Here is a 56,569-nt window from a genome sequence, read left to right on the forward strand (position 1 = left end):
AACGACCAGTCGCTGCGCGGCCACGCGCGCGACATGCAGGAGCCCGAAGTGCTCAAGGGCCATGCCGAGCGCATCATCGCGGCGCTGCGCGAGCAGGCGCCCTGAACCACGCATCCAAGCATTCAACCAAGCAAGCAGAGGAAGACAAGATGGCAATCAAGACTGTAGGCATCGTCGGTGCCGGCACCATGGGCAATGGCATCGCCCAGGCCTGCGCAGTGGTGGGTCTTAACGTGGTGATGGTCGACATCAGCGACGCCGCCGTGCAGAAGGGCGTGGCGACGGTGTCGGGCAGCCTGGACCGGCTGATCAAGAAGGAAAAGCTGACCGAGGCGCAGAAGGCCGACGCGCTGGCGCGCATCAAAGGCAGCACCGCGTACGACGACCTCAAGGCCGCCGACATCGTGATCGAGGCCGCCACCGAGAACTACGACCTCAAGGTCAAGATCCTCAAGCAGATCGACGGCATCGTCGGCGACAACGTCATCATCGCGTCGAACACCTCGTCGATCTCGATCACCAAGCTCGCCGCCGTGACCGCGCGCGCCGACCGCTTTATCGGCATGCATTTCTTCAACCCGGTGCCGGTGATGGCGCTGGTCGAACTGATCCGCGGCCTGCAGACCAGCGACGCCACGCACGCCGCCGTCGAGGATCTGTCGAAGCAACTCGGCAAGTACCCGATCACCGTCAAGAACAACCCGGGCTTCGTCGTCAACCGCATCCTGTGCCCGATGATCAACGAGGCCTTCTGCGTGCTGGGCGAAGGCCTGGCCTCGCCGGAAGAGATCGACGAAGGCATGAAGCTGGGCTGCAACCACCCGATCGGCCCGCTGGCGCTGGCCGACATGATCGGGCTGGACACCATGCTGGCGGTGATGGAAGTGCTGTACACCGAGTTCGCCGATCCGAAGTACCGGCCGGCGATGCTGATGCGCGAGATGGTGGCCGCTGGCTACCTGGGGCGCAAGACCGGGCGTGGGGTGTACGTGTATAGCAAGTAAGTCGGACCGGGACCGGCCCCGTTAGCGGGAAGGTCTTGTCTGAGTGGGGCCGGCGGCTGGACCTGGGTCAGCGCCGGCCTTTTTTGTTTGTGGCGCCGTTCGACACGGTATCGGCACAATCCGAAACAAACCGGGCGATGCCTTCGGGTAGTCTATGGGGTCGTTCGCGATAACGCGATCAAGGAACTGGCAGAGGAATCCCGCTTATGAGTACTGGCGAACTCATTTTGTACACCACGGAGGACGGCGGGGCGCGGATTCGGTTGCGGGCGGAAGGAGGGACGGTCTGGCTGTCGCAACTGGAGATGGCAGAGTTGTTCGCATCCTCGAAGCAAAACATCGGCCAGCACATCAAAAACGTCTTGGCCGATGGCGAGTTGGCGGAGGATTCAGTTGTAAAGCAAAACTTTACAACTGCCTCCGACGGCAAGAACTACCGAACCATGCTCTACAACCTAGACATGATCCTGGCAGTGGGCTACCGGGTTCGCTCCCATCGCGGCACCCAATTCCGCCAATGGGCCACCACGCACCTGCGTGAATTCCTGGTCAAGGGCTTCGTCATGGATGACGAACGGCTCAAGGAACCGGGCGGCTGGGATTACTTCGATGAGCTGATCCAGCGCATCCGGGATATCCGGGCGTCCGAAAAGCGTTTCTACCAGAAGATCCGCGATATCTACGCGACCGCCGTCGACTACGACGGCACCACCGAACAGGCGCAGCGCTTTTTCGCCCGGACCCAGAACAAGATGCTGTGGGCCATCACCGGCCACACCGCCGCGGAACTGATTGCAGCCCGATCAGACCCCAACCAGCCGAATATGGGCTCACAAGCTGGAGGGGCGGCCGGGTGCGGCAGGGCGACGTGGGGGTTGCCAAGAACTACCTGCAGCAGCCGGAAGTCGACGCGCTCAACCGCATCGTGGTGATGTATCTGGACTACGCCGAAAACATGGCGCTGCGTCGCAAGCCGATGACCATGCAGGAATGGTCGGACAAGCTGGATGCATTCCTGGCGTTCAACGAGCGCGAGGTATTGACGCATGCCGGGAAGGTGTCTGCGCAGGTGGCAGAGCGTCTGGCGCTGGAGCGCTATACCGAATTCGAAGTCAGGCGGCGCGACGCCGAGCGGCAGGCCGCAGACGCTGAGGATGTGGCAGCGCTGGAACGCCTCGAGCAGCAGCTTGACGGTGCCATCGTCAAAAAGCGGTGAGCACCATCGCACTGTTCCCAGGCTCGCTGTAATCCCACTTACACCGCGTTATATACCGAAACAAACCGCCGCATCCAGTAACAGGAATGCGCGGTAGAGTGCACCCATTCCGATTACGACAACACCGCATCATGGCTCATCCGGTACTTTTTGCAGCGCTGCTCGCCGGCGTCATGTCCCTGCTGGCGGCGCGTTCGGCGATGGCGCATGTGGATGTGGGGGTGCACATTGGCACACCGGTTTATGCCGCGCCGGCGCCGGTCTATGTGGCGCCGCCGCCCCCCGTGGTGTATGCGCCCCGCTATCACGGCTGGCATGGCGACCGGTATTGGGACGGCCGGCGCTGGTATGGGCGTGGTGAGTGGCGGCATCGACATCACCACCACCGTCGGCACCACCATCATCGTCACCACTACTACCGCCACCATGGGCGCCACGGGCACCACGGACACGGCCACTGAATGCTGGCGGTTTGCTCCCCTCTCCCGCCTGCAGGAGAGGGGCAGGGGGTGAGGGCAGGCCTTTGCATACTGCAAACGCCTGACTTCGTTGACGCGCCCGGCCCTCACCCCAGCCCTCTCCCGCGAGCGGGAGAGGGAGCACGCAATCGGTGAGCGAAAGAGCGTGGGGCGGGATCAATCCCGGCAGGCGGGCGGCAGCAATATTCAGCGCAGCAGTACCAGCCGCGGCACCGCATCCTCGCCGCTCCACACCACCGCGTTCTGCTGGTATTTCTCGCCGAGCATCCGGGCATCCGCCAGCGACAGTCCGGGTACCAGGAAGCTCGGCTCCGCCGGCCAGCCGTTGGACGGATGCGCGCCCAGCGCATCGATCGCCCGCCATCCCATCTGCACCACATCCTGCGCCAGTGCCTGCTGGCGGCGCGCGTTGGCCGCATCGTCGCAGCGTTGGCTGAAGGGATTGGCAGCGGTGATGAAGGCGCTGCATTCCACGCCCAGCGCGCGGTGCAGCGCGGCCAGCGCCGCGCTGGGCTGGTCGATGCGCAAGGTCATCGGCATGTCGCCCAGCACCCGGTAGTGCGTTTCGCGATACGCCTGCAAGGTTGCGTCGTCGATGGCGCTGGCCACGCTACTCTCCGTATTGCCGCAGTCCTTCGAGGTCGAGCACCTCGATCACCCCGTAGTCCACTCGCACCAGCCCCTGCTGTTCCAGCACCTTGAGCGCCTGGTTGGCGCGCTGGCGCGAGATGCCGGCGAGCAGGCCGATTTCTTCCTGCGAGATCTCCAGCGTCTTGCCGATGCCCGGATACAGATGCTCGTTGAACAGCGACGACACCGCGCGCGCCACGCGTGAATCGATGTCGAGCAGCCGTTCGTATTCCACCGCCGCAATGAACTGCCCCAGGCGCTCGTTGAACTGCGTCAGCAGGAAACGCGAGAACGGCAGGCTGGTATCCAGCAGCCACTGAAAAGTGTCGCGCGGCAGGAAGGCGATGGTCGAGCGGCGCAGCGCCATCACGTCGTACTTGCGGATCTCCGACTTCAGCACCGCGCCTTCGCCGAACCAGCCGCCGGTGGGCACACCGGTGAAGGTGACGGACTTGCCCGACGGCGACACCGTGGTGATCTTGACGATGCCTTCGAGCACGCCCAGCCAGTGCTCGGCCTTGTCGCCCTTGTGGCAGACGTAGTCGCCCTGGCTGTACTCGTGCACGAACATGGCGCGGCGCACGCGTTCGCGTTGCTCGGGGCTCAGGTCCGCGGCCCACACGCAGCGGTCGACAAAATCGTTCAGCATGGCCTCTCGAATGCTCCGGTAGGGATTAACCCGGAATTGTCACCGGCGTGACAACTGGGGGTGTTGGCATGGGCTATCGTACGATCACAACGGAACCGCGGGTGCCACCAGGGGCACGCCGGGAAGGCAGAAGACGCTTTCCCCGGCCCCTCCAAGACAAGGCACAGACTGGCTTGATGCGATGCGGCAGATGCCGCCGGGCAAAGCAAGCCAAGTATAACGACCGGACCGGCGCTTGACACCGGGCGTGGACCCCCACGCCGGAGGGACAGGAGACAGCGATGCAGGAATCGTCGGCGACGACCTTCCCGCGATGGCTGCTGGCGCACGCCCAGCAGCGGCCGGAGCATCCGGCGTATCGCGAGAAGGATCTCGGCATCTGGCAGACATACAGCTGGGCCCAGGCGGCACAGCAGGTGAGGGCGCTGGCATGTGGTCTGGCCGCGCTCGGTTTCAAACGCGGCATGAACCTGGCGGTGGTGGGCGACAACCGTCCGCGCCTGTACTGGGCCATGACCGCGGCGCAGGCGCTGGGCGGCGTGCCGGTGCCGCTGTACCAGGACGCCATCGCCAACGAGATGGTCTATGTGCTCAACGATGCGGAGATCGAGTTCGCCATCGTCGAGGATCAGGAGCAGGTCGACAAGCTGCTGGAAGTGGAAGCGCAGCTGGCCGAGTCCGGCCGCGCCGTGCGCCACGTCATTTTCGAAGACCCGCGCGGCCTGACGGACTACGACCATCCGTCGCTGATGTCTTACGAGCGCCTGCAGGAGCTGGGGCGCGAGTTCGACCAGGCCCACCCGGGCTTCTATGACGAGGCCATCGCCGCCGGTCAGCCCGACGACACCGCGATCATCCTCTATACGTCGGGCACCACCGGCAAGCCCAAGGGCGTGTGCCATTCTCACCATGGCCTGATCGGCTCGGCGCGCAACGGCTGCGCCTTCGACAAGCTCAGCGCCGACGACGACGTGCTGTCCTACCTGCCGATGGCGTGGGTCGGCGACAACCTGTTCTCTTATGCGCAGGCGATGGTGGCGGGCTTCACGGTGAATTGCCCGGAATCGCGCGAAACGGTGATGACCGACCTGCGCGAGATCGGCCCCACGTATTACTTTGCGCCGCCGCGCATCTATGAAGGGCTGCTGACGCAGGTGATGATCCGCATGGAGGATGCCGGCTGGATCAAGCGCAAGCTGTTCCACTGGGCCATGGACGTGGCGAAGCGCTGCGGCACCGATATCCTCGACGGCCAGCCGGTGTCGCTCGCGAACCGCGCGCGCTATGCACTGGGCGAGGTGCTGGTCTACGGTCCGCTGCGCAATGTGCTGGGCATGAGCCGCATCCGCGTGGCCTATACCGCGGGCGAGGCGATCGGCCCGGACCTGTTCCGCTTCTACCGCTCGATCGGCGTGAACCTGAAGCAGTTCTACGGCCAGACCGAGACCTGCGCCTATGTCTGCCTGCAGCCCGACGGCAAGGTCAAGTTCGATTCCGTGGGCCCGGCCGCGCCCGGCATGGAGATCCGCATCGCCGACAACGGCGAGGTGCTGGTGCGCGGCGTGGGCCTGCTCAAGTCCTACTACAAGCGCGACGACGCCACCCGCGAGGCCATCAACGACGAGGGCTACTTCATGACCGGCGACGCCGGCGTGATCGATGCCGACGGCCACCTGAAGATCATCGACCGCGCCAAGGACGTCGGCAAGCTGGCCGATGGCTCGATGTTCGCGCCCAAGTACATCGAGAACAAGCTCAAGTTCTTCCCGTACATCAAGGAAGCGGTCGCGTTCGGCAATGATCGCGACAAGGTCTGCGCCTTCATCAATATCGACTTCGAGGCGGTCGGCAACTGGGCCGAGCGCCGCCACCTGCCGTACGCGGGCTATATCGACCTGGCCGCGCAGCCGGACGTGCTGGAGATGATCGGCGAGTGCGTGAACCAGGTGAATGCCGACCTGGCCAACGACCCGATGCTGGCGGGGTCGCAGGTGGCGCGCTTCCTGGTGCTGCACAAGGAACTGGACCCGGACGACGACGAGCTGACCCGCACGCGCAAGGTGCGGCGCGGCTTTATCGCCGAGAAATACGGCGTGCTGGTGGAAGCGCTCTATGCGGGCAAGTCCGAGCAGTACATCGAGACGCGCGTCAAGTTCGAAGACGGGCGCGAGGGCAGCGTGTCGGCCACGCTGAAGCTGATGGATGCCAGGCGGCTGCCGGTAGCGGCACGCGCGGCATAGGAACCATAAGAGCACAGGTGGAGGCAGCAATATGACGCAAGTGGCCTGGCAAGGTGCCGGCAAGCGCGAATGGAGCGCGGCGGCACGCACCGATGCGAGCGGCGCCGGCGGTGGCGGGGCGATGGCGCCCGCCGGCCCGCTGCCCCCGACGGGGCTGGCGGAAGACAGCGGCGTGCATCCCGGCACGCGCCATGCGCAGCGCACCGGCGAACAGGCGCGCACCGGCGGCGAGGTGATCCTGGACCTGCAGCATATCTCGCTGTCGTTCGGCGGGGTCAAGGCGCTGACCGATATCTCGTTCGATGTGTGCGAGCACGAGGTGCGCGCCATCATCGGCCCGAACGGCGCCGGCAAGAGTTCGATGCTCAACGTGATCAACGGCGTCTACCACCCGCAGCAGGGACGCATCGTGTTCCGCGGCGAGGAACGCAAGCAGATGCACCCGACCGCCGCGGCGCGCCAGGGCATTGCGCGCACGTTCCAGAACATCGCGCTGTTCAAGGGCATGACGGTGCTGGACAACATCATGACCGGACGCAACACGCAGTTCCGCACCGGACTGTTTGCGCATGCGCTGTGGTGGGGGCCGGCGCGCAACGAAGAGATGCGCCATCGCCAGAAGGTCGAGGAAGTGATCGATTTCCTCGAGATCCAGTCGATCCGCAAGACCCCGGTGGGGCGCCTGCCGTATGGCCTGCAGAAGCGTGTGGAGCTGGCGCGCGCGCTGGCGGCCGAGCCGTCGATGCTGCTGCTCGACGAACCGATGGCCGGCATGAACGTGGAAGAGAAGCAGGACATGTGCCGCTTCATTCTGGACGTGAACCGGCAGTTCGGCACCACCATCGTGCTGATCGAGCATGACATGGGCGTGGTGATGGATATCTCGGACCGCGTGGTGGTGCTGGATTACGGCAAGAAGATTGGCGATGGGACGCCGGAGGAAGTGAAGGCGAATCCCGATGTCATCAAGGCGTACCTCGGGACTTCCCATTGAGGGCGGTGTGCTCCCCTCTCCCGCGCGCGGGAGAGGGGCCGGGGGTGAGGGCAGGCGCGGGCAGTACCACCAGCGTTTCACTTCGTGGAGGCTCCCTGCCCTCACCCCCAACCCCTCTCCCGCAAGCGGGAGAGGGGAGGAACACCCTGGGCGTGAACACAGCTGTTAGGCAAGCAAAGGCAAACCATGACGTTCTTCTTTGAAATCCTGATCGGCGGGCTGCTGTCGGGCCTGATGTACTCGCTGGTGGCGCTGGGCTTCGTGCTGATCTACAAGGCCTCGGGCGTGTTCAACTTTGCCCAGGGCGCGATGGTCTACTTTGCCGCGCTGGCGGTGGTGGGGCTGATGGACAAGGGCATGCCGATGTGGGCGGCGGTGATCGGCGCCTTCGTCGTGATGATCCTGGTCGGCATGAGCACCGAGCGCTTCGTGCTGCGCAAGCTGGTCAACCAGCCGCCGATCACGCTGTTCATGGCCACCATCGGGCTGTCGTTCTTCCTGGAAGGGCTGGGGCCGCTCTTGTTCGGAAACGAAGTGCGCCCGATCAACCTGGGCATCGTCGACGAGCCGATCGAGTCGATCCTGACCAACTTCAATATCGTGCTGTCCAAGTTCGACATCGCCGCGGCGGCCATCGCCGGCGTGCTGGTGGGATCGCTGGCGTTGTTCTTCCAGTACACCAAGGTCGGGCGAGCGCTGCGCGCGGTGGCCGACGATCACCAGGCGGCGCTGTCGCTGGGCATTCCGCTGCAGAACATCTGGGCCATCGTCTGGGGCGTGGCGGGCTTCGTCGCGCTGGTGGCGGGCATGCTGTGGGGCTCTCGCAATGGCGTGCAGTTCGCGCTGACGCTGACCGCGCTGAAGGCGCTGCCGGTGCTGATCCTGGGCGGCTTCACCTCGGTGCCGGGCGCGATTGTCGGCGGGCTGATCATCGGCGCGTCGGAGAAGCTGGCCGAGATCTATATCCCGCCGGTGTTCCAGTCGATGTTCGGCGGGAATTTCGGCGGCATCGAAGGCTGGTTCCCGTATGTGTTCGCGCTGCTGTTCCTGCTGGTGCGGCCCGAGGGGCTGTTCGGCGAAAAACATATCGATCGCGTCTGACCGACTTCGCACAGGAGAGTTGCCATGTTTTATCGTGAAGCCGGCCAGTTCAAGACCAGCTACGTCGCCGACAGCCAGATCTTCCCCATCCGCCAGGACCGCATCGGCTTTGCGGTGCTGATGGCGGTCGCCTTCGTGGCGATCCCGTTCGTCGGGTCGGAATACTGGTTCTCGGCCATCCTGATCCCGTTCCTGATCTTCTCGCTGGCGGCGCTGGGGCTGAATATCCTGACCGGCTATGCCGGCCAGCTGTCGCTGGGCACCGCGGCGTTCATGGCGGTGGGCGCGTATGCGGCCTACAACTTCCAGCTGCGCATCGAAGGCATGCCGGTGCTGCTGACCTTTATCCTGGCCGGCCTGTCGGCGGCGCTGGTGGGGGTGGCGTTCGGGCTGCCGTCGCTGCGCATCAAGGGCTTCTACCTGGCGGTGGCGACGCTGGCGGCGCAGTTCTTCGTGGTGTGGGCGCTGACCAAGTTCCCCTGGTTCTCCAACAACAGCTCGTCGGGCGTGATCACGGCGCAGCGGCTGGACCTGTTCGGCTACGCCATCGACACTCCGGTGAAGAAGTACCTGTTCGTGCTGGCCATCGTCACGGTGCTGGCGCTGGCGGCCAAGAACATGGTGCGCTCGGCCACCGGCCGCGCCTGGATGTCGGTGCGCGACATGGATGTGGCGGCCGAGGTGATCGGCATCCCGCTGATGCGCACCAAGCTGCTGGCGTTCGCGGTCAGCTCGTTCTACTGCGGCGTGGCCGGCGCGCTGTACGCGTTCTGCTACCTGGGCTCGGTCGAGCCGGACGGCTTCTCGCTGGACCTGTCGTTCCGCGTGCTGTTCATGATCATCATCGGCGGCGTCGGCAGCATCCTGGGCTCGTTCCTCGGCGCCGCCTTCATCCTGCTGCTGCCGATCTTCCTGGACAACGTGCTGCCGCCGCTGGCCGCGCTGCTGCACCTGCCCTTTACCAATGCCACCGTGTCGCACATCCAGCTGATGGTGTTCGGCGGGTTGATCATCTTCTTCCTGATCGTGGAGCCGCACGGGCTGGCCCGGCTGTGGCAGATCGCCAAGGAGAAGCTGAGGCTGTGGCCGTTCCCTCATTGACGGGAGGGGTGCCTGTGTTACCGCAGTTCCTGTGTGAAGTTCTGAAGCTTACGCATAACGAAACGCTCCCCTGAGGGCGAAGGAGACTGTCATGACCAACCTGATCCGCAACGTGCAACGCGCCGCCCTGGTGGTCAGCGCCGCGGCTGCACTGCTGGCGCCGGCGCTGCCGGCACTGGCGCAAAGCAACGAGCAGTTCATCGCGCTGCCGAGCTATCGCGTGGGGCCATACGGCGCCAACGGGCAGTCCTGGTATGGCGGCTTCATCGACTACCTCAACTACGTCAACCTGAAGGATGGCGGCGTCAACGGCGTCAAGCTGAGCTGGGAAGAGTGCGAGACCGAGTACAACAACGCCAAGGGCGTGGAGTGCTACGAGCGCCTGAAGTCCAAGAACGCCACCACCAAGGGCACCGCCTACCACGCCATGTCGACCGGCATCTCGTACGCGCTGGTCGACAAGACCGCGGCCGACAAGGTGCCGCTGGTGATGATGGGCTACGGCCGCACCGACGCGGTCGACGGCTCGGTGTTCCCGTACGCGTTCCCGCTGGTGACCACCTACCAGATGCAGGTCTCGGCCATCGTCAAGTACCTGGCCAGCAAGAACGGCGGCTCGCTCGCCGGCAAGAAGATCGTCTACCTGTACCACGACTCTGCCTATGGCAAGGAGCCGATCGTGGCGCTGCAGGCCGAGGCGCGGCTGGGCAAGTTCAACCTGGTCGAGATCCCGGTGGCGCACCCGGGCAACGAGCAGGGCGCGCAATGGCTGAAGATCCGCCAGGAGAACCCTGACTACGTGATTTTCTGGGGCTGGGGCGTGATGAACCAGACCGCGCTGAAGGCCGCGCAGAAGGTCGGCTTCTCGCGCGAGAAGATGATCGGCTCGTGGTGGGCGGGCTCCGAGGAAGACACGGTGCCGGCCGGCGATGCCTCCAAGGGCTATATGAGCGCGACCTGGAACGTCGCGGGCAAGAACGTGCCGCTGATCGCCGATATCGAGAAGGTGGTGTACGGCGCCGGCAAGGGCAATATGCAGGACAAGAACAAGGTCGGTTCGGTGCTGTACAACCGCGGCGTGTCGGCCGCGGTGGTGACGGTGGAAGCGGTGCGCGTTGCGCAGGCAAAGTTCGGCAAGGGCAAGCCCATGACCGGCGAGCAGATGCGCTGGGCCTTCGAGAACCTGAACCTGACCAACGCGCGGCTGCAGCAGCTGGGCGCCACCGGCCTGCTGCCCGAGATCAAGACCAGCTGCGAGAACCACGAGGGCTCGGGCAAGGTGAAGATCCAGCAGTGGGACGGCAGCAAGTGGGTGGTGGTGTCGGACTGGATCGAGGGCAACAAGAGCCTGATCCACCCGCTGTTCAAGGCCACCGCGGCGCAGTACGCGAAGGAGAAGGGGATTACGCCGGCTTGTTCGAAGAGCTGATTGCGCTCGACTCCCGATTGGTTTCTCCCCTCTCCCGCAAGCGGGAGAGGGGCGGGGGTGAGGGCGGGCGCTGGCAATAGCGAAGGCATTCACTTCGTGGCAATGCCCGCCCTCACCCCAACCCTCTCCCAGAGGGAGAGGGAGTACCCAACAGGCAAGCTGGAAACCCCAACACCAACCCGACCCGCACCATGAGCCTCCTGTCCGTCAACAATATCGAAGTCATCTACGATCACGTGATCCTGGTGCTCAAGGGCGTTTCGCTCGAAGTGCCGGAGGGCAAGATCGTGGCGCTGCTGGGCGCCAACGGCGCGGGCAAGACCACCACGCTGAAGGCCATCTCCAACCTGCTGCAGGCCGAGCGCGGCGATGTCACCAAGGGTTCGATCGAATACCGCGGCGACCGCGTCGACCAGCTCACCCCCAACGACCTGGTGCGCCGCGGCGTGATCCAGGTGATGGAAGGGCGGCACTGCTTCGCGCACCTGACCATCGAGGAAAACCTGCTCACCGGCGCCTACACGCGCGGCCTGTCGCGCGGCCAGACCCGCGACGAGCTGGAGAAAATCTACGAATACTTCCCGCGGCTGAAGACGCGCCGCAAGTCCCAGGCGGGCTACACCTCCGGCGGCGAGCAGCAGATGTGCGCGATCGGCCGGGCCATGATGGCCAAGCCGGCGATGATCCTGCTCGACGAGCCCTCGATGGGGCTGGCGCCGCAGATCGTCGAGGAGATCTTCGAGATCGTGCGCGGCCTGAATTCGCGCGAGAACGTCAGCTTCCTGCTGGCCGAGCAGAACACCATGGTGGCGCTGCGCTACGCCGACTACGGCTACATCCTCGAGAACGGCCGCGTGGTGATGGACGGCGACGCCGAGTCGCTGCGCACCAACGAGGACGTCAAGGAGTTCTACCTGGGCGTGGCCGCCAACGACGCCGACGGCCCGGGCCGCAAGTCGTTCCGCGACGTAAAAAGTTATCGCCGCCGCAAGCGCTGGCTGGCCTAGCAAGCAACCGTTTTTCACCCGGCTTGTCACCACGCGCCCGGCGGCGCGGGGCAGGCCGCATCCCATCTCCTGACGCACAGCACCATGCCAGAACACTTCGATTCGCTCGAAACCCGCGCGCCGGAAGTCCGCGAGCAGGCGCTCCTTGCCGCCCTGGCACGCCAGGTGGCCCATGCGCGCGAGCACGCGCCTTACTTTGCCGAGCTGCTGGGCGGGGTCGATCCGCGCCTGCTGACCTCGCGCGCGGCGCTGGCCGAATTGCCGGTGACGCGCAAGTCAGACCTGAGCGCGCGCCAGCGCATGCAGCCGCCGCTGGGCGGGCTCAACGCGACGGCGCTGGGCAAGCTGCGCCACGTGTTCCAGTCGCCCGGCCCGATCCACGAGCCCGACGGCCACGACGCCGACTGGTGGCGCACCGCGCGCGCCATGCACGCCGCGGGTTTTCGCGCCGGCGACCTGGTCTACAACACCTTCTCCTACCACTTCACCCCGGCCGGCATGATGATGGAAAGCGGCGCGCACCGGCTGGGCTGCTGCGTGTTCCCGGCCGGCGTCGGCCAGACCGATTCGCAGGTGCAGGCGCTGGCGACCCTGCAGCCGGCGGCCTATGCGGGTACGCCGTCGTTCCTCAAGCTGCTGCTCGAGCGCGGCGATGAACTCGGCACGCCCTGCACCAGCCTGGCCAGGGCGCTGGTCTCGGGCGAGGCGCTGCCGCCGTCGCTGCGCCACTGGTTCCAGGCGCGCGGGGTGCGCGTGCAGCAGATGTACGGCACCGCCGATGTCGGCCTGATCGCGTATGAAACCGAAGGCGGCGACGGCTGGGTGGTGGACGAGGGCGTGCTGGTCGAGATCGTCGAGCCCGGCGGCTCGCGCCCGATGCCCGAAGGCGAGACCGGCGAGGTGGTGGTGACGGTGCTGGGCAATGGCGACTACCCGCTGATCCGCTTCGGCACCGGCGACCTGTCGGCGGTGGTGCCGGCATCGTCGCAGCGGCCCAGCCCGTGCGGGCGCACCAATATCCGGCTCAAGGGCTGGCTCGGGCGCGCCGACCAGGCCACCAAGGTCAAGGGCATGTTCGTGCATCCGGGCCAGGTCGCCGACGTGCTGCGCCGCCATCCGGAAATCCGCGCGGCGCGGCTGGTGGTGACCGGCGACCCGGGCGCGGACGTGATGACGCTGCGCTGCGAGGCAACGCGCGAGGATGCCGAGCTGCAGCGCGCGGTGGCGGAATCGCTGCGCGAGGTGATGCGGTTAAGGGGCGAGGTGGCCTTCGTCGCGGCGGGGTCGTTGCCGCAGGATGGGAGGTTGATCGAGGATGCGCGGCGGTACGAGTGAAGGGCTAGTCAGACGAGCGTCTGACTTCGTTGATGCGCCGGCCCTCACCCCCACCCCTCTCCCGCGCGCGGGAGAGGGGAGCGATTGCAAGGGGTGTCGGCAAGCACCAATGCTCTCGCGGGCGACGGTTTGCTCCCCTTTCCCGCCTGCGGGAGAGGGGCGGGGGGTGAGGGCGGGAGCATCCACGAAGTAACGCGCGCCGATAGTCCGGCAAGGCTCAAGTCTTCCGACTCTCCGTTGGTCGCGTCGGCAACCGCACCATCCAAACACTGACCCCCACCGCGCAAGCCAGCAACGCCGCCGACACCAGCGGCCGCCCGCGCAGCAGCCACGCGGTAGTTCCCATCGATACCCACATCATCGACAGCGCCAGGCACTTGGCCCGGAACGGGATGCTGCGGTGCCGCTGCCAGTCGCTCACCAGCGGCCCGAAGCGCGGATGCCCCAGCAGCCATTGATGAAAGCGCTGCGAGCCGCGCGCAAAGCATGCCGCGGCCAGCAGCACGAACGGCGTGGTCGGCAGCACCGGCAGGAAGATGCCGACCACGCCCAGCAGCAGGCAAAGCGCGCCCAGTGCCACCCACACGGCGCGCAGCACGCGCTGGCGGTGGCTCAGCGCGGCTTCAGGATCGGGCGAAAGGTCGGGGTTGGAAGGCGGCAATGGTCGGGGCAAAGGGCCGCAAACGCGGCCCGTGAGGGATCGGTTAGCGCGCGATACCGAGCCGCGCCTTGGCGGCATCGTACTCCGCCTTCATGCGGGCGACGATCTCGCCGGCGCTGGGGATGTCGTGGATCTGGCCCACGCCCTGGCCGGCGCCCCAGATGTCCTTCCACGCCTTGGCCTTGGAGCCGCCGCTGGAAAAGTCCATCTTGCTCTTGTCGGCCACCGGCAGGTTGTCCGGGTCCAGGCCCGCGTTGCTGATGCTTTCGCGGATGTAGTTGCCGTGCACGCCGGTGAACAGGTTGGTGTAGACGATATCGGCGGCGGCCGCGCTGGTGATCGACTGCTTGTACGACTCGGCCGCATGGGCCTCCTGCGAGGCGATGAAGCGCGTTCCCACATAGGCAAAGTCAGCGCCCATGGCCTGCGCGGCCAGCACCGCCTCGCCGGTGGCGATCGAGCCCGACAGCGCGATCGGGCCGTCGAAGATCTTGCGCACCTCGCCCACCAGCGCGAACGGCGACAGCATGCCGGCATGGCCGCCGGCGCCCGCGGCGACCAGGATCAGGCCGTCGACGCCGGATTCGATCGCCTTCTCGGCATGGCGCAGGCTGATCACGTCGTGCATCACGATGCCGCCGTAGCTGTGCACCGCGTCGATCAGCTCCTTCGGCGGCGCGCGCAGCGAGGTGATGAAGACCGGCACCTTGTGTTCGACGCAGACCTTGATGTCATGCTCGAGGCGCGCGTTGGAGGCGTGGACGATCTGGTTGACCGCGACCGGGCCCACCTGTGCGCCGGGGTTGGCGGCCTTGAACGCGGCCAGCTCTTCCTCGATCCGGGTCAGCCATTCGTCGAGCAGCTCGGCCGGGCGCGCGTTGAGCGCGGGGAACGAGCCGACGATGCCGGCCTTGCACTGCGCCAGCACCAGTTCCGGGTAGCTGACGATAAACATGGGCGAGGCAATCACGGGCAGGGCCAGGTGCTGCAGGGCCTGGGGCAGTTGCTTGGCGGCGGGCATGGTGTCTCCTGAACTACGGGCGGGCACGTGATCGTGCCCTAAATGAACGGTCGTTCGATTATAGGGAGTTTCAGCGCGGTCACGTTAGAAGCCCAAGTCTATGCTGGTCCGATGCGGCGGCGTCGCCGGCGAGCGCCAAAAAAAACGCCCCGCATGCGCGGGGCCATCAATTACCACGAAGACTGATACACACGGCGGGCACCTGCCAATGCCGCGCCGCCCATGAAGCATAGGGCGGCTATGTGACGCTGCCGTGGCAACGCCATGAACGGCGCATGACATCACAACCCGTAGCGCTTGATCTTGTCGTAGAGCGTGGCCTTGCCCACCTGCAGCAGGTCCGCCGCCTGGCTGACCGCGCCGCCGGTGCGCGCCAGCGCGTCGGCGATCACGGCGCGCTCGAAGTGCTCCATGCGCTCGCGCAGCGGCGCGGTCTCGTCGGGGCCGGCCGCCTGCGCGCCGGCCTGGCCGCCCTCGGGCACGCCCAGCACCATGCGGTCGGCGGCGTTGCGCAGCTCACGCACGTTGCCCGGCCACGGGCGCTGGGCCAGCGCCTGGCGCTGCGCCTCGGACAGGATCGGCGCGGGCCGCTGGTAGCGCACCGCCGACACCAGCGAGAAATGCTCGAACAGCGGCACGATGTCCTCGCGCCGCTCGCGCAGCGGCGGCAGCGCGATGGTGACGACATTGAGCCGGTAATACAGGTCTTCGCGAAACGCGCCCTGCGCCACCAGCGCATCCATGTCGCCCTTGGCCGCCGCGACGATGCGCACGTCGATCTGCACGGAAGCGTTCGAGCCCAGCCGCTCCAGCGAGCCTTCCTGCAGCACGCGCAGCAGCTTGACCTGCAGCGCCAGCGGCATGCTTTCGATCTCGTCGAGAAACAGCGTGCCGCCCGAGGCATGCTCGAGCTTGCCGATGCGGCGCTTGCCGGCGCCGGTGAAGGCGCCGGCCTCGTGCCCGAACATCTCGCTCTCGAAGATGGCCTCGGGCACCGCGCCGCAGTTCAGCGCGATAAAGGGCCCGTCGGCGCGCCCGGACAGCGCGTGCAGGCTGCGCGCCACCAGCTCCTTGCCGGTGCCGGTCTCGCCGTTGATCATCACCGGCACGTCGGTGGGCGCGACATTGGCCACCAGCGCGCGCACCTGCCCGATCGCCGGAGAGCGGCCGATGATGCGCGTGCCGGCCGCCGGACCTGCGAGTTCGCGGCGCAAGGCCTGGTTTTCCAGTTCCAGCGCGCGCCGTTCCAGCGCGCGGCGCACGGTGTCGGTAAGCCGGTCGGCGCCGAAGGGCTTTTCGATAAAGTCATAGGCGCCTTCGCGCATCGCCTGCACGGCCATGGTGATGTCGCCGTGGCCGGTCACCAGGATCACCGGCACGCCGGGTGCGGCGTTGCGGCAGTGCTGCAGCAGGTCCAGCCCGCTGGCGCCGGGCAGGCGCACGTCGGTCACCACCACGCCGGCAAAGGCGCCGTGCAGGTGCGGGATCGCGGCCTCGGCCGAGGGCAGCGCCAGCACGCGGAAGCCGGCCAGCTCCAGGCTTTGCGCGGTGGCCTGGCGCACCAGCGGCTCGTCTTCGACAAACAGGACCCGCAGACCGTCTTGCATGGCAGTACTCATTGGGATGCGGAAACCGATGGCGCCGGATCGACGGCGGGCGCGCGCGCCAGCACCAGCGTGAACTGCGCGCCGCCGCCGGGCACATTGGCCACGCTGAGCTGGCCGCCGAACTCGCGCACGATCGACGACGAGATCGCCAGCCCCAGGCCCAGTCCCTGGCCGGTTTCCTTGGTGGTGAAAAAGGGTTCGAACAGGCGCGGCAGCGCTTCCGGCGCGATGCCGGTGCCGTTGTCGCGCACGACGATGGTGACGGCGTGCCCGGCGGCCTGCACGTCGAGGTCGATGCGACCGTGTTCCGGGGCGGCCGGCGCGGCCGCGGCGATGGCGTCGAGCGCATTGCCCAGCAGGTTCAGCAGCACCTGTTCCAGCTTCAGCTCGTCGGCGCGCACCGCCAGCCCGGGCACGGCATCCAGGCCGGAAACATTGACCGTGACCGCGCCCAGACGCGGCGCCAGCAGCGCCAGCACGTGGTCGACCGCCGCGCGCAGCGCCACCGGGCGGCGCACCGGGCGCGCCTTGCCGGCGAACAGCTTGAGCTGGCCGGTGATCTTGCCCATGCGCTCGGTCAGGTCGGCAATCGCGGCCAGGTTGCCTTCGGCCGCCGCCAGCTGGCCGCGCGCCAGCAGCACGCGGGTGTTGTCCGAAAACGTGCGCAGCGCCGCCAGCGGCTGGTTCAGCTCATGCGTGATGCCGGCCGCCATCTGGCCCAGCGCGGCGAGCTTGCTGGCCTGCACCAGCTCGTCCTGCGCCGCGCGCAACTCGCTTTCGGCGCGGGTGCGCTCGGCCACCTCGTCTTCCAGCTTCTCGTTGATCGCCATCAGGTCGGCGGTGCGCGCCTCGACCCGGCGCTCCAGTTCGTCGTAGGCGGCCTCTAGCAGGCGCCGGCTGTACTGCATGTCGCGCGCGCGCTGGCGGCGCTGGCGCCAGTTGACCAGCAGCAGGCAGATGCAGGCATAGGCCAGCGCCGCGGCCACGGTGGCGTTGCGCGCGTTGGCCAGCACCGGCTCCAGCGGCGCCATGACCTGCATGGTCCAGCCGGCCGGGCCTACGGTGCGGTTCAGTTCCAGGTAGCGGTCGGCGCGTTCGGCGCCGTCCGCGGCGAAGGGGGTGCGGCCGGGCGCCGCGTCGCCGCGTACGCGCACCAGGCGCGCGCCGTGCGGCAGCGTGGTGTCGGCCAGCCAGCGCGTGAGCGGCGATGCCAGCGGTTCCAGCGGCAGCGGCGTCACCGCGCGGCCGTGGTACTGGCGGGTCTTCTCCATCTCGGCCTGCAGCGCCGGCGGCAGCGGGCGCAGCGTGCGGTACTGCCAGGCCGGCACCGACGACAGGAAGATCACGCCGTGGTCGTCGCTGACCATCAGCGGCTCGGCGCCGCTGCCGGCGCGCTGGAACCACTCCAGGTTGAGCTTGACCACGGTCACGCCGATGACCTTGCCGCCAGCCTCGACCGGCTGCGCGATGTAGTAGCCGGGCTCGTCGCTGGTGATGCCGATGGCGTAGAAGCGCCCCATCTGGCCGCCCGCGGCGGCCTGGAAGTAGGGGCGGAAGCGGTAGTCGGTGCCGACGAAGCTGCCGGGCTGGCCGTGGTTGCTGGCCGCCAGCGCAATGCCGTTGGCGGCGATGACATAGGTGGCCGACGCATGCGCGCGGCGGTTGACCTCGGCCAGGTACTGGTTGGCGGCGGCGACGCGCTGCGCGTCGTCGGGGGCGTCCAGCAGCCCGCGCACGAAGGGATGCAGCGACACCAGCGCGGGTAGGAACTCGTAGCGGTCGAGCGTGCTTTCGAGCGTGGCGGCGTAGCGGTCGGCGCGCGTCGCGGTGCCTTGCTGCAGGCTGGCCAGGCCGCGCTGGACCGAGACCAGCCAGGTCAGCGCGCACAGCAGCAGCAGGCCCAGCGCGAGGGCGACGGCAAAGCCCCACCAGCGCCCGCTGCCGGCCTGCGGCGCGTGCACCGGGCGGGTGGCGGCAGGGTCATGCACGGCGAGAAAGTCGTCGGAGTGTGGCATCGGCGCGCGTGGGGTGTCGCGCCGATGATACCCGCTGGCGCGCGGCCGCGAATGCGACCGTTTCAGGCGGCGCGCTGGCCGGCTTCGGCAAGTTCGTCGGCATCGTCGCCGGCGCCGTGCTGCAGCACGCGCGCCAGGCGCTTGCGGTCGAGCTCGCGTTCCCAGGCCGATACCACCACCGTGGCCACGCCGTTGCCGATGATATTGGTCAGCGCGCGGCACTCGCTCATAAAGCGGTCGATGCCCAGGATCAGCACCATGCCCGCCACCGGGATGGTCGGCACCACCGCCAGCGTCGCCGCCAGCGTGATGAAGCCCGAGCCGGTCACGCCGCTGGCGCCCTTGGAGGTGATCATCGCCACCGCCAGGATGGTCAGCTGCTGCATCAGCGTCAGCTCGATGCCGGTGGCCTGCGCGATAAAGATCACCGCCATCGTCATGTAGATGTTGGTGCCGTCCAGGTTGAACGAATAGCCGGTCGGCACCACCAGGCCCACCACCGACTTGGAGCAGCCCAGCTTTTCCAGCTTTTCCATCATGTGCGGCAGCGCGGCTTCCGACGAGCTGGTGCCCAGCACGATCAGCAGCTCTTCCTTGATGTACGAGATAAAGCGCACGATGCTGAAGCCGGTCAGGCGCGCGATCGTGCCCAGCACCACCAGCACGAAGATGATGGCGGTGAAGTAGAAGGTGCCGATCAGCTTGAGCAGCGGCACCAGCGAGCCCAGCCCGTACTTGCCGATGGTGAACGCCATCGCGCCGAAGGCGCCGATCGGCGCCACCTTGGTGATCACGTGGACGATGTGGAAGAACACCTTCGACACCTGCTCGACCAGCTGCACCACGATGCGCGCGCGCTCGCCCAGCACCGCCAGCGCGGCGCCGAAGAACAGCGACACCAGCAGGATCTGCAGGATGTCGCCGTTGGCGAAGGCGCTGAACACGGTGTCGGGGATGATGTGCATCAGGAACTCGACCGTGCTCTGGCCGTGCGCCTTCGACACGTACTGCGCGATGGCCTTGGTATCCAGCGTGGCCGGGTCGATGTTGAAGCCCACGCCCGGCTTGAGCAGGTGCGCGGCGCCCAGCCCGATCAGCAGCGCGAAGGTCGACACCACCTCGAAGTACAGCAGCGCCTTGCCGCCGACGCGCCCGACCTTCTTCATGTCGCTCATGCCGGCAATGCCGGTCACCACGGTGCAGAAGATGATCGGGCCGATGATCATCTTGATCAGCTTGATAAAGCCGTCGCCCAGCGGCTTCATCGCGACGCCGGTGTCGGGCCAGAAGTGGCCGAGCAAAATGCCGATGCAGATGGCGCACAGCACCTGCACGTACAGGATCTTGTAGAAGGGTTTCCTCATGATGTCGTCCTCGGTGTTGACCGTACCCGGGCGGGTCCGCGCGGGCGCGCGCCGTCACGGTTGCGGCGCGTTCAGGGGCGGGAATTCGCAACCGGCATGCCAGTCCAACCGGTATCACTAACTGGTTGATTCGCAAGGAAAGGCCGGCGGCGGGCGGGGACGGGGGCTCCGGGATTCCGGAATCCCGGACGGCGCGGCTCCGGCGATCCGGAATGGCCGGCGCGCACAGGGTGCGCGAGGCGCCACCTGGCAGTGGCGCGCGGCGCGCGGCGGCGCCGGCAAAGCTGCCGCGGATCGCGGCCTGGCCCTCGCAACGCCGTATAATTCCGAGCTTCCGTTCAATGCCGTCCGGGCCGTGCCGCCGTCCGGGGCCGTCTTCACACCGTACGCATGCGCAGCTACTACCAGCACCACGTCTTTTTCTGCCTGAACCAGCGCGAGGCCGGCGAGAACTGCTGCGCCAACTACAACGCCAAGGCGATGCAGGAATACGCCAAGAAGCGCTGCAAGGAACTGGGCATCGCCGGCGGCGAGGGCCGCGTGCGCATCAACAAGGCCGGCTGCCTGAACCGCTGTGAACTCGGCCCGGTGCTGGTGGTCTACCCCGAGGCCATCTGGTACACCTATGTCGACGAGCATGACATCGATGAAATCATCGACAGCCACCTGCTCAAGGGCAAGCCGGTCGAGCGGCTGATGGTGGACCGCTGATGGCGCAGCACTGAACCCACCGAAGCCGGCGCATGCCGGCTTGTTGCTTTACCGGTTTTATCCGCTTTATCTGTCATGCCCGCCGCCCGCCAGCCGGACGGTTTTTTCATTTTTGCCCGGGCCTTTGCGCCGGGCGCTTGCTTGACCGCCATCCTGACCGTCCATCATGAACGCGCATACCCAGGTACTTTCCATCGCCGGCCCCGCCGGTGCGATCGACGTCTCGGTGGACCTGCCGCAAGGCGAGCCGCGCGGCCTGGCGCTGGTCGCGCATCCGCATCCGCTGTTCGGCGGCACCAAGGACAACAAGGTCGCGCAGACGCTGGCGCGCGCCTTCGTGCAGCTGGGCTATGCCACCGTGCGCCCCAACTTCCGCGGCGTCGGTGCCACTGCCGGCGAGCATGACAACGGCATCGGCGAACAGGACGACCTGCTCGCCGTGGTGGCCTGGATGCGCCAGCAGACCGCGTGGTCGGCGCAGGCCGCGACGCTGCCGCTGGCGCTGGGCGGGTTCTCGTTCGGCAGCTTCGTCAGCACCCACGTGGCGCGCCGCCTGGCCGAGGCCGGCACGCCCGTGCAGCGCCTGGTGCTGGTGGGCACCGCCGCCAGCCGCTGGGAAGTCGCCCAGGTGCCGGCCGACACCATCGTGATCCATGGCGAGCAGGACGACACCGTGCCGCTGGCCAGCGTGTTCGACTGGGCCCGCCCGCAAGAGCTGCCGGTGATCGTGATCCCCGGCGCCGACCATTTCTTTCACCGCAAGCTGCACCTGATCAAGCAGCTCGTCGTCAATGCGTGGGACCGGTAAGGCCGGCACGCCGCCGCCATCCCCGGAACTTCCCGCGCCACCTTCTTACCGTCGGAAAACAGAAACATGCTGAATCGAGCCACGACACGCCTTTCATCCGCCTTTGCTCCCGCTGCCATCGTCGCCGCCGTCGTGCTGGCCGCCGCGCCTGCCGCCGTGCTGGCGCAGGGTGTGCCGATGCCGCAGGTCGCGGCCAAGTCGTGGATGCTGTATGACGTCACCAGCGGCCAGGCCCTGGCCTCGCAGAATGCCGATGCGCGCATCGAGCCGGCTTCGCTGACCAAGCTGATGACCGCCTACCTGGCGTTCGAGGCACTCAAGGAAAAGCGCCTGACGCTGGACCAGGCGGTGGTGCCGACCAACCTGGTGCTCAAGGTCAAAAGCGACGAGTCGCGCATGTTCATCGAGCCCAACAAGCCGGTCACCGTGCAGGACCTGCTGCTGGGCCTGATCGTGCAGTCGGGCAACGACGCCGCGCTGGCGCTGGCCGAGGCCGTCGGCGGCTCGGAAGAGGGCTTCGTCGCGATGATGAACCGCGAGGCCCAGCGCATGGGCATGAAGAACACCCACTTCACCAATACCGACGGCATCCCCGACCCCAACCACTACACCACCGCGGTCGACCTGGCGACGCTGACCACGCGCCTGATCAAGGACTTCCCCGAGTACTACAGCATGTACTCGCAGAAGGAGTTCACCTATAACAAGATCAGGCAGCCCAACCGCAACCGCCTGCTGTACATCGACTCGACCGTCGACGGCGTCAAGACCGGCCACACCAAGTCCGCCGGCTATTGCCTGATCTCGTCGGCCAAGCGCCCGCTGGCCAACGTGCCGGACGGCTCGCGCCGCCTGATCTCGATCGTGATCGGCACCACCACCGAACAGGTGCGCACCCAGGAAAGCCTGAAGATCCTCAACTACGGCTTCCAGTTCTTCGACACGCTGCGCCTGTACGACAAGGGCCAGGTGCTGGCCACGCCGGACATCTACAAGGGCAAGAACGGCACGGTCAAGATCGGCGTGCAGAACGAGACCTTCGTCACCGTGCCCAAGGGCACCGGCGGGCGCCTGAAGCCGGTGCTGGAGCGCCAGGAACTGCTGATCGCGCCGATCTCGGCGGGCCAGCAGGTAGGCATGGTCAAGCTGATGGACGGCACCAACAAGGTGGCCGAATTCCCGGTGGTGGCGCTGGAAGAAGTGCCCGAGGCCGGCTTCTTCGGCCGCCTGTGGGACACCATCCGCCTGTGGTTCAAGCGCAAGTGACCTGAATGCGCGCGAGCCGGTGCGCCCCGCGGCGCGCCGGCTTCGCGCCGGAGAATCCGAGATGACGACCGACAACCAAGGCAGCGGCAACAAGCCCGGCGAGATCCCGCCGGAGCAGTCGCTGATCGAATACCCGAGCCACTTCCCGATCAAGGTGATGGGCGCGATGCAGGACGGCTTCGCCGAGGCCATCGTCACGCTGGTGCAGGAGTTCGATCCGGACTTCCACGCCGGCAAGATGGAAATGCGCCCGTCGAGCAAGGGCAACTACCTGGGCCTGACCGTGACGGTGTGGGTCACCAGCCGCGAGCAGCTGGATGATTTGTACCGGGCGCTGACTTCGCATCCGATGGTGAAGGTGGTGTTGTAAGCAGCAACGCTGTAAGGCTTTCTCTCCCGTATTGTTTGCTCCCCTCTCCCGCTTGCGGGAGAGGGGAGCCACTCCCGCAGCGTGCAAAGCGCAACGGGCACGGCACGCTTCTTCCCCCATACCAACATGAACACCATCACCCTGAAACCCGGCAAGGAAAAATCCCTGCTGCGCCGCCACCCGTGGATCTATGCCACGGCATTGCCACCACCGAAGGCCGCTGCGAGCCGGGCGCCACCGTGATCGTGCGCGCCGCCGACGGCCGCTTCCTGGCCAAGGTCGCGTACAGCCCCGAATCGCAGATCCGCGCGCGCGTGTGGACCTTCGACGAGAACGAGCCGGTCGACCACGCGCTGTTCAAGCGCCGCGTCGCCGCGGCCATCGCCTACCGGCGCCAGTGGGTGAAAGACAGCGACGCGGTGCGGCTGGTCTTCGGCGAATCCGACCGCCTGCCCGGCCTGATCGTCGACTACTACGGCAACGGTGATCAGGGCCAGCTGGTGTGCCAGTTCAACTCCGCCGGCGTCGAACACTGGAAGACCGCGATCGTGCAGGCGCTGGTGAAAGAGACCGGCTGCCCCAACGTCTACGAGCGCTCCGACGCCGCGGTGCGCCAGCGCGAGGGCCTGGAGCTGGTGACCGGCGTGCTGGCCGGCGCCGAGCCCGATCCGGCGCTGTCGGTGACCGAGCACGGCGTGCGTTATTACGTCGACGTGCGCAACGGCCACAAGACCGGCTTCTATGTCGACCAGCGCGACAACCGCAAGCTGGTGGGCGACCTGGCCGAAGGGCGCGAGGTGCTCAACTGCTTCTGCTATACCGGCGGCTTCTCGCTGGCGGCCTTGCGCGGCGGGGCCAGCGCGGTGACCTCGATCGACTCGTCGGGCGAGGCGCTGAAGATCGCCGCGGGCAACGTGACGCTGAACGGGTTCGATCCGGAACGCGCGGCCTGGCTCGACGCCGACGTGTTCAAGACGCTGCGCGAATTCCGCGCGCAAGGGCGCCAGTTCGACCTGATCGTGCTGGACCCGCCCAAGTTCGCGCCATCGGCGCAGCATATCGACCGCGCCGCGCGTGCGTACAAGGAGATCAACCTGGTCGGCATGCAGCTGCTGCGCCCGGGCGGGCTGCTGTTCACGTACTCGTGCTCGGGGGCGATCAGCATGGAGCTGTTCCAGAAGATCGTGGCCGGGGCGGTGACGGATGCGAAGGCGGATGCGCGCATTCTGCGCAGGCTGTCGGCGGGAACCGATCATCCGATGCTGGCGGCGTTCCCGGAAGGGGAATATTTGAAGGGGTTGCTGCTGGAGAAGGTGGCCTGAGCTGAAGCAAACGAGCGGCGATGAGCTAAAGCCAACCGCTTGTTTTCTACCCTCTCCCGCTTGCGGGAGAGGGGCGGGGGTGAGGGCGGGCGCCTCCACGGAGTCAGACCTATCGTGCTTGCCACACGCCGGGCCCTCAGCCCCGGCCCCTCTCCCACTTCGCGGGAGAGGGGAGCAAACCGGCGGGTTCGCGAAAGCTGTGCCAGGTTGCGCGATCACCGCCACATATTCCGCATCCTGCTCCCCAGATCCACCGGCGCCAGCGCCGGCTTCACCTTCCCTTCGCCCGGCATCGGCGGCGGCGGCCACGAGCGGCTGTAGAAGTTGGGCATCACGCGATTCGGCAGGAAGCGCGTGCGCGACGCATACACATGACGGTCGCCGAAGCCCACCTGCTGGTGCACGTAGAAACGCTGCGGCACGATGATATCGAGGTGGTCCCTGGCCCGCGTCATCGCTACGTACATCAGCCGCCGTTCTTCCTCGATCTCCTCGGTAGTACCCGTGGCGAGGTCGCTCGGCATGCAGCCGTCGACCGCGTTGAGCACGTACACCGCCTTCCATTCCTGGCCCTTGGCCGAATGGATGGTCGACAGGATCAGGTAGTCCTCGTCGCGCGAGGGCACGCCGGATTCATCGCTGGAGGCGCTGGGCGGGTCCAGCGTCAGCTCGGTCAGGAAGCGCTCGCGCGCGCCGTAGGTGGCGGCGATGCGCTCCAGCTGCTGCAGGTCGGCGAGGCGCGCGGCGGCGTCGTCGTGCAGGCGCTCGAGATGCGGCGTGTACCAGGCCAGCACCTGCTCGAATTCCGACGGCCACGGCGAGGTCGGCGCCATCAGCGCGCGCGCCAGCGCCAGCAGGTCGGCCCAGGCCGGCGCGGCGGCCGGCGGCGGCTCGAATTCCTGCAGCGAGAACAGCGGCTCGGTGGCGAGCGCCATGGCGTCGAGCACGCGCGCCGCGGTCTTGGGGCCGATGCCGGGCAGCAGCTGCAGCGTGCGGAAGCCCGCCATGCGGTCGCGCGGATTTTCCAGCCAGCGCACCACCGCCAGCACATCCTTGACGTGGGTCGATTCCAGGAACTTGAGCCCGCCGAACTTCACGAACGGGATATTGCGCCGCGCCAGCTCGATCTCCAGCTGCGCGCTGTGGTCGGCGGCGCGGAACAGCACCGCCTGCGCCATCAGCGCCAGGCCGGCCTCGCGCCGCGCCAGCACCTGTTCGACCACGTAGCGGGCCTGGTCGGCCTCGTCGTTGACCACCACCACGCCGGGCTTCTCGGCCGACTGGCGCTCGGACCACAGGTCCTTGGTATAGCGCTCGGCCGCGAGCCCGATCACCGCGTTGGCGGCCTGCAGGATCGGTTGGGTCGAGCGGTAGTTCTGCGACAGCGTGACCTGCTGCGCCGCCGGCGTGAACTGCGCGGGGAAATCGAGGATATTTCGCACGCTGGCGCCGCGAAAGGCGTAGATCGACTGCGCGTCGTCGCCCACCACGGTCAGGCCGCGGCCGTCCGGCCGCATGGCCAGCAGGATCGACGCCTGCAGCGCATTGGTGTCCTGGTATTCGTCGACCAGCACATGGTCGAAGCGCGCGCCCATGTCCTGCGCGATGGCGGGCTCGGCCATGGCCTGCGCCCAGTACAGCAGCAGGTCGTCATAGTCCAGCACATGCTGCTTCTGCTTGGCCTCGACATAGCCGGCGAACAGGGTGCGCAGCGCATCGGCCCACATCGCGTAGCGCGGAAACTGCTGCTTGAGCACGTCTTCCAGCGGCGCCTGGGTGTTGACCACGCGCGAGTAGATCGCCAGGCAGGTTTCCTTCTTGGGGAAGCGGCTGGCGGTTTCCGACAGTCCCAGGTCGTGGCGCACCACGTGCATCAGGTCGGCGGCATCGCCGCGGTCGCTGATGGTGAAGGCCGGCGACAGTCCCAGGGTCTCGGCATATTCGCGCAGCAGCCGCGCGCCGATGGCGTGGAAGGTGCCGGACCACTGCAGCGCCGCGCGCCCCGCGCCGGTGCTGGTGCCGAGCGCCTGGTCGACGATGCGCTCGACGCGCCGCCCCATCTCGGCGGCGGCGCGGCGCGAGAACGTCAGCAGCAGGATGCGGCGCGGATCGGCGCCGCCCAGCACCAGGTGCGCGACCCGGTGCGCCAGCGTATTGGTCTTGCCCGAGCCGGCGCCGGCGATGATCAGCAGCGGCGCCTCGCTGCCATGTTCCACCGCGGCGCGCTGCTCCGGGTTGAGCCGCGACAGGTAGGCGGGGACCGCTGCGGCTTCAGTCGCGGCAGTTTCGTCGGGGGCGGGGGCAAGGTCCAGGGTCACGGGCGGGGCAGGAAGGGCGTGGAAAAGGCTGGCGCCAACTGTATATCCATACAGCCCGGCCGCGCAACCCGCCGCATGGCGGATCGGGGCGTAAAAACAAAAAAGGTGCTCGATGAGCACCTTTTATCGTATGTTCGCAGCGCGGCTGTTACGCGGACTTTGCCAGCGCGCCGTCGAGCAGCTTGTGCAGCGATTCCCACTCGGGCTCGCCCACATAGCGCTTCAGGATGCGGCCCTGCTTGTCGATCACGAAGGTGGTCGGCGTCAGCCCGACGTTGCCGAAGGCCTTGGCCGCGCTGCCGTCGGTGTCCATTGCCACCTTGAACGGCAGCCCGCGGGTCTGGGCGAAGTTCATCACGTACATGGGCGGGTCGTAGTTCATCGCCACCGCGACGAATTCCAGCCCCTTGCCCTTGAACTGCTCGTAGGTCTTGACCATGTCCGGCATCTCCTTGATGCAGGTGGCGCAGCTGGTGGCCCAGAAGTTGACCAGGTAGACCTTGCCCTTGAGGTCGGCGGTGCTGACCTTTTCGCCCGACAGCAGCGTGAAGGTGGCGGCCGGCGCGGTACCGGACGGCGACAGCGCGCGGTAGCCGAACCACCCCAGCAGCGCCAGCACCACCACGGCGGCGACGATGGGCCAGGGCTTGCGGGAGGTCTTGGTGGCAGCGGTAGGGGTCATGGGAATCCGGCTCGGCAGGTTCGGTCAGCAGTGGGACATTCTAATGCGGCAAGCGTTCGCGCGCTGTGCGCCACCGCCTTGTCAGCTTGCGCCGGAACCCTTGCGTCACTTGCGCGCGGCGACGGCGGCGCGGGCCTGCGCCAGCGCCTGTTCCAGGTAGGCGCCGTAGAAGTCGGGCTGCATGCCGCGCAGCGGGCTGGCGGCGGCGCGGCCCTGGCGGTCCAGGAACAGCACGGTTGGCGCCACCCTGACCTGGTGCGCGCGGGCCCAGGCGCGCGCGGTGGTCACGCTGCCGTCGCCGGCGCGCAGCGGGGTGTCGGCGGTCATGTCGAGTTCGCGCACGGCGATCTCGCCGGCGGCCGCCTGCGGGCCCAGGTAGTTGCGGCGCACCGCGTCGCAATAGCCGCAGCCCGGCATCGACACCAGCACCACCAGCGGCTCGCCGCGGCGCGCGGCATCGGCACCGTGGGCGGCGAGGTCGGTGGCCGCTGGCAGGTGGGCCGGGCTGGCGGCGGCAGCCACGCTGGCCACGGTCAGCAGCGCGCTCGCGGCCAGCCAGTACAGGCCAGTGCGGGCGAAGGCAGCGCGTGCGGGGCGGGAGGCAGGCATGGCGGATGTGGGGCGGCAGGGGAGGCGCGGCAAGCACTGGCGCGCCGCTTCCGGGATAATACCGGTTTTGCGCGCGCCGGCGCCCGCGTCCGCGCGCGACGATCCCGCCCACGCCGTTCCGCCCCGATTCCTCATGCGTCCCGTACCGCCCCCGCCGAGCCACCCAGCCGCGCCCCGCTGGTCCTTGCCATGCTGCGCCGCGCTGCTCGCGCTGGCGCTGTGCGCGTGTTCGCCGCGCTATGACTGGCGCACCATCCAGTCGGGCGAGGGCGGCTACGCCGCGCTCTATCCCGGCAAGCCCACCAGCGCCGCGCGCGACGTGACCATCGCCGGGCGCAAGCTGCCGATGACGATGGAGGCCGCGCGCGTCGACGACACGCTGTTCGCCGTGGGCGTGGTGACGCTGCCCGCCGACGACGAAGCGCTGCGGCGCGAGGCGCTGGCGGCGATGCAGGCCGGCCTGCTGGCCAACCTGGGCACGCTGTCGGGCCAGCCGCGCACGCGCCCGGTCACCATCCTGAGCGCGGACCGGCCGGGCCGCCCGCTGGCCGGGGTGGAACTGCAGGCCAGCGGCGTGTCGCCGCAGGACCAGTCGCCGCGCCGGCTCAGCGCGCGGCTGGTGGCGGTGGGCACGCGCGCCTTCCAGGCGGTGGTGCTGGAATCCGGCGAGGCCGCGCGCGACGCGCGCCAGGCCGAGCAGGTGGAGCAGTTCCTGGGCGGGTTCCACCCGCTCTGAGGCGCCGCGGCGCCGCATCGAATCACAGTTGCCGGGGGCGGTGCGCTGCCCGGCATGGTTGCCGTCAAAGGAGAGTGCAAATGCGTTGGGAAGTCTGGCTGGCCTATTTCGCCGCGTGCTGGGTGATCGCCGTGTCGCCGGGGTCGGGCGCGGTGCTGTCGATGAGCCATGGCCTGTCGTACGGGCTGCGCAGGACCACCACCACCATCTTCGGCCTGCAGGCGGGGCTGGTGATCGTGCTGCTGGTGGCCGGCGGCGGGCTGGGCGCGCTGCTGCTGGCCTCGGAGCAGGCCTTCATGGTGGTCAAGACCATCGGTGCGCTGTACCTGATCTACCTGGGCATCCAGCAATGGCGCGCCCGGGTGGAAGTGGATGCGGCGCAGGACGGCGGCCCCGCGCGCGTGGCCGTGATGAGCCGGCGCCGGCGCTTTGCCACCGGCTTGCTGACCAATGTGACCAACCCCAAGGGCATCATCTTCATGGTCGCGGTGCTGCCGCAGTTTATCGACCCGAACCGGCCGCTGGCGCCGCAGCTGGCGATCCTGGCGGCCACCATGTGCGGCGTCGACCTGGTGGTGATGCATGGCTACGCGCTGCTGGCGTCGCGCATGCAGGGGCTGTTCCGCAATGCGCGCGCAGTGCTGTGGCAGAACCGGTTTTTCGGCAGCGTGCTGATGGCGGTGGGCGCGGCGCTGTTCTTCGTGCGCCGCCAGCACGCCTGATCCGCGCCTGACCCGCGCCTGATCGCCCTGGCGTGTGCGGTCGGGGTTTGCTTCAATGAGGAGGAAACCCCCGCCACGGAGACCCCGCATGCCCGCCTCGCTGAACCCCATCGCCGGTGCACGCCTGCAGCCGCGCCATACCGTGCCGCCGATGGAGGAGCCTTCGCCGCCGGGCGTGCCTCCCGACTTGCCGCTGCCGCCAGAAGAAGACCCGCCCCCGCCGCCGGTGGAACCGCCCGTGACCGGCGCGGCCGGGCGCTATTGCTTGAGTTCGTAGAAGTCGTTCAGGCAGTACGCGTCGGTCAGCTCGACCGGCTTGTCGCCATGGGTGTAGCCGGTGCGGCGGATATGCAGCAGCGGCTCGCCCGGCTCGATGCCCAGGCGCGCGGCCAGTTCCGCGTTGGCGACGACCGCGCGCAGCGTCTCGGTGACGCGCAGCACCGGCTTGCCGATCCGCTCCAGGTAGGCGTACAGCGATTCGCCGATGGCGCTGGCGTCGGGCAGCACGGCCAGCGCCAGCGTGGTCACGTCCATCCAGTAGATCTGCCCGTCGGCCTTGCGCAGCCGGGTCAGCCTGACGATCTCGTCGCCCTCGGGCAGCGCCAGCTCCGCGGCTTCCTGCGCCGTGGCGCGGCGGCGCTCGAACGCCACCAGCTCGCTCGCCGGCGTCATGCCGCGCCGGCGCGCCAGCTCGCTGAAGTTGTCCAGCCGCGCCGGCTTGGGCTCGCTGCGCGGGGCGATAAAGGTGCCCGCGCCGCGGCTGCGCGTGATGGTGCCTTCGTCGGCCAGCACCTGCAGCGCGCGCCGTGCGGTGACGCGCGAAATCCCCAGCGAATCGACCAGCGTGCGCTCTGACGGCAGCGCATCGCCTACCCGCCATTGCCCCGCCTGGATGGCGGCGGTCAGCTTGCGCGCCACCTGCAGGTAGATCGGCGTGGCGTCCGCCTCATCCGGCCTGAGGGCCTGCAGCCGTTGATCCATGCGAATCCTCGTAGGTACCAAAGTTCGGTGTCGATGATACCACTTTAGGACATCTGGCGGCCTCGGGGGCAAATCCCGCGGCCAGGGTGATGCAGCCGCCATGCGCAGGCTTTCCGTCAATTGGTATTGAAAAGGTTGGGCTTGCGCAAGCGTTGGCAGCGCCCGGTCTCATCCCGGAAAAAGCCGATCGTTCAAGGAACTATGCGCTGAATCAAGCTTTTGGCCAGGGGCAGCGTGTGATACTGCCGGCGCGCGCTCTAGGAATACCAATTAGATACCTATAAGTTCTAGTGGTTTGTACTGGTATTTTTGTTGTCGTGAGCCGTCTATTGTTCCCCTGACCCTGGCGCCGTCGCATTCCGCAAGCGGCCGCCGCGCATCTGGAAGCAGAATGGCTGAGACGAGCGAAACCCTGTTGCTGCGGGCTCCGTTGAGCGGAGTGCTGCTGCCCCTCGCGGCGGTGCCTGACCCGGTCTTCGCTGAAGGCCTGTTCGGCGATGGCGTCGCCATCGATCCGCTCGGCGATACCGTGGTGGCGCCTTGCGACGGCGTAGTGCTGCACCTGGCCGCGACCGGCCATGCGCTGACCTTGCAGGCGCCGTGCGGCGCGCAGGTCCTGCTGCATGTCGGCATCGATACGGTGTCGCTGCGCGGCCAGGGCTTTGCGCCCTGCGTGGCGCAGGGCGCGGCGGTGCGCCAGGGCGACGCGCTGATCCGCTTCGATGCCGAGCGCGTGGCGCGCCAGGCGCGCAGCCTGGTGACGGTGATGGCGGTTGCCAACGGCAATGCCTTCGCCGTCGCCGCGCGCACCGATGCGGCGGTGGCGGAGTCCGGCCGCACCGTGGTGCTGCAGGTGCGAGCGACGGACGCGGCGGGCGCGGCGCAAGCCCCGGCGCCTGCGCCGCAAGTCGAAAGCACCCACAGTGCCGATGCGGCCCCGCTGCGGCGCACGGTCACGCTGGCCTGCGCCGGCGGCCTGCACGCCCGGCCGGCCGCGCGCGCGCGTGCCGCCATGCAAGGGCTGGAAGCCACGGTGACGCTGCACTACGGCGGCCGCCAGGCCAGCCTGGCGAGCCTGGTGGCGCTGCTGGCGCTGGCCGCCGACGAAGGCGCCGCGGTGGAGCTGGCCGCCAGCGGGCGCGATGCCGGCGCCGCGCTGGATGCGGTGGCGCGCGAGCTGCAGCGCACCGATGCCGGGGAAGAGCACGCCGTGTTCCCCGTCAGCGCGGCGCCGGCACCGGCTGCCGCGGGCGGCGAACTGCCGCCTGGCTGCATTGCCGGCGTGTCCGCCGCGCCAGGCATCGCCATCGGCCCGCTGCACTGGTGGCGCGACGCGGCGCCGGAGCCGGACGAAGCCGGCCGGGGCGCCGACGCCGAGCGCGCCGCCCTGCAAGCCGCGCTGGCCGCGGTCGACGCCCGGCTGGTGCGCGACAGCGCCGCCGCCAGCGCGCGCCGCGCCCACGCCGAGGCCGGCATTTTCGCCATGCACCGCGCGCTGCTGCAGGACCCGGCGCTGCTGGCGGCCGCCGAGACCCTGATCGACACTGGCAAGAGCGCCGGCTTCGCCTGGCGCGATGCCACCCGCGCCGAAGCCGCGGCGCTGTCCGCGATGGCCGACCGCCGCGCCGCCGACCGGGCCGCCGACCTGATCGACCTGGGCAAGCGCGTGCTGCGGGCGCTGGCGCGCACGGGCGGGGGCGAGGGCGACGCCCCGGCCGATGCCCGCGTGCCCGTTGCGCAAGACGGGCAGCCCGTGGTGCTCGCCGCCGATGAATTCACCCCCTCCGACCTGTCCGGGCTGGACCGCACCCGCGTTGCCGCGCTGGTGATGGTGCGCGGCGGCCCGACCGCGCACGCCGCGATCATGGCGCGCCAGCTCGGCATCCCGTGCCTGGTGGCGCTGGGCAGTGCGCTGGAACGTCTGCCGGATGCCACGCCGGTGATTGCCGACGCCGACCACGCGCGCCTGCACGCCAGCCCGGACCAGCACCTGCTGGCCGCCGCCGCCAGCACCATCACGCTGCGCGCGCAGCAGCACCAGGCCGACCTGCGCGCCGCGCACGCGCCGGCCAGCACGCGCGATGGCGTGCACATCGAAGTGGCCGCCAATATCGGCAGCGTCGACGATGCCCGCGCCGCGGTCGCGCAAGGCGCCGACGCGATCGGCCTGCTGCGCACCGAGCTGCTGTTCCTGCATGGCGACGCGGCGCCCGCCGCGGCCGATCACACCGCCCGCTGCCAAGCCATTGCGGATGCGCTGGAAGGGCGCAGCGCGATCGTGCGCACGCTCGATATCGGCGGCGACAAGGACGCCGCGTGGCTGCGCCTGCCGGCCGAGGACAACCCTGCGCTGGGGCTGCGCGGCGTGCGCCTGGCGCAGGTTTGCCCGCAGCTGCTGGACGACCAGCTGCGCGGCCTGCTGGCGGTGCGCGCCAGCGCGCCGCTGCGCATCCTGCTGCCGATGGTCAGCGAGCCCGGCGAGCTGCTGCACTGGCGCGCGCGCATCCGCGCGCTGGCGGCTGAAATCCGCGCCGATGCCGGCATCGAGGTCGGCGTGATGATCGAAGTGCCGGCCGCAGCGCTGCTGGCCGACCAGCTTGCCGAGCACGCCGACTTTTTCTCGATCGGCACCAACGACCTGACCCAGTACACGCTCGCCATGGACCGCTGCCAGCCGGAACTGGCGGCGCGCATGGACGCGCTGCATCCCGCCGTGCTGCGCATGATCGCCGCCACCTGCGAGGGCGCCGCGCGCCACGGGCGCCGGGTCGGCGTGTGCGGCGCGCTGGCGGGCGATGCGCTGGCCGTGCCGGTGCTGCTGGGGCTGGGCGTGACCGAGCTGTCGGTCGATGCCGCGCTGGTGCCGGCCACCAAGGCACGGGTGCGCACGCTCGCCCACGCCGACTGCCGGCAGCGTGCGCCCGAACTGCTGCGGCTGGCTTCGGCCGCGGCGGTGCGCGACGCGTGCCGGCGCTACTGGCCGGCCTGAACCCCGCGCCCCACCCATGCGCGCCCCGGCGCGCACAGCTTCGAGGAGAACGTCAATGAAGATCGACCTGCTGCCCAGGGTGCAACGCCTGGGCGCCACGCTGATGCTGCCGATCGCCGTGCTGCCGGTGGCGGGGCTGCTGCTGCGGCTGGGCCAGCCCGACGTGTTCGGCATCAAGGTGATGGCCGAGGCCGGCAATGCCGTCTTCGCCAATCTGGCGCTGCTGTTCGCCATCGGCGTGGCGGTGGGCTTTGCGCGCGACAACAACGGCGCCGCGGCGCTGGCCGGCGCCATCGGCTACCTGGTGCTGACCACGGTGATGAAGACCGTCGACAAGTCGCTCGACATGGGCGTGCTGGCCGGCATCGTCGCCGGCGCGCTCGCGGGCGGCCTGTACAACCGCTACCGCGGCGTCGCGCTGCCGCCCTACCTGGGGTTCTTTGCCGGCAAGCGCTTCGTGCCCATCGTCACCGCGCTGGCCTGCCTGCTGCTGGGCATCGCGCTGGCCTATGCCTGGGCGCCGGTGCAGGCCGGCATCAACGTCGCCGGCGCCTGGCTGACCACCGCCGGTTCGGCCGGCGCGTTCGTGTTCGGGCTGCTGAACCGGCTGTTGCTGGTGACCGGGCTGCACCACCTGATCAATACGCTGGCGTGGTTCGTGTTCGGCAACTATGCCGACCCGGCCACCGGCGCGATGGTGGCGGGCGACCTGCACCGCTATTTCGCCGGCGATCCCGGCGCGGGCCTGTTCATGACCGGCTTCTTCCCGGTGATGATGTTCGGCCTGCCTGCGGCGTGCCTGGCGATGTACCACGAGACCCCGCGCGGGCGGCGCGCGCTGGTGGGCGGCATGCTGTTCTCGATGGCGCTGACCTCGTTCCTGACCGGCATCACCGAGCCGATCGAGTTCAGCTTCATGTTCCTGGCGCCGGTGCTGTACGGGCTGCATGCGGTGATGACCGGCCTGTCGATGGCGCTGTGCCACCTGCTCGATATCCGGCTGGGCTTCACCTTCTCGGCCGGCGCGATCGACTACGTGCTGGGCTACGGCCTGTCCAGCCGCGGCTGGCTGGCGCTGCCGCTGGGACTGGCTTATGCGCTGGTCTACTACGGCGTGTTCCGCTTCTTTATCCGCCGCTTCAACCTGCCGACGCCGGGCCGCGACGAGGCCGCGCCCGCAGCGACTGCAACACCGGCCGGCGACGCGCCGCAGCCTGTCGCCGGCAGCGTGGCGCAGCGCTATGTCGAGGCGCTGGGCGGGGCAGCCAACCTGACGGTGGTCGATGCCTGCACCACGCGGCTGCGGCTGAACGTGGCCGACACCGCCGCGGTGTCCGAGCCGCGGCTGAAGGCGCTGGGCGTGCGCGGCGTGCTCAAGCGCCCGCCCAACGTGGTGCAGGTGGTGATCGGCCCGCAGGCCGAGCAGGTCGCGGGCGAGATCCGCGCGGTGCTGCAGCAGCAGGCCGCGCCGGCCGCCGGCGCCAACAGCTTCGAACCCGGCTGGTGGATCGATGCGCTCGGCGGCGCCGCCAATATCGCCGCGGTCAGCGTGGTGGCACTGTCGCGGCTGCGCGTGGTGGTGCGCGAGCGCGCCCGCGTGCAGGCCGCGCGCCTGGACGGCAGCCCGCTGATGTGGGTTGGCGACGACACCGCGCATATCGCCTTCGGCCATGCCGCCGACGGCTGCGCGGCCGCGCTGCAGCGTGCCCTGCAAGCCCGGCCCGACTGACCCCCGCCGCCGCAGCCGCGCGGCTGCGGTCGATCCTGCCACCGGCCAACACGACAACGACAGCGACGCCTGCCGTGCCGGTGGACACCGATTGCCTATCCAGGAGCCATTGATCGTGAAACGCATTGCATTGACGACGCTGCTCGCGGCGTCGGCCGGAAGCGCCTGCGCGCAGGCCGCCGCCACCGGCATCACCCTGTACGGCCGCGCCGTGGCCGGCCTCGACTATGTCAACGGCATCGCCCGCCCCGGCGGCGACGCCGACACCCTGCGCTTCGGCAGCAACCAGTACGGCGTCAGCTTCTGGGGCCTGCGCGGCGCCGAAGACCTCGGCGGCGGCCTGCGCGGGGTGTTCAACCTGGAGGGCATGGTGACCTCCGGCACCGGCCGTTCCGATCCGCTGTTCGGGCGCCGCGCGCAGGTGGGACTGGCCGGCGACGACTGGGGCGCGCTGCTGCTGGGCCGCGCCATGAGCCTGACCGACGACGAGAGCGGCGCGATCGACCCGATGGGCCTGCAGGCCAGCTCGATCGCCACGCTGGTCTATGGCCGCAACTGGGGCTCGCGCCCCAATGCCGTGACCTACAACTCGCCCGCGTGGGGCGGGCTGAGCGTGCGCGCGCAGGCCGGCAGCGACGGCGTGCCGGGCAGCGCGCGCAGCGGCAGGCAGCTGAGCGCGGCGGTCAAGTACGCGCAGGGCAACCTGAGCCTGACCGGCATCTACGAAGAACTGCGCGACGCGCAGGGCCGCATGGACAACCTGTACGCCAGCTCGCGCCAGTACACGCTGGGCGGCAGCTATGCGCTCGCTGCCCTGCGGCTGTTCGCCGGCTACAACCTGACCGTGTCGTCGGCAGCCACTGTAGCCACGCCGGAGAACCCGTATGCCGCCACGCGCAGCCAGATGGCGTGGGTGGGCGCGAACTACCGCATGCTGCCGTCGCTGACGCTGCTGTCGGGCGTCTACTACGCCACCCTGAACCGGGGCGGCGGGCATGGCACGCTTGTCACACTGGGCGCAAAGTATGACTTGTCGAAGCGCACCGCGCTGTATGGCACCGTCGCCTCGGTGTTCAACTCGCGCAACGCCACGTTCTCGGTGGAGGCGTCGCCGGACACCATGCCGCGCGCCGGGGCCAGCCAGCAGGGTGCCTATGCCGGCATCATCCACTTGTTCTGACGGTGGCCCGGTGCGGCAGCCGATGATGGGAGAGAGCATTGCCATGAAGGGAAATATCCTGACGCCGGCCGGCTGGGTCTTCGGCGAGATCCATGCCGGCGCGGACGGACGCATCGCGCGCATCGAGGGGGTGCCGGTCACGCCCGCGGGCAACGATGCGCCGTACCTGCTGCCGGGGTTTGTCGACTTGCTCAACCACGGCGGCGGCGGCAAGGACTTCATGGATGGCGAGGCCGCGGTGCCGGTGATCCTGCGCGCGCATGTGCGCTTCGGCACCACCAGCCTGCTGGGCACCACCATGACCGCGCCGCACGCCGTGCTGCTGCCCGCGGTGCAGGCGCTGGGCCGCGCCTGTGCCGCGCGCCCGGCCGGCGCGGCGCGGCTGCTGGGCGTGCACCTGGAAGGGCCGTACATCAACCCGGGCAAGCTCGGCGCGCAGCCGGACACCTCGGTCATCGCCAGGCCCGAAGAGCTGGCGCAGTACCTGGACGCCGCGCCGCTGAAGGTAGTGACGCTGGCGCCCGAACTGCCGGGGCACCTGGACATCATCCGCCAGCTCGCCGCGCGCGGCGTGCGCGTGCAGCTGGGCCACACGCTGGGCACCTATGAAGACGCGGTGGCCGCGCTCGATGCCGGCGCCAGCGGCTTTACCCACCTGTTCAACGCGATGACGCCGCTGCGCCACCGCGCCCCCGGCGTGGTCGCGGCGGCGCTGGCGCACGCCGAGTTCGCCGAGCTGATCCCGGACCTGCTGCACGTGCATCCCGGCGCCATCCGCGCCGCGCTGCGCGCGATCCCGCGGCTCTACGCGGTCACCGATGCCACCGCTGCCGCGGGCATGCCCGACGGCATGTACCACCTCGGCTGCCAGACCGTCTACAAGGCCAATGGCAGCGTGCGGCTGGCCGACGGCACGCTCGCCGGCAGCGTGCTGACCATGGACCAGGCGCTGCGCAACTTCGTGGCGATCGGGCTGGACCTGGCCGATGCCTCGCGCCGCGTGTCGCTGTACCCGGCGCAGTACCTGGGCCTGGCCGACCGCGGCATGCTGGCCGAAGGCTGCTGGGCCGACGTGGTGGTGCTGGACCGCGCGCTGTCGGTGCGAACCGTTTATGTCGAAGGAGAGTGCTGTGTCGCGAATGCTTGAGGAAGCCCTGAGCGCGCCCGGCGTGGTGTCCGCGCAGCTGGCCGACGCGCCGCGCGTGGCGGCGCTGGCCGCGCAACTGGCCGGGCACGACTGGCCCGCGGTGCTGACGGTGGCGCGCGGCAGCTCGGACCACGCCGCCAGCTATTTCGCCGCGCTGGTCACGCGCCGGCTGGGCGTGCCGGTGGCGTCGCTGCCGATGTCGACGGTAACGCTGCACGACAGTGTGCTGCGCGTGGCGGGACAGCTCGCGGTGGCGTTCTCGCAGTCGGGCCGCAGCCCCGACCTGGTCGAGACCATGCAGGCGCTGCGCGCCGGCGGCGCCGCCACCGTGGCGCTGGTCAACGCGCCCGCCTCGCCGCTGGCGCAGGCGTGCGCGCATGCGTTGCCGCTGCACGCCGGTACCGAGCACAGCGTGGCCGCGACCAAGAGCTATATCGCCATGCTGTCGATGTCGGCGCTGCTGGTCGGGCATCTGGAAGCCGCGCGCGGCGGCGCGCGCGATTTGCTCGATGCCTGCCGCGGGCTGCCCGCCGCGCTGGCCGCGGCGGCGGCGCAGGACTGGTCCGCGCTGGTGCCGGCGCTGCGCGGCGCGCAGCGCATGATGGTGCTGGGACGCGGCGCGGGGCTGGCGGTGGCGCAGGAGGCCGCGCTCAAGCTCAAGGAAACCGCCGGCATCCAGGCCGAAGCCTTTTCCGGCGCCGAGGTGCGGCACGGCCCGATGGAGCTGATCGGCGACGGCTATCCGCTGCTGGTGTTCGCGCCGCGCGGGCCGGAGCAGGCCGGGCTGCTGGCACTGGCCGCGGAGATGCGCGCACGCGGCGCGCGCGTGCTGCTGGCCGCACCGGCTGGCACGGATGATGCGGGTGGTCCGGTGGCGTTGCCGCTGGTGCCGGCAGGCGAAGCGCTGCTGGATCCGCTCTGTGCGATCCAGAGCTTCTATGTCGCCGCGCACGCGCTGGCCCTGGCGCGCGGGCGCAATCCCGACCAGCCGCAATACCTGCGCAAGGTGACCGAGACCCGCTGACCGGGCCGTGCGCGCGGACACGGCAAGAACCGCCGGCTTGCCCCGCCCGCCGCCGCCCAACACCCCACGCCCCACCGGCACGCAAGGAGCCCGTCATGCCAACCACCCGCACCTCTGCCTTCGGCACTGCCGACGCCCGGCCGCTTGACCTCGTCATCTTCGGCGGCGCCGGCGACCTGTCGGCGCGCAAGCTGCTGCCCTCGCTCTACATGTGCCACCGCGACGGCAACCTGCCGGAGGGCACCCGCATCGTCGGCGTGGGCCGGCACCGCTGGGACCGCGAGGCCTTTGTCAATTTTGCCGACCAAAGCGCACAACCCTTTGTCGATGCGCGCTATCTCGAAACGGGCAAATGGCAGGCCTTCCTGCAGCGGCTGGACTTCGTGCACGTCGACGCCGGGCAGGCCAGCGACTATCCCGCGCTGGCCGCGCAGCTGCGCAACGATGCGCTGCGGATCTACTACATGGCGATGCCGCCGGGGCTGTTCGCCGCCACCTGCGACAACCTGGCCAGCCACGGGCTGATTGCCGACGATACCCGGCTGGTGCTGGAAAAACCGCTGGGCGTGGACCTGGCCTCGGCGATCGGCATCGGCGAGGTGGTCAGCCGCTACTTCAGCGAGGACCGCACCTACCGGATCGACCACTACCTGGGCAAGGAGACGGTGCAGAACCTGATGGCGCTGCGCTTCGGCAACTCGATCTTCGAGCCGCTGTGGCGCACGCCGTTCGTGCGCAGCATCCAGATCACCGTGGCCGAGACCGTGGGCGTGGGCACGCGCGGCGGCTTCTACGACGAGGCCGGCGCCATGCGCGACATGGTGCAGAACCACCTGCTGCAGCTGGTCAGCATCCTGGCGATGGAACCGCCGGCATCGCTCGACTCCGACGCGGTGCGCGATGAAAAGCTCAAGGTGCTGCGCTCGCTGCGGCCGATGTCGCCCGAGGACGTGCGCCGCAATACCGTGCGCGGCCAGTACACCGCCGGCGCCATCGGCGGCGAGCTGGTGCCAGGCTACCTGCAGGAAGCGGGAATTCCGCCCGACAGCCGCACCGAGACCTTTGTCGCGATGCGCGCCGAGCTGGGCACCTGGCGCTGGAACCAGGTGCCGTTCTACCTGCGCACCGGCAAACGCATGCAGGAGCGCGTGACCGAGGTGGTGATCCACTTTGCCGAGGTGCCCCATTCGATCTTCGACCCCGGCAGCACGCTGCAGCCCAACCGCATGGTGATCCGGCTGCAGCCGGAAGAAGCGGTGCGGCTGACGCTGATGGTGAAGCAGCCGGGCGAGGGCATGAAGCTCAAGCCGCTGAGCCTGGCGCTGAACCTGGATTCGGCCTTCACCACGCGCCGCGCCGAAGCGTACGAACGCCTGCTGCTCGACGTGATCCGCGGCCGGCTGGCGCTGTTCGTGCGGCGCGACGAGCTGCAGGCCGCCTGGACCTGGGTCGACCCGATCCTGGAGGCGTGGCGCGCGCAGGACGAGGGGCCGCGGCCCTATACCGCCGGCACCTGGGGCCCGGCGGCGTCGTCGGCGTTCATGGCGCGCGAGGGCGTGCAATGGTCCGAGGAGGCCTGAGGCCAAGGCCCGGCGGCATCGCCGTAGCGCGAGCGGGCCTTCGCCACGCGTGGCCGGCGCTGCCGCCGGATTTGCGCTAGCCGGCCATTCGCAGCGCGCGCCGGTACTGGATGGCCTCGCCCACGTGCGCGGCGTTCAGCAGCTCGGCCCCGGCCAGGTCGGCGATGGTGCGCGCCACCTTTAGCACGCGGAAGTACGAGCGCGCCGACCATGCCAGCCGCGTCATCGCGCCGCGCAACAGCGCCTGCGCCTGTGGGTCCATGGCGCAATGCTGCTCGATCTCGCGCCCGCCCAGCTCATTGTTGGGCTTGCCCTGGCGCGCAAGCTGCCGTTCGCGCGCGGCCAGCACGCGCGCGCGCACCGCGGCGCTGGCTTCGCCGGGCGGGCCGTCGAGCATTTCTCCCTGGTCCTGCGCGGGCACTTCGACCTGCAGGTCGATGCGGTCGAGCATGGGGCCGGAGATGCGCGACTGGTAGCGCCGCACCTGGTCGGGCGTGCAGCGGCAGGGCCGGTCGGGATGACCGAGGTAGCCGCACGGGCAGGGGTTCATCGCCGCGACGAACTGGAAGCAGGCGGGGAAGTCGGCGTGGCCGTTGGCGCGGGCGATGGTGATGCGGCCGGATTCTAGCGGCTCGCGCAGGACTTCGAGCACGCGGCGGTCGAATTCGGGCAGTTCGTCGAGGAACAGCACGCCGTGGTGCGCGAGTGAGATCTCGCCCGGGCGCGGATTGCCGCCGCCGCCGACCATGGCCGGGCCCGACGCGGTATGGTGCGGCGCCCGGCACGGACGCAGGCCCCAGGCCTCGGCGCGGAAGCCGCCCGGGGTCAGGCTCATCACCGCGGCGGCTTCCAGTGCCTGCTGCAGCGACATCGGCGGCAGCAGGCCGGGCAGGCGCTGCGCCAGCATCGACTTGCCGGTGCCGGGCGGGCCCACCAGCAGCACGGAATGCTGGCCCGCTGCCGCCACCTCCATGGCGCGGCGCGCCTGCGCCTGGCCGCGCACATCGCGCATGTCCGGGCCGAGCCCGGCGCAGGCGGGCAGCAGCGGCGGCATGGCGCGCGGCAGCCGCGCGTCGTCGCGCGGGCCGAGGTGGTCGCAGGCCTGGCGCAGCGTGGCGGCCGCGTGCACGGCCAGGTCTTCGATCAGCGCGGCTTCGGCGCCGTTGCCCGCGGCGACCAGGAAGGCGCGTGGCGCCGCGCCGGCGGCGGCGCGCCCGGCGTTGTCGCGCGCCAGCCCCATCGCCATCGCCAGCGCGCCGCGCACCGGCCGCAGTTCGCCGGACAGCGACAGCTCGGCGGCGAATTCGTGCAGGTCCAGCGCATCGGCCGGGATCTGGCCGCTGGCCGCCAGGATGCCCAGCGCGATGGCAAGGTCGAAACGGCCGGATTCCTTGGGCAGGTCGGCCGGGGCCAGGTTGACGGTGATGCGGCGGTTGGGAAATTCATAGCCGCTGTTGAGGATGGCGGCGCGCACGCGCTCGCGGCTTTCGCGCACGCCGGTGTCGGCCAGGCCGACGATGGTGAAGGCCGGCAGGCCGTTGGCCAGGTGGGTCTCGACCCGCACCGGCGGCGCGGCGATGCCGGTCAGGGCCCGGCTGCGAAGGACGGCAAGGCTCATGGCATCGACCCGCACGAAACTGTTAACGAAAAAGGCCGCCAGGACTGGCGGCCGTCAGACAGGCTGGGTGTTTGCGGTGCGACCGGCGTGCTCACGCGCCCCCGGTCGAGTCCACCGAGCCGGCGCCGGGCGGGATGCCGGCGCGGCGCTCCAGCTCGGCCACGCGGCTTTCCAGTTCCTCCAGGCGGGCGCGGGTGCGCGCCAGCACCTGCGACTGCACGTCGAATTCCTCGCGCGTGACCAGGTCCAGCCGGGCAAAGCCCTGGGTCATCATGCTGCGCACGTTTTTCTCGATGTCCCTTGCCGGCGAATTGCGCAGCGCCTCGCTGACCTTGTTCTGCAGGTCGTTGAAGAGGTCGGTCGGTTTCATGGTTTCTCCTTTGCGCACCTGAGTGGTGCCAATCCGGGTGGGCATCTGGCGTATGGCGCGCTTTCGCACAGGAATTGGGCGCCCTGAATGCGGGCGGGTCCGGTGCGCCGGGGCCGTACGCAGCCACCGTCAGACCTCGATTATCGCCCCAGCGGCACGCCGGCGAAAGCACCGGCGCCGCGCCGTTCACACCATTTAACCCGATCTGGCCGTGCCGCGGGGCGGATCCGCGGTTGCCCCGGCGGCTGGCCAGCGCGCGCCGCTGCGCTGGGACCGCTGCTTTCCGCAGGGTGGCACGGCAGTTGCAGTAGTGATGCCGAGCTGCCTCAGAGTTTTACCGGAATCCAACTAAACGAAATCCAAGCCATCAGGAAAAGGAGAAAAGCCTCATGAAGAAGTTGGCCCTTGCAGTCAGCGCGGTGGTCCTGGCCAGTGCCGCCGGCGGCGCCCTGGCGCAGAGCACCGACGCCGCGGCCCCGGCTGCCGAGCCGGCCTCGCCGCATACGTTCACGGCCAACGTGTCGCTGGTGACGGACTACCGCTACCGCGGCATCAGCCAGACCAACCTGCGTCCGGCGATCCAGGGCGGTTTCGACTACGCGCACGAAAGCGGCTTCTATCTGGGCAACTGGAACTCCAGCATCAGCTGGCTGGAAGATGCCAACCCGGCCGTGTCGGCGCCGGTCGAGATGGACTTCTACGGCGGCTTCAAGAACACCTTCAAGGTGGCCGGCACCGAATTCGCCTATGACCTGGGCGTGCTCGAGTACTACTACCCGGGCGGCTACAACAACCCGCGCCCGTACACCACCGAACTGTATGCAGGCCTCGGCTGGGGTCCGGTCATGCTGAAGTACTCGCACTCGGTCACCAACCTGTTCGGCTGGGCCGACAGCAAGAACAGCTACTACGTCGACCTCACCGCCAACGTGCCGCTGAACTTCTGGGACCTGACGCTGAACGCGCACGTCGGCTACCAGGGCGTGAAGCACAACAGCGACGCCTCGTACACCGACTGGAAGATCGGCCTGACCAAGGACCTGGGCAAGGGCTTCGCGCTGGCGGTCGCCTATGTCGACACCAACGCCAAGGAAGTGGCCTATACCAGCGCCAACCGCGGCCGCTACCTGGGCAAGGCCGCGGCGTGGGCCTCGATCACCAAGACTTTCTAACTCTGACGCAGCCCGGGCGGGCTGATGCCGGTCCGCTCCCAGGAGAATCCTGATGAAACTCATCATCGCAGTCATCAAGCCGTTCAAGCTCGACGAGGTGCGCGAAGCGCTGTCGGACGTGGGCGTGTCCGGCATCACCGTGACCGAAGTGAAAGGCTTCGGCCGCCAGAAGGGCCACACCGAGCTGTACCGCGGCGCCGAATACATCGTCGACTTCCTGCCCAAGGTGAAGATCGAGGTGGCGGTGCCCGACGACGTGGTCGAGCGCGCCATCGAGGCGGTCGAGAAGTCCGCCCGCACCGGCAAGATCGGCGACGGCAAGATCTTCGTGGCCCCGATCGAGCAGGTCATCCGCATCCGCACCGGCGAGACCGGCGGCGATGCCCTGTGACCCAAGACAGCATAGAGACAAAGGTGAATTCCATGAAAACCTGGATCAAGCGATTCCTGACCGCGGGCGCGATGGCGCTGGCCGTGGGCACGGCCGGCGTGGGCATTGCCACCCCGGCCGCCGCGCAGGACAAGCCCGCGGCCGAGGCCTCGGCCCCCGCCGCGGCGGCCGCAGCGGCCCCGGCTGCTGCTGCTGCCCCGGCCGCCGCAACGCCGGCGGCCACGCCCGCTGCCGCCGCACCCGCGGAGACCGCCGCGCCGGCGGCGCCGGTCCCGAACAAGGGTGACGTCGCGTGGCTGCTGGTCGCCACGGCCTTCGTCATCCTGATGACGCTGCCCGGGCTGGCGCTGTTCTACGGCGGCCTGGTCCGTTCCAAGAACATGCTGTCGGTGCTGATGCAGTGCCTGGTGATCTTCTCGCTGGTGGCGCTGCTGTGGGCGGTCTATGGCTACAGCTTCGCCTTCACCGAGGGCAATGCGTTCTTCGGCGGCACCGACCGGCTCTTCATGAAGGGGCTGACGGTGGAAGCCATGGCCGCCACCTTCAGCAAGGGCGTGGTGATCCCCGAACTGGGCTTCTTTGCCTTCCAGTGCGCCTTTGCCTGCATCACCTGCGGCCTGATCATCGGCGCCTTCGCCGAGCGCGCGCGCTTTTCGGCGGTGCTGGTGTTCGTGGTGCTGTGGTTCACCTTCGCCTACATCCCGATGGCGCACATGGTCTGGTTCTGGCCGGGTCCTGACGCCTACACCGACGCCGCCGCTGGCGCTGCCGCGACCGCCAAGTCGGGCTGGCTGTTCCAGAAGGGCGCGCTGGACTATGCCGGCGGCACCGTGGTGCACATCAACGCCGCCGTGGCGGGCCTGGTCGGTGCCTTCATGTTCGGCAAGCGCATCGGCTTCGGCCGCGAGGCGATCCGTCCGCACAGCCTGACCTTCACCATGGTCGGTGCCTCGCTGCTGTGGTTCGGCTGGTTCGGCTTCAACGCCGGCTCGGGCCTGGAAGCCAGCGCCGGTGCCGCACTGGCCTTCGTCAACACGCTGCTGGCGACCTGCGCGGCGGTGCTGGCGTGGACCTTCGGCGAGTGGATCGGCAAGGGCAAGCCGTCGATGCTGGGCGGCGCGTCGGGCGCGGTGGCGGGGCTGGTGGCGATCACCCCGGCGGCGGGCTTCGTCGGCCCGATGGGCTCGATCGTGATGGGCCTGGTGGCCGGCCTGCTGTGCCTGTGGGGCGTGACCGGACTGAAGCGCATGCTGGGCATGGACGACTCGCTGGACGTGTTCGGCGTGCACGGCGTGGGCGGCATCGTCGGCGCGCTGCTGACCGGCGTGTTCGCCGCGCCCAGCCTGGGCGGCACCGGCATCTATGACTACGTCGCCAACAAGGTGGCGGACGACTACTCCATCGCCGGCCAGCTGTGGGTGCAGTTCGAAGGCGTGCTGACCACCGTGGTGTGGTCCGGCGTGGTCGCCTTCGTCGCCTACAAGCTGGTTGACATGCTGATCGGCCTGCGCGTGCCGGAAGACGAAGAGCGCGAAGGCCTGGATATCACCTCGCACGGCGAAACCGCGTACGAAGGCTGATCGGAACCGTGTTGTGCTGGAGAGCTGATTGGGAATCTGCTCTCAGGAGTTTTGCCCGGCCGCGTGCCGGGCTTTTTTATGTTGCTGCGCTGACTGATGTTGCAGACATTAGCAGGGCGGACGGCGGCTGATCCGCAGGCCGGCCAGCGTCGCCGGGGATCCGTTTTCACTTCGGCCGATACCGGCAAACGCAGCGCCGGCGCGGCCACGCCGGCAATCTCCCCGCGCCCCGCGCGGGCTTTTCGCAAAGTGCTTAACTCCGATCTTAAAAAGCTTCAATTGTATTTAATGTGCGGCGCACATACATTGCCATTGAGGCAGTTTCCTCCACCTGCAGAACGCTCCCCGTATCTGTCAGGCCATTTAAAAGCGCGGCGATGCCGCGCTTTTTTTTGCCAGTTCGCCGCGCCGGCACTTCCCCTTTATTTCGCGCCGGCCATCGCCATATCGTTATCCCTTATGCCAGGCGCTGCATATCCTTATAAAGGGTGTGCCAGCGCCTGTTTGGCCGTTCCTCTACAATCGGGGCGAACGATTAAGACGATCTATAGGATGGATATGGTCCCGCATCTCATCACCGCGCTGAACGGTCCGCTGCTCGAACTGGAAAAGAAGATCCTGGACGCCACGCCGTCCATCGAGCGCTGGTTCAGGCTGGAATGGCAGGAGCATACGCCGCCGTTCTATTGCTCGGTGGACCTGCGCAACGCCGGCTTCAAGCTGGCGCCGGTCGATACCAACCTGTTCCCGGGCGGCTTCAACAACCTCGCCCCCGAGATGCTGCCGCTGGCGGTGCAGGCGGCGATGGCGGCGATCGAGAAGATCTGCCCGGACGCCAAGAACCTGCTGCTGATCCCCGAGCGCCACACCCGCAATATGTTCTACCTGCAGAACGTGGCGCGGCTGTCGCTGATCATGCGCCAGGCGGGTCTGAACGTGCGCCTGGGCTCGCTTTCCGAGGAAATCACCGAGCCGACCCCGATCGAGCTGCCCGACGGCCAGACGCTGGTGGTCGAGCCCCTGGCGCGCCTGGGCACCAAGGGCCGCCGGCTGGGGCTGAAGGACTTCGACCCCTGTTCGATCCTGCTCAACAACGACCTGTCGGCCGGCATTCCGCCGATCCTGGAAAACATCAACGAGCAATACCTGCTGCCGCCGCTGCACGCCGGCTGGTCCACGCGCCGCAAGAGCAGCCACTTTGCCGCCTATGACGAGGTGGCGAAGAAGTTCGCCAAGCTGATCGACATCGACCCGTGGATGGTCAACCCGTACTTTGCGCGCACCACCGGCGTGAATTTCCACGAGCGCGTGGGCGAGGAGGAACTGGCCGACGCTGTCGAAGGCGTGCTGAAGAAGATCGCCAAGAAGTACCGCGAGTACGGCATCAAGGAAACCCCGTACGTGGTAGTCAAGGCCGATGCCGGCACCTATGGCATGGGCATCATGACCGTGCGCGACCCGTCCGAGATCAAGGGCCTGAACCGCAAGGAACGCAACAAGATGAGCGTGGTCAAGGAGGGCCTGGAGGTCAGCGACGTCATCATCCAGGAGGGCGTGCACACCTTCGAGAAGGTCAACGAGGCCGTGGCCGAGCCGGTGGTGTACATGATCGACCGCTACGTGGTGGGCGGCTTCTACCGCGTGCACACCGGCCGCGGCAACGACGAGAACCTGAACGCGCCCGGCATGCACTTCGTGCCGCTGGCGTTCGCGCCCAACGGCATCCCGGACAGCCACGCCAAGCCTGGCGCGGCGGTGCCGAACCGCTTCTACATGTATGGCGTGGTGGCGCGGCTGGCCTTGCTGGCGGCGTCGCTGGAGCTCGAGAAGACCGACCCCAACCCGATCATCTGAACGCCACCATGCGCATCCTCTTCATCACCGATCCGCTGGAGACCTTCAAGACCTACAAGGACTCCACCTACGCCATGATGGCCGAGGCCGCCGCGCGCGGCCATGAGCTGTACTGGTGCCTGCAGCCGCAGCTGGCGCTGTCCGGGCGCACGGTCGAGACCGTGGCCACGCGCCTGCACCTGACCGGCGAGGATGGCGCCTGGTACCGCGAAGGCAACAGCGCGCTCGAGCCGCTGTCGGCCTTCGACGCGGTGCTGATGCGCAAGGACCCGCCCTTCGACATGGAATACGTGACCAGCACCTGGCTGCTGGAGCTGGCCGAGGCGCAGGGCGCGCGGGTCTTCAACAAGCCGCGCGCGATCCGCGACCATTCCGAGAAGCTGGCGATTGCCCAGTACCCGGAGTTCATCACGCCGACGCTGGTCACGCGCGACCTGGCGCGCATCCGCGATTTCCACGCCGAGCATCGCGACATCATCGTCAAGCCGCTCGACGGCATGGGCGGCATGGGCGTGTTCCGCGTCGGCGCGGACGGCATGAACCTGGCCGCGATCGTCGAGACGCTGGGCCAGGACGGCGCCCGTTCGCTGATGGTGCAGCGCTATATCCCGGCGATCAAGGACGGCGACAAGCGCGTGCTGCTGATCGGCGGCGTGCCCGTGCCGTATTCGCTGGCGCGCGTGCCGATGGCCGGCGAAGTGCGCGGCAACCTCGCCGCCGGGGGCACCGGCCGCGCCCAGGAACTGAGCCGGCGCGACCGCGAGATTGCCGAGGCGCTGGCGCCGGGGCTGTGGGAGCAGGGCCTGCTGCTGGTCGGCCTGGACGTGATCGGCGACTACCTGACCGAGGTCAATGTGACGAGCCCGACCTGTTTCCAGGAGATCACCCAGCAGACCGGCTTCCATGTCGCGGCGATGTTCATCGACGCGCTCGAGCACGCCGTCAGCGCTGCCGGCAGCTAGCCGCCGCCAGTCCCGGCCGGCGGCGGGAGCGCGGGGGGCGCCTGCTACAATCGGGGCAATCCAACGGATTCACCATCATGGCAGGCATCCTGATCATCGCGCACACCCCGCTGGCTTCAGCCCTGCGCGATTGCGCCGCCCACGTCTACTGTGGCCAGCCGCAGCGGCTGGAAGCCATCGACGTCCTTCCCGATGCCGATCCCGCCGCCGTGCTGGCCGAAGCCCGGCGCCGGCTGGACGCCATCTGCGAAGACAACGGCGCGCTGGTCCTGACCGACATCTTCGGCGCCACCCCCGCCAATATCGCCGCGCGCCTGGCCGAGCCGGGCCGCGTGCGCGTGCTGGCCGGCGTCAACCTTCCCATGCTGGTCCGTGCCATCTGCTACCGGGCCGAAAAGCTGGACCAGCTCGCCACCAAGGCGCTGGCCGGCGGCTCGCAGGGCGTGCTGCAGGTCGGCACCACCACCGTCCAGAATCAAACCGCCAATCATCCCGACAAATATGCTGCAGAGGGACACCACCATCATCAATAAACTCGGACTGCACGCACGCGCGTCCGCCAAGCTGACCCAGCTCGCCGGCAGCTTCGTCAGCCAGGTCAAGATGTCCCGCAACGGACGCCAGGTCGATGCCAAGAGCATCATGGGCGTAATGATGCTGGCCGCCGGAATCGGCTCGACGGTGACGATCGAGACCGAGGGCCCCGACGAGCAGGAGGCGATGGACGCGCTGCTGGCACTGATTGCCAACCGCTTTGGTGAAGGGGAGTGAGGCCGCGGCCTTGACCCGAATTGATCAACGTTCCTGACGGAGCGGTACATGCCTTTCGCCCTGCACGGCATCCCGGTCTCGCGCGGCGTCGCCATCGGGCGCGCGCACCTGCTCGCGCCCGCGGCGCTAGACGTGTCGCACTACCTGGTCGATGAAGAGCAGCTCGACGCCGAGGTAGAACGCCTGCGCGCCGCGCGCGCCGCGGTGCGCGCCGAACTGGCCGCGCTCAAGCGCGACCTGCCGCGCGATGCGCCCGAAGAGCTGGGCGCCTTCCTCGACGTGCACGCGATGATCCTCGACGACGAGGCGCTCGCGCGCGAGCCCGAGGCGCTGATCCGGGGCCGGCGCTACAACGCCGAGTGGGCACTGACCACGCGCCTCGAAGAGCTGATGCGCCAGTTCGACGAGATCGAGGACGAATACCTGCGCGAGCGCAAGGCCGACATCCAGCAGGTGGTGGAGCGCATCCTGAAGGCGCTGGCCGGCGCCCCGGTGCTGGTGCCGGCGCCGGTGCCCGCGCTCGCCGCCGACGGCGAGCCCGCCCCGGGCGTGATCGTGGTGGCGCACGATATCGCGCCGGCCGACATGCTGCAGTTCCGCCACACCGTGTTCCACGGCTTTGTCACCGACCTGGGCGGACGCACCTCGCATACCGCCATCGTTGCGCGCAGCCTGGACATCCCGGCCGCGGTCGGCGTGCAGTGCGCAAGCGAGCTGATCCGCCAGGATGACTGGATCATCATCGACGGCGACGCCGGCCTGGTGATCGTCGACCCCACCGCCATCATCCTCGAGGAATACCGCCACCGGCAGAGCGAGCGGGTGCTGGAAAAGAAGCGCCTGCAGCGCCTGCGCCATACTCCCGCGGTGACGCTGGACGGGATCGAGATCGAGCTGCTGGCCAATATCGAGATGGCCGAGGATGCGGGCCCGGCCCTGGCCGCCGGCGCGGTCGGCGTCGGCCTGTTCCGTTCCGAGTTCCTGTTCATGAACCGGCGCGACGAACTCCCCGGCGAAGACGAGCAGTTCCAGGCCTATCGCGGCGCGGTCGACGCCATGCACGGGCTGCCGGTGACTATCCGCACCATCGATATCGGCGCCGACAAGCCGCTCGACGCCCGCGGCGACGGCCGCGGCGATGACTTCGAGACCGCGCTGAACCCGGCGCTGGGCCTGCGCGCGATCCGCTGGTCGCTGTCGGAGCCGGGCATGTTCCTGACCCAGCTGCGCGCGCTGCTGCGCGCCTCGGCCTTCGGCCCGGTGCGCTTGCTGGTGCCGATGCTGGCGCATGCCAGCGAGATCGACCAGACCCTGGCGCTGATCGCCAAGGCCAAGCGCCAGCTGGACGAGCGCGGCGAGCCCTACGACCCCGGCATGAAGGTCGGGGCCATGATCGAGATTCCCGCGGCGGTGCTGCTGCTGCCGCTGTTCCTGCGCAAGATGGACTTCCTGTCCATCGGCACCAATGATTTGATCCAGTACACGCTGGCCATCGACCGCGCCGACAACGCGGTGGCGCACCTGTTCGACCCGCTGCATCCGGCGGTGCTGCAACTGGTGGCACGCACCATCCGCGAAGCCAATCGCGCCGGCGTGCCGGTGGCGGTGTGCGGCGAGATGGCGGGCGACCCGTCGATGACGCGGCTGCTGCTTGGCATGGGGCTGCGCGAGTTCTCCATGCACCCGTCGCAACTACTGCGGGTCAAGCAGGAAATCCTGCACGCCCACTGCGAACGGCTCGAACCGCTGGTCGACCAGCTGCTGCAGGCCTACGACCCCGAGGAACAGGCCGCGGTGCTGCGGCAGATCGCACGACCCTGAAGACATCAGGGTTTTCTGAGGCAAAAAGGCGGCTGGCGCGGCACTTCCACAGATGGAAAAGTGTTGTGTCAGCCGCCTTCGTTTTGCGTCCAGTGACGTGTTCCCGACCTGTGTCGATGTGGCTTAATGGGAATTGTTATCATTATTGATCTCTGATATTCTGACGTTCATTCGCAGGGACATGCCGGTGTCCCGCACCCCAACGGAGGGACTTGTGTACGTCTGCATCTGCAACCAGATCACCGATCGTGAGATCCACGGTGCCGCGCACCTTGGCGTCGAAACCCTCGACGAACTGGCTGAAACGCTCGGCGTCGGCACGTGCTGCGGCCGTTGCCGCGACTGCGCGCAGCAGGTATTGCAGGAAGGCGTGGCCGCGGTACGCAATGTCACGGTGGCGACTCTTGCCAGCATCCAGGTTGTGGAGATTTCTTCCTGTTCCGCTTCGGGCCCATGTACCATAATGGACACTCGGGACCCGGCAGTCGCGAACGACCAGCGCAAGGCGCTGGTGGCCTGAACGCGCCCATGAACTGAAGCTTCAGTTCACGGCGCGTTTTTGCGCATTTTTCTTTTTTTCTGACTGCACGGCGCCATTGGCGCCGTTTCGTGTTTTTGCGCGGGCCCGATGCAACAGGAGCCGCCAATGAAAGGTGACAAGAAGGTCATCCAGCATCTGAACGCCCAGCTCAAGAACGAGCTGACCGCGATCAACCAGTATTTCCTGCATGCCCGCATGTATCGCCACTGGGGCCTGAAGAAGCTCGGCGACGTGGAGTACAAGGAATCGATCGGCGAGATGAAGCACGCCGACCGCCTGATCGACCGCATCCTGATGCTGGACGGCCTGCCCAACCTGCAGGACCTGCACAAGCTGCTGCTCGGCGAAGACACCCCCGAGATGCTCAAGTGCGACCTGAAGCTGGAACAGACCGCGCACACCACCGTCAAGGAAGGCATTGCCTACTGCGAATCGGTCGGCGACTACGTCAGCCGCGAAATTCTGGTCGATATCCTCACCGATACCGAGGAACATATCGAGTACCTGGAAACGCAGCTGGACCTGATCGACAAGGTCGGGCTGCAGAACTACCTGCAATCGCAGATGGAGCCGGGCGAGCAATAAGCCGCCGTCTTCGGCGCGGCCGCTCCGGTGGGCGGCCCGCCCCAGCGCGCGGCGCCATTCGGTGCCGCCTGGTTGCTCGCCTGCGGGGAGTAACCCTTCTCATTCCAATTCCTCTCTTCATCCAGGCGTCGCCGGCGGGGCCAAGGCTCCTGACCCGCCGGCGCGCCGCGCGGAGCCCACGTTCATGACCAGTCCCATCCGCCTGACCCAGTACAGCCACGGTGCCGGCTGCGGCTGCAAGATCTCCCCCAAGGTGCTCGACGTGATCCTGGCCGGCAGCGGCGCGCAGCATCTGGACCCGCGCCTGTGGGTCGGCAATGCCTCGCGCGATGACGCGGCGGTGTATGCGCTGGACGGCGCCGACGGCGAGCGCGGGGTGGTTTCGACCACCGACTTCTTCATGCCCATCGTCGACGACCCGTTCGACTTCGGGCGCATTGCCGCCACCAACGCGATCAGCGACATCTACGCCATGGGCGGCGACCCGCTGATGGCCATCGCCATCCTGGGCTGGCCGGTGAACGTGCTGCCGCCCGAGGTGGCGCGCGAAGTCGTGGCCGGTGGGCGCCGCGCGTGCGACGACGCCGGCATTCCGCTGGCGGGCGGCCATTCGATCGACGCGCCCGAGCCCATCTTCGGCCTGGCGGTAACGGGGCTGGTCGAGCGCGCGCACATGAAGCGCAACGACACCGCCACGCCCGGCTGCCGGCTCTACCTGACCAAGCCGCTCGGCATCGGCGTGCTGACCACGGCCGAGAAGAAGGGGCTGCTGCGCGCCGACAACCGCCATCTGGCGCGCGACTGGATGTGCGTGCTCAACAAGCCCGGCAGCGCCTTCGGACGCCTGCCCGGCGTGCGCGCGATGACCGACGTCACCGGTTTCGGGCTGCTCGGCCACCTGGTCGAAATGGCCGACGGCAGCGGCCTGACCGCGCGCCTCGACCATGCCGCGGTGCCGGTGCTGGATGACGTGGCCGACTACATCGCCCAGGGCTGCGTGCCGGGCGGCACCCAGCGCAACTTCGACAGCTACGGGCACCGCATCGCGCCGCTCTCCGAGGCGCAACGCGCGCTGCTGTGCGATCCGCAGACCAGCGGCGGCCTGCTGGTCGCGGTCGAGCCGGCTGGCGAAGCCGAATTCCTGGCCGAATGCCAGCGCCTGGGACTGGACCTGGCCCCCATCGGCGAGATGGTGGCGCGCGCCGCCCTGGCCGTAGAGATCCGCTGATGCGCCCGGATACCGCCGATTTCCGCACGCTGTTTCTGAGCGGCGTCGCCATGCTGGACGTGCGCGCGCCGCTGGAGTTCGCCCGCGGGGCCTTCCCCGGCGCCGTCAACCTGCCGCTGATGGACGATGCCGAGCGCCACGAGGTCGGCCTGTGCTATGCGCAGAAGGGCCAGCAGGCGGCGATCGAACTCGGCCACCAGCTGGTGTCCGGCCAGCGCAAGGCGGCGCGCATTGCCGCCTGGGCCGAATTTGCGCATGCGCATCCGGACGGCTACCTGTATTGCTTCCGCGGCGGGCTGCGCTCGCAGCTGGTACAGCAGTGGCTGCGCGACGCGGGCATCGACTATCCGCGCGTGAGCGGCGGCTACAAGGCCATGCGCGGCTTCCTGATCGAGACCATCGATTCCGCGGCAGCAACGCAGACCTGGTTCGTGGTGGGCGGGCTGACCGGCAGCGGCAAGACCGATGTGCTGGCCGACGTGCCCGCGTCGATCGACCTGGAAAGCCATGCGCGCCACCGCGGCTCAGCGTTCGGCCGCCGCGCGCTGCCGCAGCCGCAGCAGATCGACTTCGAAAACGCCCTCGCCATCGACGTGCTGCGGCATCTCGACGCTGGCTGGCGTGCGCTGGTGGTGGAAGATGAAGGCCGCTTCATCGGCAGCCGCGACGTGCCGCAGGCACTGTCGCAGCGCATGCAGGCCAGTCCGCTGGTCTGGCTGGAAGCGCCGTTCGACGCCCGCGTCGAACGCGTGCTGCGCGACTACGTGCAAGGCCTGGCGGCGGAATTCATCGACACGCAGGGCAGCGCGCAAGGCTTCGCCGCCTACGCCACGCGCCTGCGCCAAGCCATGGCCGCGATCGCCCCGCGCCTTGGCGGCGCGCGCTACGGCAAGCTATCGGCGCTGCTGGACCAGGCGCTGGCGCGGCAGGCCGAATGCGGCGAGGTAGCGCTGCACCGCGGCTGGATCGAAGTGCTGCTGCGCGACTACTACGACCCGATGTATGACTACCAGCGCGCCCAGCGCGAGGCCCGCATCGTCTTTCGCGGCGACCGCGATGCCGTGACGGACTGGCTGCTGGCGCACACGGCGCGGCAAGGGGAGTAGGACGGCGCTAGACTGCGCCGGGGCGCAGGCGGATGGAGTCGATGATGGCATCCCATAGCTGCAGCGCATCGTCATCTGACTGGAATGCCGGCTGATACGGTGTCTGCGGACTGTCCACCGGCTGCTCGAGCACGCGCAGGCCGGCCGACACATTTTGCTCGGACAAGGACTTGTTTTTTCCTTGGGATTCCCAGGCGAATACATAAACACGCTGGCCATTGCCCGTCGCGGCGGTTGCGTACTCTTCCGCGGGAATCGCACCGACATTGCGTTCGCGCTTGCGCAATACCTTCAGGCCGGCGAGCGGACCGAGTACTGCCTTGGTCAGGAAGTTGTCAACGCGTTCGAGCAATCGGTCTTCCTCGGCGCCGGTGCTGGCGTCAAAGCTGATGAAGGCGTTGGGATGTTGGGGCAGCGTGATGCCCACCTGCACGCTCTCCGAACGGTAGTCGTTGCCGGCGATAAAGCCTTGGTCGATGCAGAAGCCGGGGCCGGTGGGGATTTCGTTGCCGGCGCGGGAGCGGATGTTGGCGGCCAATGTCTTCGAGTGTCGAAGGGCTATCGGCTCTCTACCAGGGGAGACACCTCCTCCATATTTAAATGCGCGCCACGGATCCGTTGAAACAAGGTACGTATTTCCGCTCAGCATGGCCTTGCTGTATGGCAATGACCATGACAATAAGACTTCCGAGCCGTCGCCAACCATCGTCCTACTGACAAACATCGAGCCTTGCGTCTCGTGATGTGCTGCTCTCAGTTCCTTCTCTCGCTGGTCGATCATTGAGCGAAGCGTACCGGGAGTCAGTCCTGGTATCGGCGAGATTTCGTTGCCCCAGACTTTGTAGGTTGCGCTGACTTTCGCTTGTGGGGGGAGCTCAACGAGGTAGCGCCCAAAGCAGTATGTCTTCCAGCCCGATTTGTCCATCGAAGGGCTCCGTGTCATCGATTGCCCGTAGCTAATGCTGGCAAGTGCCAACGTTAGGCAAGCAGCAATTACCGTAGCGAACGAACGCGATGTCTTCATTTGTCACTCGAGTGCCAGTCGGCCAGTTGGGCAATCTTGGCAATGCCGTATAGCGTCGCCCATCGCGCCCTGGGATCGTTGTAGCTACCTTGGTGATCGTAGCCTTTGCGACCAGCGTTCTCGGGACCCGTGCCATTCGATCCGTGCCGGAAACTTGCCTCGACTCCAGCATCACGTGGTGCCTGGCCGGAAAAGGCGGGTACTGTCCCATCACCGTGGCCGCGTGTCACAGTTAGCGCGGGGGCGCCCGTCAACGCTCTATGCCGATAGCGGCCATTGCCATCGTCATCCGCCGGAAAGGCCGATGTTGGGAAGGCGTGTGGATTGCCACGCCAGACAATATCTTGCCAGCTATGCATTGGCTTGGAATCATCTGCACCATAGTGTACGTAAGTTACTGGATGATATTGCCCAGCGAGATCACGATGAAAGCTAGCGACTTGGTCTATTAGCTTTCCGAAGTTGCCGCGCGGGTCTACTTCTGAATCTTCGTGGTCAGACAGGTCTTCCCTCAAATTGAGGAACTTTGTGTTCGCCTCTGGCACAAGACCGTACCAGGCTGGATTCTTGTAGATTTCATCATAAGGGTCTTCAGCGCGCGGGAAGGCACAAGGTAAGCCCGCTGTATCCGTGACGACCTCGCCATGATTGCTCTGCAAAAACAACCAAGCTTGGCCGTCGCGATGATCGAACGTCGGGCATAGCTCCAAGGCGCCAGCTGAATTTGCTACGACAGCGGTAACCTCGCCAGCATTGGAGCCCAGAATCAACTGTTCAGGTCCCTCATAGCCCGCACGCATGTGATGGTAAATCGCCGGCGCCCCTGTCGCCGGCAACACGCCATGGACCACACCTAGCACCTTCTCATAGCCGACAAGATTCGTAAGCGCGCGCGCAACGAGCCCGCCCATGGAATGCGTAACCAGGATGACCTTGTCGGCTGGTACCGGCGGCTTCTGTTCGCGGTAATGCCTCAGCACCGTGTTTTCGATGTATTGCCTGACGTCTTCGGCGGACTTTCGGTTGGATTGGAGCCAGTTGTAGCCGGCGCACCAGACATCGAAGTCATAGCGTGCTGCGTTCATCAGTTCCGGTTCCGTCAATGGCGGCTGCCCGGTTTCCTCACCAAAGTCGCCGGGCGGGCGCAGCCCCTCTGTAGACCACCAATCCTGTGGTGTGCGGTTCGCAACGATGCGGCTGGTGCGCGCCTCCAACAACGCCATGACCGGGTTATAGGAGGTGCGCAGCACGCTGCCCCAGCCTCGCTTGCGCGCGGTTTCCTTTGCGAGTCCCGATTCCCCGACGTCAATAGAGCCTCCGTCGTCTACAGTCACATCTTCCGCCTTCAGGATTTGCTGCCGCATCTTTGGTCCTCGCGTGCCCCATGTCGCCAAAGCGGCGACGACACCGAGTATGTCGGCGAGGTTCAGGCTCATATTTGGTGGCCGCCAGACAGCATCGCCTGTCTTCTTGTTCTTCAGGTTGGTCCCCATGATGCCGGGCAGGAACACGATGGGGA

The 56,569-nt window shown here is 68.1% G+C and carries 50 protein-coding genes and 2 pseudogenes (2 of these 52 running past the window's edge); 37 read left to right on the forward strand and 15 right to left on the reverse strand.

Annotation, left to right across the window (positions count from 1 at the left end; translation table 11 throughout):
• The 4 genes and pseudogenes from CBM2594_RS02455 to CBM2594_RS02470 form a co-directional block, all read left to right on the forward strand.
• Positions 1-105 carry the 3' portion of an HIT family protein gene (locus CBM2594_RS02455; RefSeq protein WP_116355454.1) on the forward strand. Its footprint begins 333 nt before the window's first position, so 105 of the gene's 438 nt are visible here — the last part of the coding sequence; its start codon lies beyond the left edge, outside the window; its stop codon occupies positions 103-105.
• On the forward strand, positions 102-1,004 hold the full coding sequence (locus tag CBM2594_RS02460) for a 3-hydroxybutyryl-CoA dehydrogenase (protein WP_373457578.1): 903 nt from the start codon (positions 102-104) through the stop codon (positions 1,002-1,004). The genes CBM2594_RS02455 and CBM2594_RS02460 overlap by 4 nt, the downstream gene beginning before the upstream one ends.
• Before the next feature lie 443 nt (positions 1,005-1,447).
• Positions 1,448-2,220, forward strand: a pseudogene (locus CBM2594_RS02465) (virulence RhuM family protein).
• 131 nt (positions 2,221-2,351) lie between these two features.
• Positions 2,352-2,681 carry a hypothetical protein gene (locus CBM2594_RS02470; RefSeq protein ID WP_116355456.1) on the forward strand — a complete coding sequence of 110 codons (330 nt, stop codon included), beginning with the start codon at positions 2,352-2,354 and terminating at the stop codon, positions 2,679-2,681.
• Between the two features lie 204 nt (positions 2,682-2,885).
• Here the strand turns inward: CBM2594_RS02470 and CBM2594_RS02475 are convergent, their stop codons facing one another.
• Together CBM2594_RS02475 and CBM2594_RS02480 are read right to left on the reverse strand one after the other, a co-directional pair.
• Positions 2,886-3,308 carry a DUF3293 domain-containing protein gene (locus tag CBM2594_RS02475; protein ID WP_116355457.1) on the reverse strand — a complete coding sequence of 141 codons (423 nt, stop codon included), beginning with the start codon at positions 3,306-3,308 and terminating at the stop codon, positions 2,886-2,888.
• 1 nt (position 3,309) lies between these two features.
• Complete coding sequence (locus tag CBM2594_RS02480; protein ID WP_116355458.1) at positions 3,310-3,978, reverse strand: Crp/Fnr family transcriptional regulator; 669 nt, start codon at positions 3,976-3,978, stop codon at positions 3,310-3,312.
• Between the two features lie 281 nt (positions 3,979-4,259).
• Between CBM2594_RS02480 and CBM2594_RS02485 the strand changes: the two genes are divergently transcribed.
• The 7 genes from CBM2594_RS02485 to CBM2594_RS02515 all read left to right on the forward strand — a co-directional run bounded on the left by CBM2594_RS02485 (position 4,260) and on the right by CBM2594_RS02515 (position 13,185).
• On the forward strand, positions 4,260-6,218 hold the full coding sequence (locus tag CBM2594_RS02485) for an AMP-dependent synthetase/ligase (RefSeq protein WP_116355459.1): 1,959 nt from the start codon (positions 4,260-4,262) through the stop codon (positions 6,216-6,218).
• 31 nt (positions 6,219-6,249) lie between these two features.
• The gene (locus CBM2594_RS02490) at positions 6,250-7,212 is read left to right on the forward strand and encodes an ABC transporter ATP-binding protein (protein ID WP_116355460.1); all 963 of its coding nucleotides are present in this window, start codon (positions 6,250-6,252) and stop codon (positions 7,210-7,212) included.
• Positions 7,213-7,398: 186 nt separating this feature from the next.
• Positions 7,399-8,313, forward strand: coding sequence for a branched-chain amino acid ABC transporter permease (locus CBM2594_RS02495; RefSeq protein WP_116355461.1), 915 nt, complete (start codon positions 7,399-7,401; stop codon positions 8,311-8,313).
• Between the two features lie 24 nt (positions 8,314-8,337).
• The gene (locus tag CBM2594_RS02500; RefSeq protein ID WP_116355462.1) at positions 8,338-9,414 is read left to right on the forward strand and encodes a branched-chain amino acid ABC transporter permease; all 1,077 of its coding nucleotides are present in this window, start codon (positions 8,338-8,340) and stop codon (positions 9,412-9,414) included.
• Between the two features lie 91 nt (positions 9,415-9,505).
• On the forward strand, positions 9,506-10,843 hold the full coding sequence (locus CBM2594_RS02505) for an ABC transporter substrate-binding protein (protein ID WP_116355463.1): 1,338 nt from the start codon (positions 9,506-9,508) through the stop codon (positions 10,841-10,843).
• A gap of 191 nt (positions 10,844-11,034) precedes the next feature.
• The gene (locus CBM2594_RS02510; protein ID WP_018003769.1) at positions 11,035-11,850 is read left to right on the forward strand and encodes an ABC transporter ATP-binding protein; all 816 of its coding nucleotides are present in this window, start codon (positions 11,035-11,037) and stop codon (positions 11,848-11,850) included.
• Positions 11,851-11,934: 84 nt separating this feature from the next.
• Complete coding sequence (locus CBM2594_RS02515; protein ID WP_116355464.1) at positions 11,935-13,185, forward strand: phenylacetate--CoA ligase family protein; 1,251 nt, start codon at positions 11,935-11,937, stop codon at positions 13,183-13,185.
• A gap of 217 nt (positions 13,186-13,402) precedes the next feature.
• Here CBM2594_RS02515 and CBM2594_RS02520 read toward each other — a convergent pair whose 3' ends face one another.
• The 5 genes from CBM2594_RS02520 to CBM2594_RS02540 form a co-directional block, all read right to left on the reverse strand.
• Positions 13,403-13,846, reverse strand: a complete 444-nt coding sequence (locus tag CBM2594_RS02520; protein WP_174079449.1) for a YbaN family protein — start codon at positions 13,844-13,846, stop codon at positions 13,403-13,405.
• A 43-nt stretch (positions 13,847-13,889) separates the two neighbouring features.
• The gene (locus CBM2594_RS02525; RefSeq protein ID WP_116355465.1) at positions 13,890-14,867 is read right to left on the reverse strand and encodes an NAD(P)H-dependent flavin oxidoreductase; all 978 of its coding nucleotides are present in this window, start codon (positions 14,865-14,867) and stop codon (positions 13,890-13,892) included.
• A 281-nt stretch (positions 14,868-15,148) separates the two neighbouring features.
• Positions 15,149-16,474, reverse strand: a complete 1,326-nt coding sequence (locus CBM2594_RS02530; RefSeq protein ID WP_116355466.1) for a sigma-54-dependent transcriptional regulator — start codon at positions 16,472-16,474, stop codon at positions 15,149-15,151.
• Between the two features lie 8 nt (positions 16,475-16,482).
• Positions 16,483-18,489: a sensor histidine kinase gene (locus CBM2594_RS02535; protein WP_116355467.1), complete on the reverse strand. Its 2,007-nt coding sequence runs from the start codon at positions 18,487-18,489 to the stop codon at positions 16,483-16,485.
• Between the two features lie 62 nt (positions 18,490-18,551).
• Positions 18,552-19,853, reverse strand: a complete 1,302-nt coding sequence (locus CBM2594_RS02540) for a dicarboxylate/amino acid:cation symporter (protein WP_116355468.1) — start codon at positions 19,851-19,853, stop codon at positions 18,552-18,554.
• Between the two features lie 390 nt (positions 19,854-20,243).
• On the opposite strand from CBM2594_RS02540, the gene CBM2594_RS02545 reads away from it, so the two are divergent.
• The 5 genes and pseudogenes from CBM2594_RS02545 to CBM2594_RS02565 all read left to right on the forward strand — a co-directional run bounded on the left by CBM2594_RS02545 (position 20,244) and on the right by CBM2594_RS02565 (position 24,330).
• Entirely contained in the window at positions 20,244-20,564 is a 321-nt protein-coding gene (locus tag CBM2594_RS02545) for a (2Fe-2S) ferredoxin domain-containing protein (protein WP_012351580.1), read from the forward strand.
• Positions 20,565-20,730: 166 nt separating this feature from the next.
• Complete coding sequence (locus CBM2594_RS02550) at positions 20,731-21,372, forward strand: alpha/beta hydrolase (RefSeq protein ID WP_116355469.1); 642 nt, start codon at positions 20,731-20,733, stop codon at positions 21,370-21,372.
• Between the two features lie 66 nt (positions 21,373-21,438).
• The gene (locus CBM2594_RS02555; protein ID WP_116355470.1) at positions 21,439-22,638 is read left to right on the forward strand and encodes a D-alanyl-D-alanine carboxypeptidase family protein; all 1,200 of its coding nucleotides are present in this window, start codon (positions 21,439-21,441) and stop codon (positions 22,636-22,638) included.
• Between the two features lie 61 nt (positions 22,639-22,699).
• Positions 22,700-23,008, forward strand: coding sequence for an HP0495 family protein (locus tag CBM2594_RS02560; RefSeq protein ID WP_116355471.1), 309 nt, complete (start codon positions 22,700-22,702; stop codon positions 23,006-23,008).
• A gap of 126 nt (positions 23,009-23,134) precedes the next feature.
• Positions 23,135-24,330, forward strand: a pseudogene (locus tag CBM2594_RS02565) (class I SAM-dependent rRNA methyltransferase).
• A 215-nt stretch (positions 24,331-24,545) separates the two neighbouring features.
• Here the strand turns inward: CBM2594_RS02565 and CBM2594_RS02570 are convergent.
• From CBM2594_RS02570 to CBM2594_RS02580, 3 genes are all read right to left on the reverse strand, one after another.
• A complete protein-coding gene (locus CBM2594_RS02570) occupies positions 24,546-26,648 on the reverse strand; it encodes an ATP-dependent helicase (RefSeq protein ID WP_116355472.1) in 2,103 nt (700 codons plus the stop codon).
• Between the two features lie 148 nt (positions 26,649-26,796).
• Complete coding sequence (locus CBM2594_RS02575) at positions 26,797-27,330, reverse strand: TlpA disulfide reductase family protein (RefSeq protein ID WP_116355473.1); 534 nt, start codon at positions 27,328-27,330, stop codon at positions 26,797-26,799.
• A 105-nt stretch (positions 27,331-27,435) separates the two neighbouring features.
• Positions 27,436-27,939, reverse strand: coding sequence for a thioredoxin fold domain-containing protein (locus CBM2594_RS02580; protein WP_116355474.1), 504 nt, complete (start codon positions 27,937-27,939; stop codon positions 27,436-27,438).
• A 133-nt stretch (positions 27,940-28,072) separates the two neighbouring features.
• Between CBM2594_RS02580 and CBM2594_RS02585 the strand changes: the two genes are divergently transcribed.
• The 3 genes from CBM2594_RS02585 (at position 28,073) to CBM2594_RS02595 (ending at position 29,674) form a co-directional block, all read left to right on the forward strand.
• Positions 28,073-28,675, forward strand: a complete 603-nt coding sequence (locus tag CBM2594_RS02585) for a hypothetical protein (protein ID WP_116355475.1) — start codon at positions 28,073-28,075, stop codon at positions 28,673-28,675.
• Positions 28,676-28,755: 80 nt separating this feature from the next.
• On the forward strand, positions 28,756-29,397 hold the full coding sequence (locus tag CBM2594_RS02590; RefSeq protein WP_116355476.1) for a LysE family transporter: 642 nt from the start codon (positions 28,756-28,758) through the stop codon (positions 29,395-29,397).
• An 88-nt stretch (positions 29,398-29,485) separates the two neighbouring features.
• The gene (locus CBM2594_RS02595; RefSeq protein WP_116355477.1) at positions 29,486-29,674 is read left to right on the forward strand and encodes a hypothetical protein; all 189 of its coding nucleotides are present in this window, start codon (positions 29,486-29,488) and stop codon (positions 29,672-29,674) included.
• Here the strand turns inward: CBM2594_RS02595 and CBM2594_RS02600 are convergent.
• Positions 29,656-30,378, reverse strand: a complete 723-nt coding sequence (locus CBM2594_RS02600) for a GntR family transcriptional regulator (protein WP_116355478.1) — start codon at positions 30,376-30,378, stop codon at positions 29,656-29,658. The genes CBM2594_RS02595 and CBM2594_RS02600 overlap by 19 nt on opposite strands.
• 391 nt (positions 30,379-30,769) lie before the next feature.
• On the opposite strand from CBM2594_RS02600, the gene ptsP (CBM2594_RS02605) reads away from it, so the two are divergent.
• The 6 genes from ptsP (CBM2594_RS02605) to zwf all read left to right on the forward strand — a co-directional run bounded on the left by ptsP (CBM2594_RS02605) (position 30,770) and on the right by zwf (position 40,027).
• Complete coding sequence (gene ptsP, locus CBM2594_RS02605; protein WP_116355479.1) at positions 30,770-33,367, forward strand: phosphoenolpyruvate--protein phosphotransferase; 2,598 nt, start codon at positions 30,770-30,772, stop codon at positions 33,365-33,367.
• Positions 33,368-33,422: 55 nt separating this feature from the next.
• On the forward strand, positions 33,423-35,096 hold the full coding sequence (gene nagE, locus CBM2594_RS02610) for an N-acetylglucosamine-specific PTS transporter subunit IIBC (protein WP_116355480.1): 1,674 nt from the start codon (positions 33,423-33,425) through the stop codon (positions 35,094-35,096).
• Between the two features lie 115 nt (positions 35,097-35,211).
• Positions 35,212-36,276: a porin gene (locus CBM2594_RS02615; RefSeq protein ID WP_116357658.1), complete on the forward strand. Its 1,065-nt coding sequence runs from the start codon at positions 35,212-35,214 to the stop codon at positions 36,274-36,276.
• 43 nt (positions 36,277-36,319) lie between these two features.
• Entirely contained in the window at positions 36,320-37,423 is a 1,104-nt protein-coding gene (gene nagA, locus CBM2594_RS02620) for an N-acetylglucosamine-6-phosphate deacetylase (protein WP_116355481.1), read from the forward strand.
• Positions 37,416-38,447 carry an SIS domain-containing protein gene (locus tag CBM2594_RS02625; RefSeq protein WP_116355482.1) on the forward strand — a complete coding sequence of 344 codons (1,032 nt, stop codon included), beginning with the start codon at positions 37,416-37,418 and terminating at the stop codon, positions 38,445-38,447. Before nagA ends, CBM2594_RS02625 begins: the two co-directional genes overlap by 8 nt.
• Positions 38,448-38,542: 95 nt before the next feature.
• A complete protein-coding gene (gene zwf, locus CBM2594_RS02630) occupies positions 38,543-40,027 on the forward strand; it encodes a glucose-6-phosphate dehydrogenase (protein WP_116355483.1) in 1,485 nt (494 codons plus the stop codon).
• A gap of 76 nt (positions 40,028-40,103) precedes the next feature.
• On the opposite strand, the gene CBM2594_RS02635 is transcribed toward zwf, so the two are convergent.
• Both CBM2594_RS02635 and CBM2594_RS02640 read right to left on the reverse strand, forming a co-directional pair.
• Positions 40,104-41,645 (reverse strand): YifB family Mg chelatase-like AAA ATPase, encoded by a 1,542-nt coding sequence (locus tag CBM2594_RS02635; RefSeq protein WP_116357659.1) that lies wholly within the window; start codon positions 41,643-41,645, stop codon positions 40,104-40,106.
• Positions 41,646-41,736: 91 nt separating this feature from the next.
• Entirely contained in the window at positions 41,737-42,015 is a 279-nt protein-coding gene (locus tag CBM2594_RS02640) for an accessory factor UbiK family protein (RefSeq protein ID WP_012351595.1), read from the reverse strand.
• A 389-nt stretch (positions 42,016-42,404) separates the two neighbouring features.
• Here CBM2594_RS02640 and CBM2594_RS02645 point away from each other — a divergent pair, with 389 nt between their 5' ends.
• From CBM2594_RS02645 to mnmH, 12 genes are all read left to right on the forward strand, one after another.
• A complete protein-coding gene (locus tag CBM2594_RS02645) occupies positions 42,405-43,187 on the forward strand; it encodes a TorF family putative porin (protein WP_116355484.1) in 783 nt (260 codons plus the stop codon).
• 52 nt (positions 43,188-43,239) lie between these two features.
• On the forward strand, positions 43,240-43,578 hold the full coding sequence (locus CBM2594_RS02650) for a P-II family nitrogen regulator (RefSeq protein ID WP_010814843.1): 339 nt from the start codon (positions 43,240-43,242) through the stop codon (positions 43,576-43,578).
• Between the two features lie 32 nt (positions 43,579-43,610).
• A complete protein-coding gene (amt, locus tag CBM2594_RS02655) occupies positions 43,611-45,158 on the forward strand; it encodes an ammonium transporter (RefSeq protein WP_116355485.1) in 1,548 nt (515 codons plus the stop codon).
• Positions 45,159-45,716: 558 nt separating this feature from the next.
• A complete protein-coding gene (gene gshA, locus CBM2594_RS02660) occupies positions 45,717-47,012 on the forward strand; it encodes a glutamate--cysteine ligase (protein WP_025583378.1) in 1,296 nt (431 codons plus the stop codon).
• Between the two features lie 8 nt (positions 47,013-47,020).
• The gene (gene gshB / locus CBM2594_RS02665; RefSeq protein WP_116355486.1) at positions 47,021-47,974 is read left to right on the forward strand and encodes a glutathione synthase; all 954 of its coding nucleotides are present in this window, start codon (positions 47,021-47,023) and stop codon (positions 47,972-47,974) included.
• Positions 47,975-48,051: 77 nt separating this feature from the next.
• Complete coding sequence (locus CBM2594_RS02670) at positions 48,052-48,507, forward strand: PTS sugar transporter subunit IIA (protein ID WP_062796549.1); 456 nt, start codon at positions 48,052-48,054, stop codon at positions 48,505-48,507.
• Positions 48,476-48,745: an HPr family phosphocarrier protein gene (locus tag CBM2594_RS02675; RefSeq protein ID WP_012351601.1), complete on the forward strand. Its 270-nt coding sequence runs from the start codon at positions 48,476-48,478 to the stop codon at positions 48,743-48,745. The genes CBM2594_RS02670 and CBM2594_RS02675 overlap by 32 nt, the downstream gene beginning before the upstream one ends.
• Positions 48,746-48,793: 48 nt before the next feature.
• Positions 48,794-50,566, forward strand: a complete 1,773-nt coding sequence (gene ptsP / locus CBM2594_RS02680; protein ID WP_116355487.1) for a phosphoenolpyruvate--protein phosphotransferase — start codon at positions 48,794-48,796, stop codon at positions 50,564-50,566.
• Positions 50,567-50,780: 214 nt separating this feature from the next.
• Positions 50,781-51,086 (forward strand): (2Fe-2S)-binding protein, encoded by a 306-nt coding sequence (locus tag CBM2594_RS02685; protein ID WP_174079734.1) that lies wholly within the window; start codon positions 50,781-50,783, stop codon positions 51,084-51,086.
• A 126-nt stretch (positions 51,087-51,212) separates the two neighbouring features.
• Complete coding sequence (bfr, locus tag CBM2594_RS02690) at positions 51,213-51,692, forward strand: bacterioferritin (RefSeq protein WP_012351604.1); 480 nt, start codon at positions 51,213-51,215, stop codon at positions 51,690-51,692.
• Positions 51,693-51,876: 184 nt separating this feature from the next.
• Complete coding sequence (gene selD / locus CBM2594_RS02695; RefSeq protein WP_116355488.1) at positions 51,877-52,920, forward strand: selenide, water dikinase SelD; 1,044 nt, start codon at positions 51,877-51,879, stop codon at positions 52,918-52,920.
• Positions 52,920-54,026, forward strand: a complete 1,107-nt coding sequence (gene mnmH, locus CBM2594_RS02700; RefSeq protein ID WP_116355489.1) for a tRNA 2-selenouridine(34) synthase MnmH — start codon at positions 52,920-52,922, stop codon at positions 54,024-54,026. The genes selD and mnmH overlap by 1 nt, the downstream gene beginning before the upstream one ends.
• A gap of 7 nt (positions 54,027-54,033) precedes the next feature.
• Here mnmH and CBM2594_RS02705 read toward each other — a convergent pair whose 3' ends face one another.
• Both CBM2594_RS02705 and CBM2594_RS02710 read right to left on the reverse strand, forming a co-directional pair.
• The gene (locus tag CBM2594_RS02705; protein ID WP_232346545.1) at positions 54,034-54,951 is read right to left on the reverse strand and encodes a T6SS immunity protein Tli4 family protein; all 918 of its coding nucleotides are present in this window, start codon (positions 54,949-54,951) and stop codon (positions 54,034-54,036) included.
• Between the two features lie 95 nt (positions 54,952-55,046).
• Positions 55,047-56,569 carry the 3' portion of a PGAP1-like alpha/beta domain-containing protein gene (locus tag CBM2594_RS02710; RefSeq protein ID WP_116357661.1) on the reverse strand. It continues 145 nt past the right edge of the window, so 1,523 of the gene's 1,668 nt are visible here — the last part of the coding sequence; its start codon lies off the right edge, out of view; its stop codon occupies positions 55,047-55,049.

It is taken from the genome of Cupriavidus taiwanensis (genome assembly GCF_900249755.1).
In the GTDB taxonomy this organism is placed as follows: Bacteria; Pseudomonadota; Gammaproteobacteria; order Burkholderiales; family Burkholderiaceae; genus Cupriavidus; species Cupriavidus taiwanensis_D.

What these genes read in the sequence shown, in the direction of transcription:
- CBM2594_RS02470 (WP_116355456.1), top strand. Translation starts at nt 2,352, where the DNA reads ATGGCTCATCCGGTACTTTTTGCAGCGCTGCTCGCCGGCGTCATGTCC.
- CBM2594_RS02480 (WP_116355458.1), bottom strand. Translation starts at nt 3,978, where the DNA reads ATGCTGAACGATTTTGTCGACCGCTGCGTGTGGGCCGCGGACCTGAGC.
- CBM2594_RS02485 (WP_116355459.1), top strand. Translation starts at nt 4,260, where the DNA reads ATGCAGGAATCGTCGGCGACGACCTTCCCGCGATGGCTGCTGGCGCAC.
- CBM2594_RS02490 (WP_116355460.1), top strand. Translation starts at nt 6,250, where the DNA reads ATGACGCAAGTGGCCTGGCAAGGTGCCGGCAAGCGCGAATGGAGCGCG.
- CBM2594_RS02495 (WP_116355461.1), top strand. Translation starts at nt 7,399, where the DNA reads ATGACGTTCTTCTTTGAAATCCTGATCGGCGGGCTGCTGTCGGGCCTG.
- CBM2594_RS02500 (WP_116355462.1), top strand. Translation starts at nt 8,338, where the DNA reads ATGTTTTATCGTGAAGCCGGCCAGTTCAAGACCAGCTACGTCGCCGAC.
- CBM2594_RS02505 (WP_116355463.1), top strand. Translation starts at nt 9,506, where the DNA reads ATGACCAACCTGATCCGCAACGTGCAACGCGCCGCCCTGGTGGTCAGC.
- CBM2594_RS02510 (WP_018003769.1), top strand. Translation starts at nt 11,035, where the DNA reads ATGAGCCTCCTGTCCGTCAACAATATCGAAGTCATCTACGATCACGTG.
- CBM2594_RS02515 (WP_116355464.1), top strand. Translation starts at nt 11,935, where the DNA reads ATGCCAGAACACTTCGATTCGCTCGAAACCCGCGCGCCGGAAGTCCGC.
- CBM2594_RS02525 (WP_116355465.1), bottom strand. Translation starts at nt 14,867, where the DNA reads ATGCCCGCCGCCAAGCAACTGCCCCAGGCCCTGCAGCACCTGGCCCTG.
- CBM2594_RS02530 (WP_116355466.1), bottom strand. Translation starts at nt 16,474, where the DNA reads ATGCAAGACGGTCTGCGGGTCCTGTTTGTCGAAGACGAGCCGCTGGTG.
- CBM2594_RS02535 (WP_116355467.1), bottom strand. Translation starts at nt 18,489, where the DNA reads ATGCCACACTCCGACGACTTTCTCGCCGTGCATGACCCTGCCGCCACC.
- CBM2594_RS02540 (WP_116355468.1), bottom strand. Translation starts at nt 19,853, where the DNA reads ATGAGGAAACCCTTCTACAAGATCCTGTACGTGCAGGTGCTGTGCGCC.
- CBM2594_RS02545 (WP_012351580.1), top strand. Translation starts at nt 20,244, where the DNA reads ATGCGCAGCTACTACCAGCACCACGTCTTTTTCTGCCTGAACCAGCGC.
- CBM2594_RS02550 (WP_116355469.1), top strand. Translation starts at nt 20,731, where the DNA reads ATGAACGCGCATACCCAGGTACTTTCCATCGCCGGCCCCGCCGGTGCG.
- CBM2594_RS02555 (WP_116355470.1), top strand. Translation starts at nt 21,439, where the DNA reads ATGCTGAATCGAGCCACGACACGCCTTTCATCCGCCTTTGCTCCCGCT.
- CBM2594_RS02560 (WP_116355471.1), top strand. Translation starts at nt 22,700, where the DNA reads ATGACGACCGACAACCAAGGCAGCGGCAACAAGCCCGGCGAGATCCCG.
- CBM2594_RS02575 (WP_116355473.1), bottom strand. Translation starts at nt 27,330, where the DNA reads ATGACCCCTACCGCTGCCACCAAGACCTCCCGCAAGCCCTGGCCCATC.
- CBM2594_RS02580 (WP_116355474.1), bottom strand. Translation starts at nt 27,939, where the DNA reads ATGCCTGCCTCCCGCCCCGCACGCGCTGCCTTCGCCCGCACTGGCCTG.
- CBM2594_RS02585 (WP_116355475.1), top strand. Translation starts at nt 28,073, where the DNA reads ATGCGTCCCGTACCGCCCCCGCCGAGCCACCCAGCCGCGCCCCGCTGG.
- CBM2594_RS02590 (WP_116355476.1), top strand. Translation starts at nt 28,756, where the DNA reads ATGCGTTGGGAAGTCTGGCTGGCCTATTTCGCCGCGTGCTGGGTGATC.
- CBM2594_RS02595 (WP_116355477.1), top strand. Translation starts at nt 29,486, where the DNA reads ATGCCCGCCTCGCTGAACCCCATCGCCGGTGCACGCCTGCAGCCGCGC.
- CBM2594_RS02600 (WP_116355478.1), bottom strand. Translation starts at nt 30,378, where the DNA reads ATGGATCAACGGCTGCAGGCCCTCAGGCCGGATGAGGCGGACGCCACG.
- ptsP (WP_116355479.1), top strand. Translation starts at nt 30,770, where the DNA reads ATGGCTGAGACGAGCGAAACCCTGTTGCTGCGGGCTCCGTTGAGCGGA.
- nagE (WP_116355480.1), top strand. Translation starts at nt 33,423, where the DNA reads ATGAAGATCGACCTGCTGCCCAGGGTGCAACGCCTGGGCGCCACGCTG.
- nagA (WP_116355481.1), top strand. Translation starts at nt 36,320, where the DNA reads ATGAAGGGAAATATCCTGACGCCGGCCGGCTGGGTCTTCGGCGAGATC.
- CBM2594_RS02625 (WP_116355482.1), top strand. Translation starts at nt 37,416, where the DNA reads ATGCTTGAGGAAGCCCTGAGCGCGCCCGGCGTGGTGTCCGCGCAGCTG.
- zwf (WP_116355483.1), top strand. Translation starts at nt 38,543, where the DNA reads ATGCCAACCACCCGCACCTCTGCCTTCGGCACTGCCGACGCCCGGCCG.
- CBM2594_RS02635 (WP_116357659.1), bottom strand. Translation starts at nt 41,645, where the DNA reads ATGAGCCTTGCCGTCCTTCGCAGCCGGGCCCTGACCGGCATCGCCGCG.
- CBM2594_RS02640 (WP_012351595.1), bottom strand. Translation starts at nt 42,015, where the DNA reads ATGAAACCGACCGACCTCTTCAACGACCTGCAGAACAAGGTCAGCGAG.
- CBM2594_RS02645 (WP_116355484.1), top strand. Translation starts at nt 42,405, where the DNA reads ATGAAGAAGTTGGCCCTTGCAGTCAGCGCGGTGGTCCTGGCCAGTGCC.
- CBM2594_RS02650 (WP_010814843.1), top strand. Translation starts at nt 43,240, where the DNA reads ATGAAACTCATCATCGCAGTCATCAAGCCGTTCAAGCTCGACGAGGTG.
- amt (WP_116355485.1), top strand. Translation starts at nt 43,611, where the DNA reads ATGAAAACCTGGATCAAGCGATTCCTGACCGCGGGCGCGATGGCGCTG.
- gshA (WP_025583378.1), top strand. Translation starts at nt 45,717, where the DNA reads ATGGTCCCGCATCTCATCACCGCGCTGAACGGTCCGCTGCTCGAACTG.
- gshB (WP_116355486.1), top strand. Translation starts at nt 47,021, where the DNA reads ATGCGCATCCTCTTCATCACCGATCCGCTGGAGACCTTCAAGACCTAC.
- CBM2594_RS02670 (WP_062796549.1), top strand. Translation starts at nt 48,052, where the DNA reads ATGGCAGGCATCCTGATCATCGCGCACACCCCGCTGGCTTCAGCCCTG.
- CBM2594_RS02675 (WP_012351601.1), top strand. Translation starts at nt 48,476, where the DNA reads ATGCTGCAGAGGGACACCACCATCATCAATAAACTCGGACTGCACGCA.
- ptsP (WP_116355487.1), top strand. Translation starts at nt 48,794, where the DNA reads ATGCCTTTCGCCCTGCACGGCATCCCGGTCTCGCGCGGCGTCGCCATC.
- bfr (WP_012351604.1), top strand. Translation starts at nt 51,213, where the DNA reads ATGAAAGGTGACAAGAAGGTCATCCAGCATCTGAACGCCCAGCTCAAG.
- selD (WP_116355488.1), top strand. Translation starts at nt 51,877, where the DNA reads ATGACCAGTCCCATCCGCCTGACCCAGTACAGCCACGGTGCCGGCTGC.
- mnmH (WP_116355489.1), top strand. Translation starts at nt 52,920, where the DNA reads ATGCGCCCGGATACCGCCGATTTCCGCACGCTGTTTCTGAGCGGCGTC.
- CBM2594_RS02705 (WP_232346545.1), bottom strand. Translation starts at nt 54,951, where the DNA reads ATGGACAAATCGGGCTGGAAGACATACTGCTTTGGGCGCTACCTCGTT.